This is a genomic window from Flavobacterium sp. DSR2-3-3 (assembly GCF_049896585.1).
Lineage (GTDB): Bacteria > Bacteroidota > Bacteroidia > Flavobacteriales > Flavobacteriaceae > Flavobacterium.
Map to the genome: position 1 here is coordinate 230687 of NZ_JAFCUP010000002.1, position 57671 is coordinate 288357.

General features: G+C 33.6%; 53 protein-coding genes, 1 tRNA gene and 1 pseudogene (2 of these 55 running past the window's edge). 21 read left to right on the forward strand and 34 right to left on the reverse strand.

What is annotated here, in order from left to right; genetic code table 11:
- Together ACP7AQ_RS03730 and ACP7AQ_RS03735 are read right to left on the reverse strand one after the other, a co-directional pair.
- Window positions 1-1239 (reverse strand): IS3 family transposase gene (locus ACP7AQ_RS03730; RefSeq protein WP_426094456.1). Its coding sequence is split into 2 segments (ribosomal slippage): window positions 1-909 and window positions 909-1239, totalling 1260 coding nucleotides (it extends 20 nt beyond the left edge of the window); the frame shifts between segments, so codons are not numbered across the junction.
- Window positions 1240-1662: 423 nt separating this feature from the next.
- Window positions 1663-1736 (reverse strand) — tRNA-Arg (locus tag ACP7AQ_RS03735).
- A gap of 94 nt (window positions 1737-1830) precedes the next feature.
- Between ACP7AQ_RS03735 and ACP7AQ_RS03740 the strand changes: the two are divergent.
- Window positions 1831-2340: pseudogene (locus ACP7AQ_RS03740) on the forward strand (adenine phosphoribosyltransferase).
- Here ACP7AQ_RS03740 and ACP7AQ_RS03745 read toward each other — a convergent pair.
- The 4 genes from ACP7AQ_RS03745 to ACP7AQ_RS03760 all read right to left on the reverse strand — a co-directional run bounded on the left by ACP7AQ_RS03745 (window position 2330) and on the right by ACP7AQ_RS03760 (window position 6282).
- Window positions 2330-2476 carry an SsrA-binding protein gene (locus ACP7AQ_RS03745; RefSeq protein WP_426063162.1) on the reverse strand — a complete coding sequence of 49 codons (147 nt, stop codon included), beginning with the start codon at window positions 2474-2476 and terminating at the stop codon, window positions 2330-2332. The pseudogene ACP7AQ_RS03740 and the gene ACP7AQ_RS03745 overlap by 11 nt on opposite strands.
- 78 nt (window positions 2477-2554) lie before the next feature.
- Window positions 2555-4342, reverse strand: a complete 1788-nt coding sequence (locus ACP7AQ_RS03750) for a M56 family metallopeptidase (RefSeq protein WP_426094457.1) — start codon at window positions 4340-4342, stop codon at window positions 2555-2557.
- A 23-nt stretch (window positions 4343-4365) separates the two neighbouring features.
- Entirely contained in the window at window positions 4366-4734 is a 369-nt protein-coding gene (locus ACP7AQ_RS03755; protein WP_426094458.1) for a BlaI/MecI/CopY family transcriptional regulator, read from the reverse strand.
- Window positions 4735-5064: 330 nt separating this feature from the next.
- Window positions 5065-6282, reverse strand: a complete 1218-nt coding sequence (locus tag ACP7AQ_RS03760; protein ID WP_426094459.1) for an MDR family MFS transporter — start codon at window positions 6280-6282, stop codon at window positions 5065-5067.
- A gap of 96 nt (window positions 6283-6378) precedes the next feature.
- On the opposite strand from ACP7AQ_RS03760, the gene ACP7AQ_RS03765 reads away from it, so the two are divergent.
- The 5 genes from ACP7AQ_RS03765 to ACP7AQ_RS03785 all read left to right on the forward strand — a co-directional run bounded on the left by ACP7AQ_RS03765 (window position 6379) and on the right by ACP7AQ_RS03785 (window position 10034).
- Entirely contained in the window at window positions 6379-6981 is a 603-nt protein-coding gene (locus ACP7AQ_RS03765; RefSeq protein WP_426094460.1) for a DUF1684 domain-containing protein, read from the forward strand.
- Window positions 6981-7634 (forward strand): TatD family hydrolase, encoded by a 654-nt coding sequence (locus ACP7AQ_RS03770; protein WP_426094461.1) that lies wholly within the window; start codon window positions 6981-6983, stop codon window positions 7632-7634. Before ACP7AQ_RS03765 ends, ACP7AQ_RS03770 begins: the two co-directional genes overlap by 1 nt.
- Window positions 7635-7688: 54 nt before the next feature.
- Window positions 7689-8402 carry a tRNA threonylcarbamoyladenosine dehydratase gene (locus ACP7AQ_RS03775; RefSeq protein WP_426094462.1) on the forward strand — a complete coding sequence of 238 codons (714 nt, stop codon included), beginning with the start codon at window positions 7689-7691 and terminating at the stop codon, window positions 8400-8402.
- A 61-nt stretch (window positions 8403-8463) separates the two neighbouring features.
- Window positions 8464-9138, forward strand: a complete 675-nt coding sequence (locus ACP7AQ_RS03780) for an HAD family hydrolase (protein WP_426094463.1) — start codon at window positions 8464-8466, stop codon at window positions 9136-9138.
- Window positions 9139-9188: 50 nt separating this feature from the next.
- On the forward strand, window positions 9189-10034 hold the full coding sequence (locus ACP7AQ_RS03785; protein ID WP_426063154.1) for a DUF2911 domain-containing protein: 846 nt from the start codon (window positions 9189-9191) through the stop codon (window positions 10032-10034).
- Window positions 10035-10389: 355 nt separating this feature from the next.
- On the opposite strand, the gene ACP7AQ_RS03790 is transcribed toward ACP7AQ_RS03785, so the two are convergent.
- The 12 genes from ACP7AQ_RS03790 to ACP7AQ_RS03845 form a co-directional block, all read right to left on the reverse strand.
- Complete coding sequence (locus ACP7AQ_RS03790) at window positions 10390-12114, reverse strand: sodium:solute symporter (protein WP_426092273.1); 1725 nt, start codon at window positions 12112-12114, stop codon at window positions 10390-10392.
- A gap of 122 nt (window positions 12115-12236) precedes the next feature.
- A complete protein-coding gene (locus ACP7AQ_RS03795) occupies window positions 12237-14768 on the reverse strand; it encodes a PIG-L family deacetylase (RefSeq protein WP_426094464.1) in 2532 nt (843 codons plus the stop codon).
- Between the two features lie 156 nt (window positions 14769-14924).
- On the reverse strand, window positions 14925-15494 hold the full coding sequence (locus tag ACP7AQ_RS03800; RefSeq protein ID WP_426094465.1) for a hypothetical protein: 570 nt from the start codon (window positions 15492-15494) through the stop codon (window positions 14925-14927).
- Between the two features lie 183 nt (window positions 15495-15677).
- Window positions 15678-16184, reverse strand: a complete 507-nt coding sequence (locus ACP7AQ_RS03805; RefSeq protein WP_426094466.1) for a hypothetical protein — start codon at window positions 16182-16184, stop codon at window positions 15678-15680.
- A gap of 174 nt (window positions 16185-16358) precedes the next feature.
- Window positions 16359-16676 (reverse strand): hypothetical protein, encoded by a 318-nt coding sequence (locus ACP7AQ_RS03810; protein ID WP_426094467.1) that lies wholly within the window; start codon window positions 16674-16676, stop codon window positions 16359-16361.
- 189 nt (window positions 16677-16865) lie between these two features.
- A complete protein-coding gene (locus tag ACP7AQ_RS03815) occupies window positions 16866-18653 on the reverse strand; it encodes a hypothetical protein (RefSeq protein ID WP_426094468.1) in 1788 nt (595 codons plus the stop codon).
- A 148-nt stretch (window positions 18654-18801) separates the two neighbouring features.
- The gene (locus ACP7AQ_RS03820) at window positions 18802-20001 is read right to left on the reverse strand and encodes an AI-2E family transporter (RefSeq protein ID WP_426094469.1); all 1200 of its coding nucleotides are present in this window, start codon (window positions 19999-20001) and stop codon (window positions 18802-18804) included.
- 165 nt (window positions 20002-20166) lie between these two features.
- Entirely contained in the window at window positions 20167-20703 is a 537-nt protein-coding gene (locus ACP7AQ_RS03825; RefSeq protein ID WP_426092280.1) for a mechanosensitive ion channel domain-containing protein, read from the reverse strand.
- A gap of 7 nt (window positions 20704-20710) precedes the next feature.
- The gene (locus ACP7AQ_RS03830) at window positions 20711-21295 is read right to left on the reverse strand and encodes a Maf-like protein (RefSeq protein WP_426094470.1); all 585 of its coding nucleotides are present in this window, start codon (window positions 21293-21295) and stop codon (window positions 20711-20713) included.
- Complete coding sequence (locus ACP7AQ_RS03835) at window positions 21288-22157, reverse strand: geranylgeranylglycerol-phosphate geranylgeranyltransferase (RefSeq protein WP_426094471.1); 870 nt, start codon at window positions 22155-22157, stop codon at window positions 21288-21290. The genes ACP7AQ_RS03830 and ACP7AQ_RS03835 overlap by 8 nt, the downstream gene beginning before the upstream one ends.
- 95 nt (window positions 22158-22252) lie before the next feature.
- Window positions 22253-22780 (reverse strand): KdsC family phosphatase, encoded by a 528-nt coding sequence (locus ACP7AQ_RS03840; protein WP_426092283.1) that lies wholly within the window; start codon window positions 22778-22780, stop codon window positions 22253-22255.
- Window positions 22764-23537, reverse strand: coding sequence for a Rossmann-like and DUF2520 domain-containing protein (locus ACP7AQ_RS03845; RefSeq protein WP_426094472.1), 774 nt, complete (start codon window positions 23535-23537; stop codon window positions 22764-22766). The genes ACP7AQ_RS03840 and ACP7AQ_RS03845 overlap by 17 nt, the downstream gene beginning before the upstream one ends.
- Before the next feature lie 199 nt (window positions 23538-23736).
- Between ACP7AQ_RS03845 and ccsA the strand changes: the two genes are divergently transcribed.
- Window positions 23737-26943 (forward strand): cytochrome c biogenesis protein CcsA, encoded by a 3207-nt coding sequence (ccsA, locus tag ACP7AQ_RS03850; protein ID WP_426094473.1) that lies wholly within the window; start codon window positions 23737-23739, stop codon window positions 26941-26943.
- A 76-nt stretch (window positions 26944-27019) separates the two neighbouring features.
- Here ccsA and ACP7AQ_RS03855 read toward each other — a convergent pair whose 3' ends face one another.
- A complete protein-coding gene (locus ACP7AQ_RS03855; protein WP_426063140.1) occupies window positions 27020-27805 on the reverse strand; it encodes an anti-sigma factor in 786 nt (261 codons plus the stop codon).
- Window positions 27805-28335, reverse strand: a complete 531-nt coding sequence (locus ACP7AQ_RS03860; RefSeq protein WP_426063139.1) for an RNA polymerase sigma factor — start codon at window positions 28333-28335, stop codon at window positions 27805-27807. Before ACP7AQ_RS03860 ends, ACP7AQ_RS03855 begins: the two co-directional genes overlap by 1 nt.
- A gap of 228 nt (window positions 28336-28563) precedes the next feature.
- Between ACP7AQ_RS03860 and ACP7AQ_RS03865 the strand changes: the two genes are divergently transcribed.
- From ACP7AQ_RS03865 to ACP7AQ_RS03885, 5 genes are all read left to right on the forward strand, one after another.
- On the forward strand, window positions 28564-29217 hold the full coding sequence (locus ACP7AQ_RS03865) for a DUF4331 family protein (protein ID WP_426063138.1): 654 nt from the start codon (window positions 28564-28566) through the stop codon (window positions 29215-29217).
- Window positions 29218-29283: 66 nt separating this feature from the next.
- Window positions 29284-29838 (forward strand): DUF4331 family protein, encoded by a 555-nt coding sequence (locus ACP7AQ_RS03870; protein WP_426063137.1) that lies wholly within the window; start codon window positions 29284-29286, stop codon window positions 29836-29838.
- Between the two features lie 104 nt (window positions 29839-29942).
- Window positions 29943-31238: a tetratricopeptide repeat protein gene (locus tag ACP7AQ_RS03875; RefSeq protein ID WP_426094474.1), complete on the forward strand. Its 1296-nt coding sequence runs from the start codon at window positions 29943-29945 to the stop codon at window positions 31236-31238.
- 3 nt (window positions 31239-31241) lie between these two features.
- Window positions 31242-33455: a TonB-dependent receptor gene (locus tag ACP7AQ_RS03880; RefSeq protein ID WP_426094475.1), complete on the forward strand. Its 2214-nt coding sequence runs from the start codon at window positions 31242-31244 to the stop codon at window positions 33453-33455.
- A 140-nt stretch (window positions 33456-33595) separates the two neighbouring features.
- Window positions 33596-34183 (forward strand): glutathione peroxidase, encoded by a 588-nt coding sequence (locus ACP7AQ_RS03885; RefSeq protein ID WP_426094476.1) that lies wholly within the window; start codon window positions 33596-33598, stop codon window positions 34181-34183.
- Between the two features lie 190 nt (window positions 34184-34373).
- Here ACP7AQ_RS03885 and ACP7AQ_RS03890 read toward each other — a convergent pair whose 3' ends face one another.
- Both ACP7AQ_RS03890 and ACP7AQ_RS03895 read right to left on the reverse strand, forming a co-directional pair.
- Window positions 34374-35324, reverse strand: coding sequence for a tRNA dihydrouridine synthase (locus tag ACP7AQ_RS03890; RefSeq protein WP_426094477.1), 951 nt, complete (start codon window positions 35322-35324; stop codon window positions 34374-34376).
- A gap of 107 nt (window positions 35325-35431) precedes the next feature.
- Complete coding sequence (locus ACP7AQ_RS03895) at window positions 35432-35929, reverse strand: GNAT family N-acetyltransferase (protein WP_426094478.1); 498 nt, start codon at window positions 35927-35929, stop codon at window positions 35432-35434.
- Between the two features lie 94 nt (window positions 35930-36023).
- Here ACP7AQ_RS03895 and menD point away from each other — a divergent pair, with 94 nt between their 5' ends.
- Window positions 36024-37685 (forward strand): 2-succinyl-5-enolpyruvyl-6-hydroxy-3-cyclohexene-1-carboxylic-acid synthase, encoded by a 1662-nt coding sequence (menD, locus tag ACP7AQ_RS03900; protein WP_426094479.1) that lies wholly within the window; start codon window positions 36024-36026, stop codon window positions 37683-37685.
- A gap of 183 nt (window positions 37686-37868) precedes the next feature.
- Here the strand turns inward: menD and ACP7AQ_RS03905 are convergent, their stop codons facing one another.
- Window positions 37869-39221, reverse strand: a complete 1353-nt coding sequence (locus ACP7AQ_RS03905; protein ID WP_426063130.1) for a M28 family metallopeptidase — start codon at window positions 39219-39221, stop codon at window positions 37869-37871.
- Window positions 39222-39597: 376 nt separating this feature from the next.
- Here ACP7AQ_RS03905 and ACP7AQ_RS03910 point away from each other — a divergent pair, with 376 nt between their 5' ends.
- The 8 genes from ACP7AQ_RS03910 to ACP7AQ_RS03945 all read left to right on the forward strand — a co-directional run bounded on the left by ACP7AQ_RS03910 (window position 39598) and on the right by ACP7AQ_RS03945 (window position 48497).
- Complete coding sequence (locus tag ACP7AQ_RS03910) at window positions 39598-40452, forward strand: CvfB family protein (RefSeq protein WP_426094480.1); 855 nt, start codon at window positions 39598-39600, stop codon at window positions 40450-40452.
- A gap of 727 nt (window positions 40453-41179) precedes the next feature.
- Entirely contained in the window at window positions 41180-42010 is an 831-nt protein-coding gene (locus tag ACP7AQ_RS03915) for a 1,4-dihydroxy-2-naphthoyl-CoA synthase (protein ID WP_091170323.1), read from the forward strand.
- A 110-nt stretch (window positions 42011-42120) separates the two neighbouring features.
- Window positions 42121-42642: a PH domain-containing protein gene (locus ACP7AQ_RS03920; protein WP_426094481.1), complete on the forward strand. Its 522-nt coding sequence runs from the start codon at window positions 42121-42123 to the stop codon at window positions 42640-42642.
- Complete coding sequence (locus ACP7AQ_RS03925) at window positions 42642-44156, forward strand: PH domain-containing protein (RefSeq protein WP_426094482.1); 1515 nt, start codon at window positions 42642-42644, stop codon at window positions 44154-44156. The genes ACP7AQ_RS03920 and ACP7AQ_RS03925 overlap by 1 nt, the downstream gene beginning before the upstream one ends.
- 85 nt (window positions 44157-44241) lie before the next feature.
- Window positions 44242-45204: a 1,4-dihydroxy-2-naphthoate octaprenyltransferase gene (menA, locus tag ACP7AQ_RS03930; protein WP_426094483.1), complete on the forward strand. Its 963-nt coding sequence runs from the start codon at window positions 44242-44244 to the stop codon at window positions 45202-45204.
- Between the two features lie 45 nt (window positions 45205-45249).
- Entirely contained in the window at window positions 45250-45927 is a 678-nt protein-coding gene (locus ACP7AQ_RS03935; protein WP_426094484.1) for a metal-dependent hydrolase, read from the forward strand.
- Window positions 45928-46098: 171 nt separating this feature from the next.
- The gene (locus ACP7AQ_RS03940; RefSeq protein WP_426094485.1) at window positions 46099-47307 is read left to right on the forward strand and encodes a tetratricopeptide repeat protein; all 1209 of its coding nucleotides are present in this window, start codon (window positions 46099-46101) and stop codon (window positions 47305-47307) included.
- A gap of 146 nt (window positions 47308-47453) precedes the next feature.
- Entirely contained in the window at window positions 47454-48497 is a 1044-nt protein-coding gene (locus ACP7AQ_RS03945) for an o-succinylbenzoate synthase (protein WP_426094486.1), read from the forward strand.
- Between the two features lie 4 nt (window positions 48498-48501).
- On the opposite strand, the gene ACP7AQ_RS03950 is transcribed toward ACP7AQ_RS03945, so the two are convergent.
- From ACP7AQ_RS03950 to ACP7AQ_RS04000, 11 genes are all read right to left on the reverse strand, one after another.
- On the reverse strand, window positions 48502-49590 hold the full coding sequence (locus tag ACP7AQ_RS03950; RefSeq protein WP_426094487.1) for an AI-2E family transporter: 1089 nt from the start codon (window positions 49588-49590) through the stop codon (window positions 48502-48504).
- Between the two features lie 112 nt (window positions 49591-49702).
- Window positions 49703-50149 carry a DinB family protein gene (locus ACP7AQ_RS03955; RefSeq protein WP_426094488.1) on the reverse strand — a complete coding sequence of 149 codons (447 nt, stop codon included), beginning with the start codon at window positions 50147-50149 and terminating at the stop codon, window positions 49703-49705.
- A complete protein-coding gene (locus tag ACP7AQ_RS03960) occupies window positions 50139-50618 on the reverse strand; it encodes a nuclear transport factor 2 family protein (RefSeq protein ID WP_426094489.1) in 480 nt (159 codons plus the stop codon). The genes ACP7AQ_RS03955 and ACP7AQ_RS03960 overlap by 11 nt, the downstream gene beginning before the upstream one ends.
- Before the next feature lie 244 nt (window positions 50619-50862).
- The gene (locus ACP7AQ_RS03965; RefSeq protein WP_426094490.1) at window positions 50863-52896 is read right to left on the reverse strand and encodes an OmpA family protein; all 2034 of its coding nucleotides are present in this window, start codon (window positions 52894-52896) and stop codon (window positions 50863-50865) included.
- A 78-nt stretch (window positions 52897-52974) separates the two neighbouring features.
- The gene (locus tag ACP7AQ_RS03970; RefSeq protein WP_426094491.1) at window positions 52975-54753 is read right to left on the reverse strand and encodes an Ig-like domain-containing protein; all 1779 of its coding nucleotides are present in this window, start codon (window positions 54751-54753) and stop codon (window positions 52975-52977) included.
- A 924-nt stretch (window positions 54754-55677) separates the two neighbouring features.
- Window positions 55678-56034, reverse strand: coding sequence for a hypothetical protein (locus tag ACP7AQ_RS03975; RefSeq protein WP_426063116.1), 357 nt, complete (start codon window positions 56032-56034; stop codon window positions 55678-55680).
- 1 nt (window position 56035) lies between these two features.
- A complete protein-coding gene (locus ACP7AQ_RS03980; RefSeq protein ID WP_426094492.1) occupies window positions 56036-56383 on the reverse strand; it encodes a hypothetical protein in 348 nt (115 codons plus the stop codon).
- Between the two features lie 52 nt (window positions 56384-56435).
- Entirely contained in the window at window positions 56436-56768 is a 333-nt protein-coding gene (locus tag ACP7AQ_RS03985) for a YtxH domain-containing protein (RefSeq protein WP_426094493.1), read from the reverse strand.
- A gap of 41 nt (window positions 56769-56809) precedes the next feature.
- A complete protein-coding gene (locus ACP7AQ_RS03990) occupies window positions 56810-56962 on the reverse strand; it encodes a lmo0937 family membrane protein (RefSeq protein WP_113633709.1) in 153 nt (50 codons plus the stop codon).
- Between the two features lie 54 nt (window positions 56963-57016).
- Window positions 57017-57169, reverse strand: a complete 153-nt coding sequence (locus ACP7AQ_RS03995; RefSeq protein ID WP_121365230.1) for a lmo0937 family membrane protein — start codon at window positions 57167-57169, stop codon at window positions 57017-57019.
- Between the two features lie 131 nt (window positions 57170-57300).
- Window positions 57301-57671, reverse strand: partial view of a porin family protein gene (locus tag ACP7AQ_RS04000; protein ID WP_426092309.1) — the 3' portion only. 259 nt of this gene lie beyond the right edge of the window; only the last 371 of its 630 coding nucleotides appear in the window; the start codon falls outside the window, past its right edge; it ends in the stop codon at window positions 57301-57303.

The following is a 57671-nucleotide window of genomic DNA, read 5'->3' on the forward strand; positions in this document are numbered from 1 at the left end:
TAAAAACTTTCGAGGTTTTTTTCTTCCATTTTTTTGATTTGATTACTTGTTGTAAAAGCGTCTGATTTGGCGTTAACATTTGACAACTTAAGAGAGGCCTATTTTGGTTATAAATATCAATAGATTCCCTTATTACTTTTAATGCCTGTACATGATTTATAAATCCATCTATCAGTAAAAATTCATACTTTAAAATACCATTTATTCTCTCTGCTATTGCATTTTCATAAGGATCACCATTTTCAGTCATACTAATTTTGATGTTGTTTTCAGTAAGCTTTTTTACATAATCACCAGAACAGTATTGTAAACCTCTGTCGGAGTGATGAATTAATTCATGTTTGTATTTTCGGTTCTTTAAAGCTAACTCCAACGCATTTAAAGGCCCTACTGTGCTTAGATTATCCAAAAGCTCATAACCCATAATCTTTTTTGAATATGCGTCAGTAATTAAACTTAAATATTCATGTCCTTTATCGGTTTTGATATAAGTGATATCGCTAACCCATAGCTGTTCTGGTTTTGTGACATCCATGTTTTTAATTAAATTGGGATATTTCTTCATCCAATGTTTTGAATTTGTTGTTTTTATATAGCTCCTTTTAGGTTTTATAAGTAAATGCTCTGCTCTCGAAAAATGGAATAAAAAATCTCTTCCTATTTTAATATTCAACTCATCTAATTCATCTTTAATTAAAAAGTAAAGCTTTCGTGTGCCTATCCTAGGCATAACGCAACGTATTCTCATTACCATGTCACGAACAATTAAAAGTTCAGAATGTCTTTGTAATCTATCAGTTTTGTTTTTATAATAGGCTTGTCTGCTTATCCCAAACAATAAACACATACCCTTTATGCCTAGGATCTTGGATTTTGTTTTTTTGATTGTTTGGGTAAATACTTTTTTTGGATATCTGTTTTCAATAACTCGTCGGCAATGTCTATAGCAACATTTAAGACATATACTTTTTCTTTTTCTTTAGAAAGTAGAGATTCTAGCTCTTTTATTTGTTGTTCTGGAGTATTCTTTTGTGACATAGATGGTAATTCTTTCCAATCTAAGATACTATGTTTTCGCATCCAAACCAAAACAGTGCTTCTACCTTGGATTCCATACTTTTTTTGAGCTTGTTTATAGGTTAACTCGCCTTTTTCTACTTCGGCAACTACTTGTAATTTAAAAGCTAGGCTGTAATCTCGTTGACTACGTTTTTGTCTTTGCGGGGATTGTGATTCCATAAATTAAGTTGTTTGAGTGACAACCTATTTCAGGACGGGACATGGATATAAAATAAGCCGTTTCTGCTGCAGAAACGGTTTTTTTGTGTTTTGTAGTTAAGTTTTGAAAAAGATTTTAAACACAGATTTTAATAAACTCAACAAATAGATTGGTTTTCCACTGTTTAGTAAGTTTTGAACAAGTTGAAATACGATTTATCGATCGTGATTGCTCTTAAAGCTAAATAAGTTGTGTAAAGTCCATTTTCTATGAGCTTTCTTCGTAATATATAGCTTAACGACAATTTAGAAGTTGGGATTGGAGATCAATGATTTGAAAAGGTATTGTTTTTTAATGTTTTTGTACCTTATCTAAAAATTATCGGATTTAGTACACTTTTCGATACAATGCATAAAAAAACCCCAACATCTGTTGGGGTTTTGTGACCTTGACTGGATTCAAACCAGTAACCTCTTGAGCCGTAATCAAGTGCGCTATTCAGTTGCGCCACAAGGCCGTTTCGCAAACCGTTTTATTATCCTGCTTGCGGGTGCAAATATAGGTATAAATGTGTAATTCGCAAGTGTAAAATTGTAAAAAAACAAAAAAAGATGGCGTTGCAAAATTATATCCGTGATATTCAGGGTTTTCCCAAAGAAGGAATTTTTTCTAAGACATTATTACATTGTTAATTGATCCCGAAACAAGGAATAAATGCCTTGAATATTTCGTTCATCCTTAAAAAATAAAAAAATGGACACTGTAATAGAAGTAAAGAGTCGCAGATTTTTCTTTGGGATGTTGATTGCACAGGAATTAAATGCTGGTTTTATTCCGGTTCGAAAGCCTAACAAGTTACCTTATGAAATCATTTCGGCAACGGACGATTTGGTATATGGAATGGATACTTTAGAAATTCATATCGATGCGATTCAAAAAGGAGATAGAATCTTACTTCACGATCACGCATTAGCGACTAGGGAAAGGAGAAAGCAGTTTGCGTATTAGTGGAACGATTGGTTAGCGAAATCGTGCAATGCAATTTCCTTAGGGAGTTAACTTTCCTAAATGGAAGATCAAAAATGAAAGGCAATGAAATTTTTGCTGCAATTACTTCTTAGATAATGCACGGGCGGTAACGTAATATCTAAAACCAATGATTGCCATTTGCCATTTCGTGGCTTTCGCCAAATCTAACCGCTGTTTGGTGAAACTAGGTAAAATGACTTTGTTGATTTGTGCTAGGATTTTATACATACGGTTTTGTTTTAGACAAAGATATAAAAAAAGACGGTCTTGATAAGGACCGTCTTTTTTGGCTATTTAGGGGAGTTATTATTTTTTTCTTTCGCGTTCCAAGTTAGAATAATATTGTTCCATTTGTTGTTCGTACACTTTCATTTTTTTTTCAAAAACTTCCATTTCTTTATTGAATGGTTCCATTTTCTTATCAAATTCTGCCATTTGCTTATCGAAAGCTTCCATTTGAGGCTCTAGTTTTTTCATTTTAGCCTCGAAGTCTTCCATTTTTTTATCGAATTCTTTCCAAGCTTTTTTATCACCTGTCATGGGGTCTCCTTTTGGTGCCTTCGGCGCTTTGGGAAAAAGGGGTGCTTTCGGGGATTTAAATTTAAAAGTTGGAACAATAGGCGGAGTTGGTGGCTCTGGGAACATTTCTTTCCCGTCTAAATAGCTTTTAGTAATTATACGGATTGAATTCTTAGTTGAAGAAGCATCTTTTTGTACATTGACGGAGCTTATGTGATTCGGATTCATGCTTTCTGCCTCTAGCGGGCTTACTTTTTTTCCGTCAATAAAATATTCTGCATTTCCAGGAACACCATTTTTTTCTGTCGTTGTCTTTGTAACCGTGTAAGTACTTTTTGGTTTTTGAAGAATATTTAAACTATTTGGATCCACATTTTCTAATCCCAAATCCGTCATTTGTCTTTCAGAATTAAATATACTTGTACTTTCTGCGGTTTTACCTTTCGTTACAATTCTTACTATAGATTTGTTATTATTCTTAGAGATATTCATTGTGATTATGTCATCTGGGTTGGTTGTGTCTAATTCTTCTTTGCTCACTTTTTTTCCATCAATATAAATTTCTGTATTTTGATCAATACCTTCATTTTTGTAATTATTGACTACCAGAGATTTTATTTTTTTAATACTGTCTTTTTCTTGTTGTACTTCTAAAGCAGTAGTAACCGGATGTTTTGATTCCACTTTGATGGTTTCTTCTTTTACTTTTTCCTGAGCAATTACCTCAATTTGAAATAAAGATACAAAAGCCACTAAAACAGGAAGAATAAGTGTGTATTTCCAGGAATTCGATTTTTTTGATTGATTTTTGTTTAACATAACGATTCGTTTTTTGATTAATGATTGATAAAAATGATTAGTAATGGCAACACAATTTTCGTGTGTTGTTATTTTTAAGAGCGTAAACTGATACGCTTTTTTGTCGGATATCTTTTTTGTGGCTTCGTCGTCAGCAATGTATTCTAAGTTTTGTACAATTGCTTTTTTATAAAACCAAATAAATGGATTAAACCAAAAGACAATACAAAACAATCTTGAAATTAATACATCAACAGTATGATTTTGTTCACTATGCACTTTTTCGTGTTCCAAAATATTTTCTAATTCGGTGGTGCTGTATAAAGAAGAGTTATAAACAATAGTATTAAAAAAAGAGAAAGGAGCTAGGTTCTCTTGTATGTCTATAAATTTAAAATAAGCTTGACGTTTTACGGTTTTTCCTTTTAATACTTTTTGTAAACTGTAAAAATCAAAACCGAATTTAGTTAATAGATACAAAGTGCCAATACAGTAAATTACCGCTAATCCCAAATAAATATACTCTTCAGTATGATCTTCATCAGCAATTGTGTTTATGGGTAATGATGACCAATCATAATTTACAGGAGTTGGTTCTACCCATATTATTTTTGTTAAAACCACTAACGGCAAAAGAACGGCAGTAAACAAACCCAATAACAGAAACCAGCGATTGCTCGTAAAAAAGGTTTCTTTTCGCAACATAAAATAATAAGCCAAATAGAACAGTGCGATTAATCCACTGGATTTGAGAAGATAAAGATAGAATGATTCCATAATTACTGTTGTTACTGTAAAGTTTATATTTCCCCTTTTTGACTTTCAATCATTGCTAAAATCTCTCGTAATTCAGCTGCAGAAATTTTCTCTTCTTTGGCAAAATGCGATACCATATTTTTATAAGAACTGTTGAAATAATTATCGATGGCCGTATTCATAAAACGTTTTCTGTAGTCTTCTAAACTCACGATAGGGTAGTACTGATGCGTGTTTCCAAAAGCATTGTGCGACACAAAACCTTTTTCTTCCAGATTGCGAACAATAGTAGAAAGTGTATTATAGTGAGGCTGATCTTCGGTGATTTCCGCCATGACTTCTCTTACAAATGCTTTTTTGAGCTTCCATAAAATATGCATTATTTCCTCTTCTTTATTAGTCAGTTTTTGCATGATTTTTTTATTTGAATCAAATGTACAACTATATTTATAGTTTGCAAACTGTTTTTATAGTTATTTAACTAATTTTTTAGTTTTTATTAATTTTGATTTTTAAATCAAGGATATAAGTTACTTGCTTTTATTGTTCAGAGAGTTAATTTGGAAATACAGAAGCAATTAATTTCAGATATGTTGTTTTGAAAAAGAGGTTGCGTGAGGGATAGTAGCTAGCTACCAAAGTAGCGCGAATAGCCCGACCGCATTCATAAAAGGGGCAATTTAAGCAACTAGTTATTTTGCCCCTTTTAGGAATGGGGTCACGCCCAAAGAGTGATAATGGAATTAATTTTGTTCTTTTTGAACAAGTTTTTGCAACCAAATGCAACCTGCTACAGAAAGTATCCCTAAACTACCCATGACAAACCAGTTTGCCTGATAGCCGAATGTAGCAATGATTTGAAGACCAGTTTTAGAACTCGCAATATGTGCCAAACTGAAACTCATCGTAAATAAGGCCATGTAGCGGCCTTCATGCCCTTTTGGTGCTCGGCTTAACGCAAAAGAATTGGAAAAAGGGAAGATGAACATTTCGCCAAAAGTGATAAAAAAAATGCTGACAATTAGTATTCCAGCCCACATATTGATCATTAAAACATAGAAACTTAGGGACATCAGCAACGAACCCCAAAGTATAATTTTGAGCTTATTGATATCTTTTCTTTGGCTAAAACTGACTATTGGCATTTCCAGAAAGAAAATTAAAAGTCCATTTAAGGATAATAAAAGTCCGCTTTGAAACTCCGTCAGTCCAAATTTTTCATTGTGATATAACGGTAAAGTCGTAAAAAGTTGAAAGAAAAGCATCGCCGTTATAAAACAGATAAAGAGAAAAATCCAGAATATTTTGTCTTTAAAAACGGAAGCAGGTATTTCGGTTTCGCTATTTGCTGTGTTTAAATCGGCAGGTCTTTTACGCTCTTTTACCAATAAGGTGAAAATCAAAATAGATACAATGCAAGAGCTTCCATCTACCCAAAATAATCCGCTGTAGCCTAAATTCATGATAATCAAACCTCCTAAAGCCGGTCCCGCGGTAAATCCTAAATTTACTGCTAATCGAACTAAAGTCAGTGCTCTGGTACGATTTTCAGGTTTGGCATACGTCGCGAGTGAGACAAACATTGCGGGACGAAACATATCAGCAACGGTCATTATAACAAACATTCCTATGCATAATCCGTAAAAAGTTCGGATGTATTGTACAAAAAACAACAGAATTCCACTGGTGAACAAACTGAAAACCATTATTTTATAAAAACCTATTTTATCAGATAATTTGCCTCCGAGCCAGGAACCCAGCATAGAACCAAAACCAAAAGCTACCATAATCCATCCTACTTGTGCGTAGGAAAAATTCAAATCTTCTTTCAAATATTTGGACAAAAACGGCAAAACCATTGTACCGGCACGATTGATAAAAGTGATGAGTGTAAGAATCCAAATCTCTCTGGTAAAGCCTTTGAAATTATTTATGTAACGTTGAAAAGCAGTTTGGATCATATACTAAGTTATAATTTTGCAAAGGTAGAAAACTTTGTACCGATGCGTCTTTGTGTCCTAGTAACTTTTAAACTATTTTTGCATAAAAATAGAAACATGCGGATACTATTTACTTTACTTCTTTTATTGCAATTGAATTTTGGCTTCGGCCAAGAAAAATTTGATGTTTCGGCTGTAGCCAAATTCCAAAAGGAATTGAACGCAGAATATGCTGATGCAAAGACAAGTCCATTGATTGCAGAAGATTTAGCGGTTTTTAAAACGCTGGATTTTTATCCTGCAAACGAAACTTTTTTTGTGATAGCAAAATTGGTAAGAACCCAAAAAGAGAAACCTTTTGAGATGGAAACTTCAACGGACAGAAAACCTTTGTATGTAAAATATGGAGAACTTTACTTTACAATTAACGGTCGTGATTTTGAACTGAATGTCTATAAAAACATTGAACTTTCAAAAAAGAAGGAATACAAAGACTATCTATTTCTGCCGTTTTCTGATTTGACTTCGGGTGCCGAAAGTTACATTGGCGGAAAGTACATTGATTTAAGAATTCCGAGAGGAGATACGATTGTGATTGATTTTAACACCTCTTACAATCCGTATTGTGCCTATAATTACAAGTATTCTTGTCCAAAGGTTCCTCTGGAAAATGATTTAGATGTTGAGATAAAAGCTGGAGTCAAAAAGTTTCACGACTAATGGAATTCTTTAATCTGCATACGCACAAATGGACTAATCAACTCAATGTGTTGGAAATAGTAAATCAATATCCGCAGGAATTTGATGCAACAATTCCGCATTATTCCATCGGAATTCATCCGTGGTTTATCGTTGAGGAACGAATAGAGGCTGATTTGGCTGTAATTGAAAGTAAAATACAAGAGAAAAATTGCCTCGCTGTTGGCGAATGCGGATTGGACAAGCGCATCGAAATTTCGATGGAATTGCAACAAATGGTTTTCGAAAAGCAATTGCTTTTGGCACAAAAACATCAACAAGCAGTAGTGATACATTGCGTCGCGGCTTTTCAGGAATTAATTGCAATTAAGAAAAAATTGAATATTTCAGTTCCAATGCTGATTCATGGATTTTCAAAAAACGCACAACTTGCAAAACAATTAGTGGACAATGGATTTTATATTTCGTTTGGGAAATATTTATTGATAAATAAGGAATTAGAAGCTGTTTTTAAAAGCGTTCCCAATAATCGATTTTTTCTGGAGACTGATACGGTGGAGGAAGGAATTGAAGCAGTTTATGAATTGGCAGCAAAATACAAAGAAATTTCCGTTAAAGAAATACAGAAAATGGTGAATAATAATTTTTTGGAAGTATTCAAGATTAGATTTTAAATATAAAAGCGTTAAAGTTTTAGAACTTTAAACATTAAACAATAAATTAAAAAAATGGCAGAGTGGACAGAAAGAGCCGAACTTTTATTTAAAAAAGAAGGTTTAGATAATTTGAAAAATGCAAATATATTGGTTGTAGGACTGGGTGGTGTTGGTTCTTTTGCGGCTGAATTTTTGGCAAGAGCAGGAGTGGGAAATATGACTATTGTAGATGGTGACGTAGTTGACATTACTAATGTAAACCGACAATTACCTGCTTTACATTCTACTGTGGGACAACCCAAAATTACTGTTGTTGGGGATCGATTAATGGACATTAATCCAGAGTTGAAATTGATTCGCGTGCAAGAATTTCTTTCGCCGGAGCGCGCTTTCGAAATTGTTTCAGAGGAGTTTGATTATGTTTTGGATTGCATCGACAGTGTCACTCCTAAGTTGAATTTAATTATTGGCGCCAAGCGGAAAAGAGTAAAAATCATCAGCAGTATGGGCGCGGGCGGCAAAATGGAAGCTTCTAAAGTGAAAGTAACCGATATTACCAATACGGTGAATTGTTTCTTTGCTAAAACCATCCGAAGACGATTGAAAGAATTTAAAATTGATAAATTGAAAGTGGTTTTTTCTTCTGAAATTCAAGATGAGACGAGTTTAAAAATGACAGACGGATCCAATTTTAAAAAGTCATTTTACGGGACAAACAGTTACATGCCGGGATTATTTGGTTTGTACGCTGCAGAAACCGTGATTCGTCATTTGCTAAAGAAATAGTATTCATTTTTAGCCTTCGTATTAAAGATTAAAACTCATAACTCATAATTTATAATTTCAAATGATACAAACCGTAATTTTTGACATGGATGGCGTAATTGTCGACACTGAACCCGTACATCGTTATGCTTATTTCAAACAATTTAATGAATTAAATATTACTGTTACGGAGGAAATGTACACCTCATTTACTGGTTTTTCGACTCGAAATACATTTCAGAAATTGAAAGAGATTTTTGTAATTGAAAACGAAGTTGAAGATTTGATTCAAAGAAAACGCAATATTTTTAATGATGCTTTTGACAGTAAAGCTGATTTGGAATTACTGGAAGGTGTTGAAAGTTTAATTAAAGAACTGCATCAAAACGGAATGCAGTTGATTCTGGCTTCTTCAGCATCCAAAGTTACTATTGAGCGAGTTTTTAGCCGGTTTAAATTACATGAGTATTTTACGCATGTTGTAAGCGGAGAAGATTTTCCAAAATCGAAACCAGATCCTGCTATTTTTGAACATGCCGCTAGTTTGTCAATTGCCCCAAAAGAGAGCTGTATTGTCATTGAAGACAGTACGAATGGAATAAGAGCGGCGAAAGCTGCCGGGATTTTTTGTGTGGGCTACAACAGTATTCATTCTGAAGCTCAAGATTTATCAGAAGCTGATGTTGTAATTAATCATTTTAATGAATTGGGTTTTGATATGCTTAAGGATATTCAGTCTAAATTAAGAAATAATTAACAATAGAAAGCGACTGAATTTGTAAATTTGGAAACATAAAAATTTGAAACATGAAAAAAATAATCATTGTATTTGCCATTATTATAGCAAATTTCACTATTGAGGCACAAGTTAAAACACCTCAATCAAGTCCGAAATCTACCATCATGCAAGCAGTAGGTTTGACAGATGTAGAAATTAATTATTCAAGACCAAGTGCAAGAGGAAGAGCCGTATTTGGTAATTTAATTCCTTTTGGAAAAGTTTGGAGAACAGGAGCGAATGAAAACACAACCGTATCTTTCAGCGACGATGTAATTATTGATGGAAAAACTTTGAAAAAAGGAAAATATTCGTTGTACACAATTCCAAAAATAGAAAGCTGGGAAATAATTTTTTATAAAACTACTGATAACTGGGGTAATCCAGAAGAGTGGAAAGAAGAAAATGTAGCACTTAGAGCTACAGTTAAGCCAGAAACTTTAAATAAAAGTGTGGAAACATTTACTATGGGAATTAGTGGTTTAGACAACAATTTTGCCTTTTTAGAAATATATTGGGAGAACTCTTATGCAGCGTTAAAATTTGAAGTGCCTACACAACAAAAAGCAACAGCTAACATCGAGAAAGCATTAGCGGGACCAGTTGCTGCAGATTATTTTTCTGCCGCTCAATTTTTATTTCAATCGAACGGGGATAATGCAAAAGCTTTGGTTTATGTAAACAAAGCATTGGATATGAGTAAAGATAAACCGTTTTGGTTTAATAGATTAAAGTCATTGATTCAAGCCAAACTTGGAGATAAAAAAGGAGCAATCGAAACTGCGAAATTATCTCTTGCGGCGGCTGAAATTGCTAAAAACCAAGATTACGTAAAAATGAATAAAGACAGTATCGCAGAATGGAGTAAGAACTAATTATTTTAATTTTTTTACAAGAAAACCCCGTTTCAAATAGATGAAACGGGATTTTTTTTGTTTGAAAAATCAGGCATTATCATTTTAAATGTAGCGCCTAATACCATTTTATTTTTGTAATAACCTTAATAAACAATCGCGCGGTTTGTCATTTTGAGGAAATGGAAATCTCCTTACGTAATTCAGATTGTGTGATTCCGTCTTCATCGGAATGACAATATTACTAATAAATATTCCAGTATTTTTAAAAATAAAAGGATACCATCATTATGATTTGCAAATCTTAAGTTAATAGATTTACGAAACTAAAACACAATCATTTAGTTCAGAAATTAAAGAGCGACAGTACTTTTATTTAAGCAGTAATCCCTCTCTGTTTTCTGAAAATCGTCCATTGTAACAGCAACGAAATTACTATCGTTAACATTGCTCCGATGAAATTAAGCCATAAATAACCCAATTTTTCCTCACCGCTTGGAAAGATGTAAATCGCGTAATAGTAAATGATAAAAATAGTAAGTTGACTGACAACAGCACTGTAAAATATAGCTTTTGATTGAACTTTGTGTATGTAAAAACCAACCAGGAAAATTCCCAATACAGTTCCGTAAAATATAGATCCAATGATGTTTACCAATTGGATTAAATTTTCAAACAGCGTCCCGATGCAGGCAAAAAGTATCGCAATAATTCCCCATAATAAGGTAAAGAATTTGGTAGCGTAAAGGTAATGCCTTTCTGATTTTTCCTCTTTGACATTTCGTTTGTAAATATCTATTGCAGTAGTGGATGCTAATGCATTCAGTCCGGAAGCGGTTGATGACATTGCTGCTGAAATGATAACAGCCAGCAATAATCCTATAAGTCCTTTGGGTAAATAGTTAAGAATAAAGTGAAAAAATACATAATCTTTGTCATTCGTTTCACTATTGCTATCAGCTTTTATAATTATTTCTTTAGCTCGATCTCTTAAATCTTTTTCTTTATTGGACAAAGCCACTAATTCTTTTCGAAGGATTGGATTGTCATAATCTTGATTGAGTTGATCGATGTACAAAAGATTAATCACTTTTTTATCCTCCGATAAATCGTCTAGTTTTTTCTCCAAAGCATTGTATTCGCCTTTGAAAGCCGATTTTTCAATCATGGCTTTGTTGTTTGGATTAAAATTTAACGGTACAGGATTGAATTGAAAAAAAACAAAAACCATTACTCCAGTAAGTAAAATAAAGAACTGCATCGGTACTTTTAAGAGTCCGTTCATAATCAGGCCCATTTGACTTTCCCGAACAGATCTTCCGGATAAATAACGTCCTACCTGAGATTGATCCGTTCCAAAATAAGCCAACGCAAGGAAAAAACCGCCTGTGATTCCGCTCCAAAAAGTATATTTTTCTTCCGGGTCAAAAGAGAAATTGACAATGTTCATTTTATCATTCGCGCCGGCAATATGCAAAGCACTGGTAAATGTCATATCATTTGGTAAATAATGCAATATCAGAAAGAATGTGATGAACATTCCGGACATGATTACAAACATTTGCTGTTTTTGAGTTACATTCACCGCTTTTGTGCCGCCCGAAAAAGTATAAATGATTACCAATACACCAATTATAATATTCATGTAAGTAAGATTCCAACCCAATAGTGCCGATAAAATAATCGCTGGCGCATAAATGGTCAATCCAGTTCCTAAACCTCTTTGGAACAAGAAAAGAATGGCTGCAAGAGAACGGGTTTTTAAATCAAATCTTTTTTCAAGGTATTCGTAAGCCGTGTAAACTTTGTATTTGTGATACAGAGGAATAAAGGTGACACAAATTACCACCATGGCAATAGGCAATCCAAAGTAGAATTGTACAAATCCCATTCCGTCATGATATGCTTGTCCCGGAGTGGAAAGAAACGTAATTGCACTAGCTTGGGTCGCCATCACGGAAAGTCCCACAACATGCCACGGTGTTTCATTATTTCCCAGTATAAAGTCTTCTACATTTTTACTTCCTTTGGTTTTCCAAGCACCGTAAATTACTATGAACAGTAAAGTAACTACGAGTATAATCCAATCAAATAATTGCATAATTTAAGAGTATAATTTCATGATGAGACAAAAGATCAAGATGTAAATAGCATTAGCCACAAGCACCCATGTGTAGTTCTTTTTCCAGGTTTTTATTTTTTTTGTTTCCATTTTTGGTAGCGTTAGTGCTTTATATTTTTTGCAGGAATAGTTTCGGATGATTTCAACGAGATGATATTTGAAATTAATTTATAGGCACCGGCAACGCCTTCAGGTAATTCTCTAAAAAAGCTTAAACCTGTATAAATGTAATGGCCTTTTCCATATTGAGCTATCAGTAAAGCACCATTTTTTGGTGTTTCTCCTTTATCATTTGAAGATAGAATAGGAGTGAAGGCTTTGTCGTATTCACTTGGATAATACAAACCTTGCTCTTGTTTCCAGTCTTGAAAATCTTTAGTGGTAATCTTATTTGGGAAATTCAAAACCGGATGGTTTGCTGCCAAAAATCGGACTTCGGCATCTTCCTCCGTTACTCTGTCGCGGGACAGTTTCAACGGATAAGGTGCAATATTATCGGTTACAAGATCACCGGCAGTATTGTATTGAACTAGCATTGTTTTTCCAGCTTTTACAAAATCAAAAAGAATGTTTTGCTTATTTGCCAATGCCGCAACGGTGTTGTAAGCACGAACACCAGTTATCACGACATCAAAATTTTCTAATTTTTCAGGTGTTATTTCTTCGGGTTTTAGCAGGGTAACAATGTAGCCCAATTGTGTTAAGCTGCTAGGAACTTCATCTCCGGCACCCATAATGTATGCGATTTTTTCACCATTTGTTTTTAAATCCGTTTTAATGCATTTGGCTTCAGCCGATTTTAAAACTTGCTGTTTAGTGATGTGGTCGTAATTAATGATGATTTGCTCTTTGTCAAATTGCTTGTTATCAATAATTGCAACACTTTTTGCTGTTGCCTCTTCGGATTTGTTAGGTGCAATTACTTCAAAATAGACAATTTGCTCGGTTCCCTTTTTTTGGATATTGAATGGAATTGATTTAGGAGAAACATTCCAGTTTTCAGGCAGTTCCAGTTGGAGATTTCCTTTTACGGCATCTTTCCCAGCTTTAATTTTTACGCCTACGTATTTAATCTTGGTGTCTTTAAAAATCAGTACTTTGTCAATTATTGAAGTGGTAACTTCAGGAACAATATCCAGATAATTATACACTTCGCCTTTTACATCATCATTGTATTTATAAACAATAGTTCGTTCAAATGGGATTTCTATTCCGTAGATTTGAATGTTAAACACCACTTTCGTTTCCCTAATAATATCTGGAATCCCTATGTTTTGTTGCTGATTTACGGCATACATTCCCACGGTTCCATTTTCTTTTAACCAATATGGTTGTGTGTAGTTAATTGATTCGGGCAATTTAAAATCCAGGTTTATATTGTTTAGAATATTGTTTTTTAAATCCCGATTTTGAGGTGTATTAATTTGATTTGGCAGAGCGGTCACACTCATTAATTGAATAGGTACGCCGCTTCTGTTAATGGCTTCAAGCTTCAGTTTTATAGTGCTTCCCGGAGTGGTTTCCTGATTTTGAGCTACGGCTTCAAGATACAAACCCGAACAGGCTGCTATAATTTCTTTTACGGATGAAGATTTTAATGGTGCCCAATGATTTTCATCTAAAGCTTTCATCATAGTGTAGGCTTTCGCCAAATTTGGAATACTTGCCGCAGGATTATTATGATCGAATTCAGCTTTGATGATTGTCAACAATTCTCCGATTGCTTTTCCTCCTTTTACGCGGTTCCAAGAGGTATCGATTCCTTCAAATAATGATTTTTTGTCTGTTAAAGCACTTCCATTTATAAACTCTAAATATTCTGTTTCTTCGCCACGTGCACCAGTGCTGCCAAAACCTTGCGATTGATGACGGCTTCTACTTAATGCTGCTATTTCTTGATTTGATTTTCCTAAACCGGCATAATATACGCCAGTTTCTATTGCAATTAGGTTCTTTTTATCAGCGGCATTAAATTTTTCGAGAGTTCCATAAAACCACCAAGAGGTATTGAAAAACTGACGCTTGGTTTGCCAAGGTTTTACAAATTGCAATTGTTCCGGAAAAATGGCTGGATTATTGGCCAGTTCAAAACTTTCTACACTCAACATTGCCGATGAAGTGTGATGACCGTGTGTAGTCCCTGGAGATCGATGATCAAACCGGTTGACAATTACGTCGGGCTGAAATTTTCTTATGGCCCAAACAACGTCAGCCAATACTTTCTCTTTATCCCAAATTTCTAAGGTTTCTGTTGGATTTTTAGAAAACCCAAAATCATTGGCACGGGAAAAAAATTGTTCTCCACCATCAATTTTTCGGGCTTCAATAAGTTCTTGTGTTCGTACTACCCCCAATAATTCCCGTAGTTGCGTTCCTATTAAGTTTTGGCCGCCATCACCACGTGTCAACGATAAATATCCTGTTCTTGCTTTTTGTTCATTGGATAAATAAGAAATTAGTCGAGTATTTTCATCATCTGGGTGCGCTGCGATGTACAGTACTGATCCAAGAAAATTAAGCTTTTCAATTTGATGATAAATTTCAACGGAATTTAATTTTTGTGGTTGTTGCGCAGTTGTAATTTGAAAACAAACCAGAATTGTTATAATGATTAGGCTGAGTTTTTTTTGCATTCTTTTAAATTTAATTTGCAATAGCTTCAAATGTAGGAATTAAATATTTTTTTCTGAAATTTTTTTAGTTTTCTTTAAAGAATAATAGTTCGATTGAACAAAAAAGAGAGAAAACTAATTGTAGTTTTCTCTCTTTTTTTGATGGTATATTAAAGCTTAATCTCTATCTTTTCCATGTCCATGTTTATTCCCACGACCATGTCTATAATTTTTATTTTCTTTATGATCATCATTTTCTCTATGATCATCATTATCATTTTCTCGATGACTGCTGTAACGTCTGCGGTTGTCGTATTGTTTACGGTTATCATATTGTCTGTTATTCACATACACTCTGCGGTCGTTGTTATATCCTATATTTCTTTGTTCTCTAGGATGGTATCCTCTATAATATTTGGTTTTATGGTTTCTAAAGTTGTTATAAGGTCTAGAACCATGGTAATCATTTAATACTACTTTGTATCCATTATATAAATCATAGTTTCTGTATTGACTAGGCAACTGTCTGGAACGAATCCACCTTCCACCACCAAAATAAATAAATTGTGTGGCTCTAATATCATAGTAGGATTCAACATCAGGTAAGTAATAGTAGTCTACGTTCGAATATCCTACTGGACCCCAAGATGGAGCGGTTCCTATATTTACATTTACTGAAACTTGCGCTTGTATTGTACTGGAGGCAAAAAGGATAATTCCTACGGCAATTAATTTTAGTGTTCTCATCTTTTTTTAAATTTTTTTGTAATTATTTATTGGAACTCTTTTTATTTTCTGTTTATCGTTTTCCAACAACTGTGCCAACGTGAAATAATTAACTTTTTTTTAAGATTTCATTAGTATATTATTTTCCCCAAAAAAAAAGAACCTCGCTTGGAGGTTCTTTTTTTTTGACAGGATATTCCGGTATTAATGCTTGTCGTTACCATGTCCTTTATTTCCTTTTCCATGACCATTATTTCCTTTTCCTTTGTTGTAATCATCATTTGCGTTGTTTCCATGGTTATATGAAGCTTTACGAACCACAACTTTTCTGATGCCAATTGTTTTTTGTGGACTACCTTTATACCCCTTGAAATATTTAACTTTATGTTTGTTAAAGTTACTATATGGTTTTGAACCATGATAATCATTCAAGACTACTTTATAGCCGTTGTATAAATCATAGTTTCTGTATTGGGTAGGTAAATTTCTGGAACGTACCCACTGTCCATCGCCTAAATAAATAAATTGTCTGGCTTTTATGTCATAATAAGACTGAACATCTGGTAAATAATAATAATCTACTGAGGAGTATCCTGCAGGACCCCACGATGGAGGGCTTCCTAAATTTACATTTACTGAAACTTGTGCCTGTATCGTATTGGTTGATACCAAAAGAATTATAATTGCGGCGATTAATTTTAATGTCTTCATCTTTTAAATTTTTAATTACTATTTTTTTTATAGGTCCTTTTAAGGTCACTATTTTTTATTTTAAAACCAAGAAGTATGCCAAGCTATAATAACAGAATTTATGTTGATCCTGGCTTGCATAAAAAAAGGAAACGATTTACCGTTTCCTAATTTCTATTTTTAATTTTTATTGATTTATAACAAAAGAATCAATAAAAGAATAACGATAATAATAGCTCCAACAGATAAATAAACACCATTTCCTGTAGATTTTAATTCTGTTTTAATAGCACGAACTTCTTTACGTAATTCTTTTTTCTCTGTTGAAGTCAATTCAGATTTGTCCATTGCTTTTATTTCGTCTAGACGATTAAGCAATACTTTAACTTCAGCAGGAACTTCTTTTGGGGTACTTGAAACCGAAGTTGGAGTTTTTTCAGCAGCTAACATTTGCGTAGGAACAACACTCAATGACAATACCATCATCATTAAATAAAAGGTAACTTTTTTCATTTCTTTTGGTTTTAATTAAAAATTTCTATCTGATAAAAGTAACAAATAATGTGCTACAAAAACTTACACTATTAAGGTAATTAATTATATAATTTACGTTAACATGCCCGAAGTGTAATTTGTATTATTTTTAAAATTAGCAATTTAAAGATTTTGATTGCTTTTAATTATACTTCTGTTGTAGTTTATTTACCGATAAATTACAGTTCTTGGTTTTGCTAATTCAAAATCCTGAAAGCCAAAGTCTGTCGTCTCAAATGCATTCGTTTTAAAAATATGTTCGCCATTTCCAGGAATGCTTGGATAATAGGAAAGGGAAATTTGGAAAGAGCTAAAGACTAAATAATCATTGTTTACGATGAACCCAATTCCAATTTTAGAATACGCTTTGCTCTCTGTCAAGCTTTTTTTCGAATTCCCAAGTAAAGCAATTGAATAATTAAAAAAAGGATTCAAACGAAATCCCCAAAAATCCCATGGAGCATAAGCTTGGGTTTGCAAAGTCATTAACGCTTTTTTGGTCCCATACTCTGCCATAGTGAAACCATTAAGACCATAATTCTCATTAATCGAAAGTTGATCTCCAATTGCATCCATGCGGTTTGAACCAATAACTAATTGTGGTTTAACAAACTGTCGTAATTTCCATTTTCCAAGAGTCAACAGATTGGTGAAATAATTAGCCTGAAAAGAAAAAGCCGTCTGTTTGGTAATGCCTTTTTCAAAAAAAGTTCCCACATCAAAATTTGCACTCAAAAAACCATATTTGTAAAAATTCCCAAAGGTGGCGCGACCACCCAAATAATATCGTCCAGAACTGTTTTTATATTGGTAGCCGGTTGTTATTCCGTATGTTCTTCCAATGGGGACATCCTCAATAATTCCATTTTTGAAAATAAAGCGGTCTCTTATAAATTTACGTGATGAAATACCAATTCCTACTAGTGCAAGTTTTTCATTCGAATAAAAATCATCGCGATCAAATTCAAAAATAGGACTTTCTTGGTATTTAATATGTAAAAACCGTCCTGTCGCAACAAGATTCGTCGTTCTTTCATTTTCAGTATTACCCTTGAAAATTCTAAAAGCACGCCCAAGCCAAAAATCGTGTGTATTGAATTTGAAATTCTGATACGCAAAAACTAAATTGGAATCGGGTAAAGTATCTTTTCTAAATTGCTGATCTACATAAACTCCACCAGCCCATTTTGTCAAAGGCGAATAAAAAGGGCGATCAATAGCGATACTTTTTCCATAATAACCGTCTAAATCAATTTGGTAGGTGACTTTGGTATTTATAAAGGTATTTTTTATATTGGGAATAGTGTAAGCAACCGCGTAGGCACTTTTTCCGTCACTGAATCTGTTTCTTATTTTATTTTCAAATTGATGTCCTAAACCTAGAAAATTACGCTCGTTCAATCCAAAACTAATTCTTGAACTTGAAAGCGAACCTTTGGGAACCAAACTCCAAGAATCTAAAACTCGGATAGCAATATCGACGGAATCGGGGCTATTTGGAATTAATTTAGGTGCAATATCCACCCGATTTATAAATCGTTGCGCTCGTATCAAACGCTCTGATTCTTTCACTAATAATGAATCAAACGGATTATTTTTTTTAATTAGCAATAAATTTCTTATCGTAAGCGAGTTGGTTTTAATATGGATTTTATTCCCATTTTTTTCCGCCCAATTTTTAGGCTTTTTTAAAGTGTCAATTTCAGAATATCCAAAAGGATCGAGTGTAAGAATAGTAATGTTCCTTATAATTTTGCCTTCAAAACCGCTGTAGTCTTTTTGGACTTCTTTTGTTATTTCGTTTTTTATCACTGGCGTTCTAAAAACTATTTTATGCATCAATCGGGTAAACTTATTCTTTTTTGAATAGTTTCTAATATTGTAGTAAACGTTAGAAGAATCTTTCGTAACCTTTATTTCTTGCCCATAAGAAATGGCAGAACAACAGATGAACATAAGAAAAAAAACTAGTTTTATTTTTTTATACATTGTTAAAGAATCAACTGAAAAAGACTAAGAAAACGTACAGAAAACGTTTTAATGATTGCGTAAAAAACTTTTAGATATTCAGCATTCGAAACTGATTTGATTAATAATTACCCACTTATTTATCAGTTTGATTGGAGGCATTTTCAGTGGTCGTTTCGGTAAAAACTGGAACAACAACGTCAGCTTTGATTATCATCTTTTCTGATGGCTCTTCGGAATCAAACAGCGGTAATTTAATTTTACGCCAAGTATAGGTTTTAGGTAAGTGATCACCCATTAAGTAACCCCAAGGCTCCAATGATTCTACTCTGTCAAAAATCACTTTGAGAACTGCAAGTATCGGAAGTGCTAAAAACATTCCTGAAACTCCGGCAATTGCTCCGCCAATGATGATTCCCACAATTGATACAAATGCGTTTATTTCAACTTTGGAACTTACAATCAAAGGAACAATCACATTATTATCAATTAGTTGAACGACGATTGTAATGACAATTACACCTACAATTATTGATAAATCAGGAGAACCGGTAAGCGAAGCTACAATACTTAAAACACCGGCAAAAAGAATTCCTATGTAAGGAATTAGATTTAAAATTCCTGTAATAATTCCCAATAAAATGGCGTATTTCATACCAATAAGCATAAATCCAAGTGTTGTCATTACTGAAATTAAAATCATTTCGATAATCAAACCTACAATGTAACTGTTGATTGCAACTCTTATATTTGTTAGAATGTTTTTTAACTGTTCGTGATTTTCTTTTTTGAATAATTTAGATAAAAACAGTAAAAAATGAGTTCTGTATAAAAGAATTAAAAAAGTATAAATTGGAATTAAAGTTAAATTTATCAAAGTATCGGTAAATGACATTAAGGTAGTTCCAATGATTTCTTTTCCTTTCTCCATCGAATCTTGAGTAGCACTGTCCATATACTGCTTTTGTTCTCTCGAACTTACATTAAAATTATCTCTCACAAACACTTGAATATTACTAAGATGAATGTTTATATTTCTTTCAATTTTATCAAAATCATCGGCAAAATCACTGATTTGAAAGGAAAGAAACACAAAAAGACCTATAAAAATTAGGACAAACAGTATCACGGCAATCATTACAGCAAGCACATGCGGAAAACGAAGTTTTGATTTGAAAAATTTAACAATAGGATACAACAAAATGGCAAATAAAAACGACATCATTACAGGAATCAATATGTCTTGACCAATATAAAAAATAAAGATAATAGCAATTAAACCCAACAAAGTCAAGGATAATTTAGCATAAAATGGAAATTTTAGGATATCATTCATATTTTTTTTGATTTGTATTTTAAACTAATTATTATTCAACTCACAAATATGTAATATTAAAAAATTTAATGTATTACATATTTTATAGCATTAGTTATATAATTGTCACTTCCCAATTGATAGTTTTAATATTGACTGTGACATTATCATTCATAAAGTTATAAATTAATCTACGAATTCCTTATTTTCAAAATGATTTTTTAGAATAGATATTCCCTTTTGCAATAGCAAATTATTGGGATAAATAATTTTTTCCCCATCAATCGTTTTTAAGAAAACATGAAAGGCACCAATATCTTCTATTTCAGCTTCAATTGGAAAATCTTTATCGTGGATTTTTATAACGTCACCAATTTTAAAAGGAAAAGAAAAAAACAAAATAATACCGGAGGTAATATTACTTAATATAGACCATTGAGCAAACATTGCAACTCCTACAACGGTTGTAATTGAAGAAAGAGCAATAAAAATATCTTTAGTCTGTACTCCCCAAATTATTATTAAAGCAACAATTACCAGTATATGAATAAATAAATGAATGTATTTGATGACTAAATTGGTTCTGTGTTCCAGCGTTTGGTTTGATTTTGCGTAGCGACGCACCAGTTTTGTTGAAATTATCCGCAATATAATCAGCAAAATTCCTAAAACTCCTGTAGCAATTAATTCCTTGGTGTATTCGTGTACTAATGAGATTTCCATAAAATGACTAAGCTAAATTATTTAAATATTCGTACACTTTATCCGTTGGCATTCCCATCACATTAGCATAAGAACCTTCAATTTTTGAAACACCTATAAAACCAATCCATTCCTGAATGCCATACGAACCCGCTTTATCATATGGTTTGAAATTTTCTAAGTAATAACGAATAGATTCCTCACTTAATTCATTGAAAGTGACTTTTGTTACTTCGTGTAAAATTTCGATTTTTTTATTGGTTTTAAAACAAACAGAAGTGATGACTTCATGAGTAGCATTCGATAAAGATTTCAAAATTTCAAAAGCATCTTGTTCGTCTTTTGGTTTACCCAAAGCTTTGTCATTGTGCCAGACAATAGTGTCGCTGGTAATCAGAATTTCATTCGGATTTAATTCTCCTTCATAAGCGCTGGCTTTCAGTTCAGCCAAATAATTAGTGATTTCATGAGCTTTTAATTCCGGCGGATAAATTTCTTCGATTTCTTTCAATCGAATTTCAAAATCTAAGTCTAAATCTTTAAAAAATTGCTGGCGTCTCGGTGAACCCGAAGCCAGAATTAAAATGTATTTTTTTAATTTATTTCTAAGCATTATATTTTATATTTAAACTGATAATAATAATGGACAGAATTCCAAAAAGCAGAATCCATTTTAAAAGTACACTCAAAATGTGCAACTCTTTTTTTGATGTAGCCGACCACATTTTTACAGTAAAAAAAATCAACGGACCCACAACAAAAAGCAACAGATATACTGTAACGAATAGTAATTCGAACAAGTATTTATTAATATAAAATAAAATAAAAAAAAGTGGAATAAAACTCAATCCAAAAACTATTTTTCCAGTTCTGGATTTTCCTATTGCAATGGGTAAGGTGTTCATTCCTTGGTTGTAATCACCATCTGTATCTTCAATATCTTTTACAATTTCCCGAAGCAGATTAATCATAAAAGCAAAAATGGCGTAATCTAATAATATAGAAAAAAACAATCCCATTTGCTGTTGATTGTCTATTCCTGTGGCGGGATATAAATCAAAAATACCAATGATGATCACACTAAAAGAAAGCAACAATGCAATAATAACGTTACCAATGATCATCATTTGTTTCAGACTTGTGGCATACAAATAGAGTGTCGCTGCAATCAGAATAAATATAGAGGAAAAACCTGGTTTAGCTATAACATTTGATAAATAGAAACCAATCGCCACGCCCGTTGCAGTAAGTCCAACGTATAAATTATATGCTTGCGTTTCCGAAATGCTTTTGCCTATGACAACGGTATTGGGTTTGTTGATTGCATCCGTGTTTTGATCAAAAATATTATTAATGATATACCCACCACCAGCAATCAAAACGGTTGATAAAACTAATAAGCCATATTGCCAATCCGCTAATGCCAGAGGAATATTTTGAATTTTAAAAAATCCGTACCTAAAAATAAGCTGCATAAAAGCGAGCATTAGCAGGTTTTGGTATCGGATTAGTTTTAGAAATGGAACCACAGATTTTATTTGAAATTTATAATTTAAGTTTTATAATACTACTAATCGTGTTTCCCGTCAAAATAAGCCATCCATTTTCCTTGTGCTTTCATAACTTGCTCTATTACGTCTCTCACAGCGCCTTTTCCACCATTTTTATGTGAAATATAGCTACAAATGGCTTTGATTTCTGGACTTGAGTCTTGAGGACAAGTTGGTAATCCCACTAATTTCATTACATGATAATCAGGAATATCATCGCCCATGTACAAAACATGTGCTGGATTTATTTGGTAAACATCTGTATATTCATCAAAGGTTTCCACTTTATCGGGTGTGCCCAAATAAATATCTGTGATACCAAGATTTCGGAGTCTGACCCGAACACCTTCATTGCTTCCGCCCGAAATAATACACACCTTATAACCGCTTTCAATGGCAGCTTTCATCGCATAGCCATCGCGAATGTTCATCGTACGCAAAATTTCTCCCTCATTGGTTACAAAAACAGAGCTATCGGTTAGTACGCCATCAACATCAAAAATAAATGTAGTGATGTCGTTCATTATTTCTTTATAACTTTTTGCCATTCTCTAATATTGATTGTGTTAGTGTTTTATAAATATTTAAATGATTCGCCTGTGATAAAAAAGCTTCATGTGCTTCAATAGTTGCAGTATCATTGCGTTTTGCAGGACCAGTTTGCGCTTCTTCGGGAGAAAGCACCATTATTTTATTTGCGGTTTCAGCGATTAAAGGTTTCAGAATTTCGAAAGGAACCTGATGTTCCTGGCAAATTTCCTGACCTATTTGGTACAAATGATTCGTAAAATTATTGACAAATACGGCTGCAACATGCAACGCTTTGCGTTGGTCTGAATTTATTGCGAAAATTTTTTCAGAAATTGATTTGGCTACTTTATCCAATAATTGATAATCAGAAGCATTTTCACTTTCTAAGCAAATTGGGATCATTTTGAAATCTACAGGTTTGTTTTTGGTAAAGGTTTGCAAAGGATAAAAAACCCCTTTACGATTGTCTTCATTCAAAACATTCAACGGAACACTTCCTGAAGTATGCACCACCAAACGATTTTTAAACGGAAGTTGTGAAGAAAGCGCTGCAATCACATCATCCGATACGCAAATAATATATAAATCAGCTTCCGCCAAAGTATCTAAATTATTTGTAATCTGTTCCAAACCGATCAAGTGTGAAACACTTCCAGTTTGTCTGGAATACACCTGTATTAACTCGATTTCCGACCCCAGAATTTGAGCATTTTGAAAAGCGGCAATCAAATGTTGCGCTACGTTACCGGAACCAATAATTACTACTTTGACCATGGGACAAAATTAGCAAAAAAATATTAAGAGTTTTATTCGAAATTGACAAGGGTAAATAAATGACTTTAGCCTTGTAAAGAGCCTTTTTAGGGTTTGATATTCATTCTTAATTTTGGATTAAATTAACAAATGTCAGAATATAGAAGTCAACATTTTTAAGTACTTTTGTGGCACTTTTACAAAACATAATCCCATAAAAATGGATAAAAAAATATTTTCTTTTTTGTTTTCTACACGTTTAATGGCCTTTTTATTTATTTCTTACGCCGTTGCCATGGCTACCGGAACTTTTATCGAAAGTAAATACAATACCGATACCGCAAAAATTTTAATTTACAATGCCTGGTGGTTTGAAGCCATTCACGTGTTTTTCGTTATCAATTTCATTGGAAATATCAAGCGTTACCAACTCTTAAAAAAAGAAAAATGGGCTACATTGTTGCTTCACTTGTCTTTTATCTTCATTATTGCGGGTGCTTTTGTAACGCGTTACATCAGTTATGAAGGGATGATGCCCATTCGAGAAGGCGCTTCGGAAAATCAGATATTTTCAGATAAAACCTTTCTAACTGTTTTTGTAGACGGTGAATTTAAAGGCGAAATGAAACGCAGGGTTTTTGAAAAACAAGTTCTTTTGTCTCCGGCAACAAATAATGATTTTAGCATTTCAGGAAAGTTTGCCGATACTCCATTTGAGGTAGAATATGAAAATTTTATCATGGGAGCTAAAGAATACATCAAACCAGATCGTACAGGTACTGTGTTTTTGAAAATTGTAGAAGCTGGCGATGGCGGGCGCCACGAGCATTTCTTGAAAGATGGCGAAGTACAAAACATTCACAACGTATTATTTTCTTTAAATAAATTTACAGACGGCGCGATAAACATCAATACTACCGGAACTGCGTATACAATCCAAACGCCTTTTGAAGGTAATTTTATGAGAATGGCTGATAAATTAGAGGGTAAAGTAACTAAGGATAATGCGCAACCATTGATGATGCGTTCGTTATACAGCATAGGTGAAATGCGATTTGTATTTCCAGATCCCGCGGTCAAGGGAATTGTTGATTATGAATCGGATAATGATTTTAAAGCGAAAAGCCATGAAGATGCAATTACTGTAAAAGTTATGGCCGAAGGTAAACAACAAACAGTTACCGTTTTAGGTTCCAAAGGTAAAGTTGGAGAAGCTAAAACAGTTAAAATTGGAAAAATTGATTATACTTTTTTCTACGGAAGTAAAGCGTATGTATTGCCTTTTAAGATAAAATTGAATGATTTTATCGCACAGAAATATCCTGGAACGGAGAAAAGTTATTCTTCGTTTGAAAGTAAAGTGACTGTGGAGGATAAAGAACAATTTGATGCCAGAATTTATATGAATAATGTATTAGACCACAAAGGATTTCGTTTTTTTCAATCTAGTTTTGATCCTGATGAAAAAGGAACGGTTTTGTCCGTAAACCATGATTTTTGGGGAACAACGCTGACTTATATTGGTTATTTTATGTTGTATTTTGCAATGATGGCGATTATGTTTACCAAATATTCTCGTTTTGCGGATGTCAAACGCAAATTGGAAGTGGTCAAAATTAAGAAAGCTAAATTATTAACGATTTTAATATTGCTGTTCGGTTTCAATAGCTTTGCACAAGAGCAAGAACACAATCACGATGATCATGAAGGACATGCGCATACGGAGGCTGAAGCTGCACCAGCAACGCATGCGAATCACACCAAAAAAGTACTGAGTCAGGATGAACTAAATGCTTTGATTATTAAGTATAAAGTGCCTGAAACACATGCGGCAAAATTTGGTAGACTGGTAATTCAAGATGGTGGCGGTAGGATGAAACCGATTAATACGTTTTCATCAGAATTATTGCGAAAAGTAAGTCATGATGATTCTTATAACGGAATGAATTCTGACCAAGTGTTTTTGTCCATGACACAATACGCGAGTTATTGGATTGAAATCCCAATTATTTATATCAAAAGCGGGAATGATAGTATTCGAAAAATTATTGGAGTCGACAAGAAAGCAGAATTTGCTCCTTTTGTGGCTTTCTTTGATGCTAAAGGAAATTACAAGCTTTCTAAATATTTAGAAGAAGCATTTAAAGCTGCAAATCCTAATCAGTTTGAAAAAGATTTTATCGAAACAGATAAAAAAGTAAATCTAATGGAATCTGCGTTAAGTGGTAGAATATTGAAAATTTTCCCAATTCCGGATGATAAAAATAACAAATGGGTTTCTTATTTAGAACTCAATGAAGCAGGTTTCAAAGGAATGGAAGCGACCTATACTAAAAATGTACTGCCTTTGTATTTTGGGTCTTTGGCAAACGCTTCAGAATCTAATGATTACAAAACAGCCGATGAGTTGCTGGAAAGTATTAATGGTTTCCAAAAACGATTTGGTAGCAAAGTAAGACCAAGTGATGAAAAAATCACTTCAGAGGTGTTGTATAACAAATATGATGTTTTTAAGAAATTACCGTACTGGTATATTTTTGCGTCGATTTTGATGTTGTTTTTTACGATTTTACAAATCTTTAAAGAAAGAAAAGCCCTGAACTATTTAGTTAATTTTATGCATATTGTCGTGATTGCGTTATTTGCATTGCACACTTTTGGATTAATTGCAAGATGGTATATTTCGGGCCATGCGCCTTGGAGCAACGCGTATGAATCTATCATTTATGTAGCTTGGGCAACGATGTTTTTTGGTTTGGCTTTCGACAGAAAATCAAAACTTACTATAGCTTCATCAGCATTTGTAACCGCCATGATTTTGGCTGCGGCCTACATGAACTGGATTGACCCGGAAATTGCAAATTTACAACCGGTACTGAATTCGTATTGGTTAATGATTCACGTGGCGGTTATTGTGGCAAGTTATGGACCGTTTGCGTTAGGAATGATTTTAGGAGCAGTTTCATTATTATTGATTTTGTTTACCAATGAAAAAAACAAAGCCAAAATGGATTTGAATATTCAGGAAATCACTTATATTAATGAATTAGCGTTAACAGTCGGTTTAATTATGTTAACTATTGGAAACTTTCTTGGAGGACAATGGGCTAATGAAAGTTGGGGACGTTATTGGGGATGGGATCCAAAAGAAACTTGGGCCTTAATCAGTATTATGGTCTATGCTTTTGTAATTCATGCTCGATTTGTTCCTTCTTTACGAGGAAAATGGATTTTTAATTTGATGAGCATGTTTGCTTTTATATCCATTTTGTTTACGTACTATGGTGTGAATTTTCACTTAGTTGGATTACATTCTTACGCAAGTGGCGAAGCACATTCTTTGAATTGGATATGGTATTCATTAGGGGTAATAACTTTATTTGGAGCTATTTCCTATCCAAAATATAAGAAGTATTATAAGAAATAATATTTTTCTAATTAAAACAAAAAAGGTTCAACTTTGTAGTTGAACCTTTTTTGTTTTAATTAGAAAAATAGGTTATTTATACTTTTCCCAGTGTATATAATTGTTCCATCGTAGGAGTTAAACTTCCACCTTTAGGTTCAAGTGTAATTCCAAAAGCTTCAGCTTCATTAGCATTATTTACCGCAAATAATTTTTGTTCATTTGCATCAAAATCTTCTAATAATCCAATACTGGTAGGAGTCAACGGGCTTAATTTTAATGCCCAAACCTGGTAGACCATTCCCTCAGGTGGTTCTGGTAAACCAGCAGCGTCAATATAAACTACTTTAGTATCTTGATTCCAGTACACTTTCGCTGAAGATTCAGGAGCAACTGCCTGTCCTCCAAGAGCTACGACTGTGTTTTTTGTGTCTCTTACAACCGCTAAACTCGTTTCATTAGCCGTATTTTTTAATTTTAAGAAATTAAATTCTTTCTCTAATTTAGCTTTCTCAATTTCAGTAGTAGCTACTTGTGTCGAGGTTTGGTTCAGTTGGTCGTATTGGTAGCCAATACCAACTAATAACAACACAGCCGCTGCCCATCCAATATATTGAGACCTGTTCTTGTTAGGTTCTAATTGTATGATTTCAGCATGTTTGAGTTCCAGTTTAGCTTTAATTTTTTCATAATTCGCAACAGAATGAAACGGTGAAAAGCTTGACGATAAAGCAATAATGGCTTTTTCAATAGCGATAATTTCCGCATGTATTTCCGGACTGTTTTTTGCCATGGTACTCACTTCTGCGTTTTCGGTTTCATTAAGTAAACCGTAAACATAGAGTTCCAGGATTCCTGATTCTATATATTCTTTTGTTTCCATTATACTTTCAAATAATTTCTTAAGTCATTAATACAATTCCTATTTTGTGTTTTTACTGTTCCCAAAGGAATTGCCAATTCATCCGAAGCTTCCTGTTGGGTATAACCTTTAAAAAACAGTAAATCAATTATTTGAATACATTTTGGTTTCAGCCTTTTTACAAAATCCTGTAAACCTATAGTATCCACTTTGTCAACCAGTTTAGAACTGTCTTCAAAATGATTTACGAAATTATCAGTAGAAAGGTTTTTTTGACTGTTATTAAAATTTTTAGAACGCAGTTTGTCGATCGAAGTATTTCGGGCAATATTCAGAATCCAAGTGTAGAATCGTCCCTTGCTTTCATGATAGGAATCAATGTTTTTCCAGATTTTGACAAATACATCCTGAAGTACATCTTCGGCTTCTTCTCTGTTTTTTACAAGAACATTTATAACCGAAAATAAACTTTTAGAATACATATCATATAGATGTGTAAAAGCTCTCTCGTCTTTCTTATAAATTAATACTAATAATTCTTCCTGACTCATATCTTATTATTTAACGAATACAAACTTATACATTCTTATTTACAAATGACATATTTAATGATTACCAACATTAAAATAAATTTTAAGTTAAAAAAAATACTTTTTTTTTAACTTGTAAGGCATTGTTTATCAATATTTTGATAAAAACATTCATTTTTTTTTATGTTTTATAAAACCAAATCGAATACTTACCCGTAAATGATCGTATAAACTTTTAATTTTATCAAAATGAAAAAAACAAAAATGATTTTAGGTCTATCGCTAGTGGCGGTTTCAGGCTTAATTTTAGTAGCTGCGGATCACATTGATGCTCCATTAACTGCATCAGGGAGTGCAATTGATATTACTGATGTCTATGCTTTTCAAGGTCAAAACACTAGTAATTTAGTATTTGCTGTAAACACACAAGGGTTGTTAAGTCCCGGTGCAACTGCTGCGGCAAAATTCGATGAAAATGTAATGATTGAAATCAATATTGACAATAATGGTGACAACATTGAAGATCTGGTAATTCAAGCCATCAAAAGAGATGACAAAATGTACTTCTTTGGACCAGTTGCTCCAGGTACGACAGGAACTACAAGTACCATCAAAACGGCTGCAGCTTCTGGAAGTGTAGCAATAACATCTTACGGTACTACAGCATTAACTGCTGAAAAAAATGGAATGAAATTTTTTGCTGGACCAAGAGACGATCCATTTTTCTTTGATTTAGGTCAATTTAAGGCAATTCTTGCAGGGACTGCAACAGGATTTAAAAGTTCAGGTGTTGATACTTTTGCAGGAACTAATGTTATGTCATTAATCGTAGAAGTTCCAAAAGCAATGTTAGGGACATCAAGCAAATTAAATGTTTGGGCTGAAACTAAGAAAAAACAATAACATTTTAAATTTAAATTATGAAATCGCAGAGTAGCGATTTCTCAAAAAAACTTAAATACAAACATCATGTATAAAACAAATAAATTCAAAATTATAGCAATCGCATTAGTAGCAGCGGTTGTTTCCGTAAATTGTGATAATGACGATTCAAACAGTAATCCTGAGGCGAATCTTAATTTCTCAGGAACATTTGTACAGCAAGATCAAATGGCTAGACCAGCAATTAATACTGTATTCATTGCTTCAGGACAGCCTAAAGATGATTTTAATGCTGCAATTCCTTCAGCAATGGGAGCTAAATATCAATCTATTTTCCAATCTAGATTATTAGCTTTAAATTCAGGCTTTACCACTAATGCTTTAGGACAAACTGCAGCTCAGTTAACGGGTCTTTTGTCTACAGACGTATTAAACGTATCAAAAACTGCTAAAACAACGTTTTTTGATGGAACAAATGTTTTAACAGGAAGAGCATTGGCAGATGATGTAATTGACGTTGAATTGTTATTGATTTTTGGAGGTTCTACTGGAGCATCTAATCCTAATCTAACAAAAGACAATGTGAATGCAAATGACAAAGCATTTGGAACAACTTTCCCTTATTTAGCTACTGCCTGGTAGTATTATTTAAAAAAAACAGAGCGTTTACATGGTAATCTTCGCTCTGTTTTTTTTTTCAAAACAAACAAACAAACAAACAAACAAACAAACAAAAGACTTAGAGTATGAAAACTTTAAAAATAATCCCATTTTTGGTTTTCACAATCCTATTTATATTCGGTTGCGAGACTAAATCAAAACAAATTACGCATACAGAAGATTATAATAAATATTTGACAATAAAAGATAATAAATCATTGAGTTTTGCACGAAATGAAATTGATTTTTGGCAAAAAAAATTCGATGCTGCTCCCAACCAAATCAGTTATTTAAGTCAATTATCATCTAATTATAGTACTCTTTTTGAATATACAGGGAATATCAGTCACTTGTATAAATCAGAAGAATTATTAACAAAATCGAATGAAGCATATGATTACTCAAGAGTTTCCACCATTCGATCTTTGGCAAGAAATTACATTTCCCAACATCGTTTTAAAGAAGCGCTTGTACTTGCTAATAAATCTTTAGTTATAGGCGAAGGAAGAAAAGAAACTCAAAAATTACTTTTTGACGTTCAAATGGAGTTAGGAAACTATCCTGAAGCTATCAAAAACTTGAATGCTATTCGAGACATGACTGATTTTGATTATTTAATTCGTCTGGCAAAGTGGAATGATCATAAAGGCGACTTGGATACTGCTATAACTTTTATGGAAAAAGCCAGAGATATTGCTGAAAAATATGATAATAAGACCTTAAAAATATGGTCTTATTCTAATTTAGGTGATTTTTATGGTCATGCGGGAAGAATTGAGGATTCGTACAATAGCTTTTTACAGACGTTAGCGATCGATCCTAATTATTCTTACGCTTTAAAAGGAATTGCCTGGATTGTTTTTTCAAAAGAAAGAAATACAAAGGAAGCTAACCGAATTATTGATGCAATTGCAGCAACTCACAATACGCCGGATTTTTACTTATTAAAATCTCAAATTGCTCAATTTGAAGGAAATAAAAGCGCGGAAATAAAAAACAAAAACGCTTATTTCTCGATGATGGACAATAATAATTATGGAGCAATGTATAACAAGTACAATGTTTTGATATTCGCTGATGACAAACAAATGGCTAAAAAAGCATTAGAAATTGCAAAAATTGAGGTCAATCATAGACCTACAGCTGATTCTTATGATTTGTTAGCATGGTCGTATTTAAATTTAGGTCAGCATAAAAAAGCATTACGAATTGCACAAAAACATGTGGTTGGAAAATCATTTGAACCAAAGGTGCAATACCATTTAGCTGTGATTTACAAGTCTAATAATTTAACGCTCAAAACCAAACCTATAAAAGAAGAATTGCTTTCCAGTTTGTATGAGTTAGGTCCTAATTTTGATCAAAAAGTGAATCAGTTATAGGATATGAAAAATATTGTTTTATTGATGATTTTCCTTTCTGGTTTGTCTACTTATGGCCAAATCCAAAAAGGAAAAGTGCTGGATAGTGATGGGAATCCTGTAGAAAACGCTTATTTGGTGAATACAAATTCTGAAGGTCATGCCCACACAAATGAATTTGGATTGTTTAGCTTAGACAAAACGGTTTTGGGTGATGTTATAAAAATAACGGCGCTAGGTTATAAAAAGTCAAATTTCATCATTGTTTCTTCGGAAGACATAATTATTTTGGAAGATGATATTTTTAGATTGAATGAAATTGTAATCCAACCGAAACTTTCGGCGATGAATGTCATTTCAAAAATTGATTTGCAAACGACTCCAGTAAATTCTTCTCAGGAAATTTTGCGAAAAGTACCGGGATTATTCATTGGGCAACATGCTGGTGGTGGCAAAGCAGAGCAAATATTTCTTAGAGGATTTGATATCGATCATGGTACTGATATTGCCATTTCGGTAGACGGGATGCCAGTAAATATGGTTTCTCATGCACACGGTCAGGGCTATGCTGATTTACATTTTGTAATTCCGGAAACAGTAGAAAAAATAGATTTTGGAAAAGGAACGTATTATGCTAACAAAGGGGATTTTGCTACAGCAGGGTACGTTGCCTTCCAAACGAAAGATAAAATAGGAAAGAGTAGTGTAGGATTAGAAGTAGGACAATTCAATACAACTAGAATCGTTGGATTGTTTAACCTTTTGGGAAACCAAAAAACACAAAGTGCCTACATAGCAACAGAATATATACTAACAGATGGACCATTTGATTCACCCCAGAATTTTAACCGCATTAATTTATTGGGGAAATATTCTGCTATTTTAAATGATAACAGTAAGTTTTCCATCTCGGCTTCTCGCTTTTCCAGCAAATGGGATGCTTCTGGACAAATACCACAAAGGTTGATAGATAATGGAACGATTTCTAGATTTGGTGCTGTTGATGACACTGAAGGTGGAATTACCTCAAGAACGAATTTCAATGTGAGTTTGAGCAAACCCATAGATGAAAATACATTTTTGAAAGCGAATGCTTTTTATTCGAATTATCAATTTGAACTGTATTCTAATTTTACGTTCTTTCTGGAAGATCCTGTTAATGGAGACCAAATTAAGCAGAAAGAAAACCGAAATATTTATGGAATGAATACGGAGTTGAATAAAAAAATGAAATTAAATGATGTGGATGTTTTGTTACAATTTGGCGGAGGTTTTCGTGCTGATGCCACGAAAGATACAGAGCTTTCGCATACTTTAAACAGAAGAACGGTTTTAGAAAATTTAAAGTTAGGGGATATTGATGAATCTAATTTATTTTTGTATTTAAATTCAGAATTTAATTTTGGAAAATTAATGATTAATCCGGCATTACGATTGGATTATTTTAAATTCAATTATCAAGACAAGTTGACTGCGAATTACAAAACTCAATCTGAATCTAAATTTAAATTTTCTCCAAAACTGAATTTCATTTATTCGCAAAACAACAATTTACAGTTTTTTATAAAATCTGGTGTGGGATTTCATTCGAATGACACCCGAGTTGTCGTTGAAAACAGTGGAAAACAAATTTTACCAACGGCTATAGGAACTGATGTTGGTACTATTTGGAAACCATTTCCAAAGTTGATTCTTAATGCAGCACTATGGCATTTGTATTTAGAGCAGGAATTTGTTTTCGTAGGTGATGCAGGAATAGTTGAACCAAGTGGACAATCAAGACGTATGGGAGCAGAGCTAGGATTGCGTTACCAACTGAATGATTGGTTGTATTTTGATGCTGATTCCAATTATACGTATGCAAGAAGTATTGGTCAATCAAAAGGTCAGGATTACATTCCGTTAGCACCTGATTTTACAACAACAGGAGGTTTAAGTTTTCAAAAATTAAATGGTTTTTCTGGAGGAATTCGGTCTCGTTATTTAAAAAGCCGTCCAGCAAATGAGGATAATTCTATTGTTGCCAAAGGCTATTTTGTTTCGGATGTAAATGTTAATTATCAGTATAAGAATCTGAATTTTGGGGTAGCTGTTGAGAATATTTTTAATACGGAATGGAACGAAACACAATTTGCAACTGAATCAAGACTTCAGGATGAAACAAAAAGTGTTGAAGAAATTCACTTAACACCGGGAACACCTTTTTTTATAAAAGGAAAAATTACGTACACGATCTAAATATAACATAAAGATTTGTTGTTTATTTGTTTGGAAGCCTGGCATTTTCTTAATGTCAGGTTTCTTTTTTTAACGTGTGTTTATCAAAAAAAAAATTTAATGAGACAAAAAAATGTCTATTTTTATAAAAAATTAGAAATATGAAAAATATATTATTGCTAGCCAGCTGTGCTTTATTCTTGTTCAGTTGTAAAAATCAAGCACAACCTCAAAAATCTGAAACAAATATGAGCACACCATTAGTAGCTAAAGAAACCATTTATCAATTTAAAGTAGAAGATTTATCAGGAAACAGTTTTGACTTTGCTTCTTTGAAAGGTAAAAAAATTATGATTGTGAATACTGCTTCTAAATGTGGATTGACGCCACAGTACAAAGATCTTGAAGCAGTTTATAAAGAATACAAAGACAAAGGATTAGTAATTGTTGGTTTTCCTGCAAATAATTTTGCTTCACAAGAGCCAGGAACGAATGAAGAAATTGCCACTTTCTGCCAAATGAATTACGGTGTGACTTTCCCTATGATGGACAAAGTTTCTGTAAAAGGAGATGATATGGCAGCAATTTATCAGTTTTTAACGCAAAAAGCTAAAAATGGATTACAAGATTCAAGTGTGGAATGGAATTTTCAAAAATACCTAATCAACAAAAAAGGAGAACTAGAAAAAGTGATTTCTCCAAAAACATTAGTAACAGATCCAGAAGTATTGAATTGGATCAAAGCATAAATAATACAGTTAATTCGATAATTTTTTCGAAAGTAAATACATTAAAGGAGATTTTCAGTCAAATGAGAATCTCATTTTTTTTGCGATTTGAATAACTATATAATATATTCAAATATTTTAACCATTAAGAAATTAAGTTACATTAAGAATCAGAGCTTAATTTTTCTTAATTTCTTAATGGTTTTTTTCTTTAAAACTTTTCATTTTTGAAAATTTCCGCAACAGCTGCTTCGTAATTCCGAATGCTTTGCGCTTTTTTTATTTTTTTCAAAACTTTATGTGGATTCGAAAACGTAGCCGAAAAGTATTCCCATAAATGATACATTTTTAGTAAAATATGAGTTGAACCAGAAAGCGATTCACTATAAATAGCATACAAAGTATCGTGAAACGTACTGAATAATTCCATTTTGTTCGCAGGATATTCTGAAGTATTGTTTTTTATCATGCTTGGTAAAAAAGGATCCGAAATTAATCCTCTGCCAATCATCCAGTGGTCAATGCTTGGGAATCGTTCTTGCATTTCATGAAATTTAGCCACAGATGTAATATCACCATTATAGTATAGTTTGTGCTTGCTGTTATCAACACAATGTTGAAATGCATCCAAATTTACACCACCTTTATACAGTTGTTTTCCAATGCGCGCATGAATCGCAATATTTTTAATAGGATAAGTATCTAAAATAGGCAAAACATCCAGAATTTCTTCGCTGTTGTCGTAGCCCAAACGCATCTTCATAGACACTATAATATCTGATTCAGAGTGCGCTCTGTGAAGTATGTTGTTGATTTTGTCAGGATTAGCGATAAGACCAGAACCCATTCCAGATTTGGTAACCATCGGATAAGGACATCCTAAATTCCAGTTTAATTCTTTGTAACCCAATTCCTGAACATATTTGGCCACAAATAAAAATTCATCGGCATCATTAGTTATCACTTGAGGAATTACCTCTAAATCAAGATTGTTTTCAGGAAGGAGGTCACGTTCGTAAGACGGTTTTATAACCATTTTTCCATTCAAACGGATGTAAGGCGAATAAAAAGTGTCTATTCCTCCAAAAAGCTTGTTTTGGGCATTTCTAAAACGAAAATCTGTAAATCCCTGTAAGGGCGATGAAAGTAAGGTGTAGTCCATGAAATTTTTAGTTGTGCAAATATACTATAAAGTCTCAAGCCTTAAAGTCATAAATTTTTTAAAGTCAAACAGAGTAAAAAACGAACAAAATTTTAGTACAAATTGATTTACTCTAAAATCAACTGCATAAAAACGGAACTCAGCCAGCGATCAAATTTATAACCGGATTCTTTAATAACGCCAACGGTTTCAAAACCATATTTTTTATGAAAAGCAATACTGCCAATATTTTCGGAGTCAATAACGCCAATCATAGTGTGGTATTTTTGTTTTTTTGCCAATTGGATAAGTTCTGCCAATAATAATTTTCCAACCCCTTTTCCTAAAAACTCTTCGGCTACATAAACAGAATGTTCGACAGTAAAACGATAACCTATTTTATGACGAAAAGTTCCATAAGTAGCATATCCAATAACGCCATTTTCAGTTTCTGCTACAATTACAGGTAGATCATTGGCCAGTTTGTCTTCAAACCACAATTTGTGGGTTTCAAAATCGCGTGGCTCATAATCATAAATTGAAGTACTGTTTAATATTTGGTGATTGATGATTTCCAATATTGTATCTAAATCAGTAAAAACAGCCGGTCTTATTTTGATTTCCATAAAGAATTTATTTTTCCTCAAATTTAAGAAAACTATTTAAGAATAGAGAAAAACCTTTGCATCTTTGTATCTTTGTTTCTTTGAAACTAAAACAATGATTTACCCCAAAATACCTTTAGCACAAAGCATTATTGAAATCTGTTTGGCCAAAGGAATCACCACAATAATTATTTCTCCGGGTTCTCGAAATGCACCGCTAACCATAGGTTTTGTAAATAATCCTGCCTTTCAATGTTACAGTATTGCCGATGAACGTGCAGCTGGTTTTTTTGCACTTGGAATTGCACAACAAACCAAACAACCAGTTGCTTTGGTTTGTACTTCCGGTTCCGCTTTATTGAATTATTATCCGGCTTTTGCGGAAGCATTTTACAGTCAGATTCCTTTGATAGTGATTTCAGCGGATCGACCGCAAAGCAAAATCGATATTGGTGATGGCCAAACGATTCGGCAGGAAAATGTGTTCGAAAACCATTCATTATTTAACGCTAATTTGCATGAGGACGTTTCAATTGAAAATGATTTAAAAATCAACGAAGCGATTAATACGGCTATCACTCATAAAGGTCCTGTTCACATCAATGCGCCTTTTGAAGAGCCGTTGTATGAAACCATTTCGGAGCTTTCGGTTACTGTAAATGTTGTCGCTTCCACAAATTCTATTCAGACGATTTCCAGCGAAGACGTTTCGGAATTTGCAACAATTTGGAACAATTCTACTAAAAAAATGATTTTGGTTGGCGTGAATGAACCAAATGCCATCAATTTAAATATAATTGACACTTTTGCAAAAGACGAATCGGTTGTAGTTTTGACTGAAACAACTTCGAACTTGCATCATCCTACTTTTATCAACAATATAGATACGATAATTACACCTTTTACGAATGCCGATTTTGAAAATTTTCGTCCGGAAATTTTAGTCACTTTTGGAGGAATGGTCGTTTCTAAACGAATTAAAGCATTTTTAAGAAAATACAAACCCAAACATCATTGGCATATTGATTCTTTAAGAGCATATGACACTTTTGGTGCTTTGACCAAACATTTTAAAGTAGATCCAAATGCGTTTTTTGATACTTTCTTGCCACTTACAAACGCAATAGAAAGCGATTATTTTCAAAAATTCGACGTAGTAAAAGTGTTGCGAAAGCTGAAAAGCGATATTTATTTAAACAAAATTCCTTTTTCGGATTTTAAAGTTTTTGAAAAAGTGATGCAGTGTTTGCCAAAAAACAGTCAATTACAAATCAGCAATAGTTCAGCAATTCGGTATGCGCAATTAATAGCTGTTGATCCTTCAATTGAAGTGTATTGCAATCGCGGGACCAGCGGAATCGATGGAAGTACTTCAACCGCTATTGGTGCGGCTGTAGCCAATGATAAACAAACCGTTTTCATAACTGGAGACATTGGATTTTTGTACGATAGCAATGCGTTATGGAACAATTATATTCCAAAAAACTTCAAGATTATTCTAATAAATAATGGTGGAGGAGGAATATTTAGAATTTTACCCGGACATGAAGAAACGCCTGTTTTTAATACATTTTTCGAAACTTCCCATTGTTTCACCGCCGAACATTTGGCTAAAATGTATGGTTTTGAATATAGTATCGCCAATGATGAAACTAGTTTAGAAACAAGTTTGACTGCTTTATATGCTCAAAATGAAAAATCAAGTATTTTGGAAATTTTCACGCCAACCTTGAAAAACGACAGCATTTTACTGCAATATTTTAAAGAATTAATTTAATTATTTTCGAATCATTCATATTTATCATTTATACTTAATTTACAAATGGTACCCATAAAGAAAGCGTTTGCCTGAGCAAACGCTTTTTTGTCTAATATTATGTTGAACCATTAATCAAGTCAGATTTATTAATAAAAACGTGAATATAAAAATTATTTTAATGGTTGAAAATCTTCTTGTTGTTTAACGAATTGGCAAGGGGAAAACCGGTAAACTGGAATGTCCTAATGCATCAACAGCCTGAACGGCGAAGAAAAAGTTGTCTTTAGAATACGGAATTTCGGCTTTTGTATCTTTTACAAAAATTGTTTTTTCCCAATGTTGTGATGAAGTTTCTCTGATCACAATGTTGTATCCATAAACCGATTTTCCTTCAGGAGCGGTCCAAACTAAAGTAGAAAAATTAGTCAAATCTTTTACTTCAATTCCTACGTTTGTTGGCGCTTTTGGAGACCAAGCCAAATTGCTAAACGTAGCCAAGTTAGAACACGTTACTTTCTTCATGTATTCAAAGTCCATAAATTCAGCAAGATCGCCATACTGGATATTGTTTTCTTTTCGAACGTTTTGATGTTGGTGATCGTAGTTTTCATTCATTTCACAAAAACGAATGGCGGTAAATCCATTTTGACTAAAAGGAGTATGATCGCCACCACGCAAAAAACGATCGTTGCGATACACTAAATTGATATCCAGTTGCTCCACATATTGATTGGTAACCGTTTTGATGTATCGAGCTAATTGTCTCGATGGACTGTCATTATCACGATTGGTCGATTTACGCATTTTTGATTCGGCTTCCGTTTCTAAGAACGGAATTGTTTCACTGAAAACACGAACTTTAGTATTGTCTCTGAGTAAAGTACCACTGGATAAACTGTTTCCAATCATATCATTATTAATCATGGCTATTACATTCCATTTTCCTTCTTTGGCAACATCAGCTAAATGCTTGGCTCCGTACAATCCTTGCTCTTCACCAACTACTGCCACAAAAATCAGTGTAAAAGGGAATTCTCTCTGACTCATTATTCGGGCAAGTTCCATCATTGCGGCTACTCCAGAAGCATCGTCATTAGCGCCAGGCGCATCTGATTTAGAATCCATAACATCGGAAGCACGAGAATCTAAATGGCCGCTTATTATTAAGACACGATCATCTGTAGGATCCGTTCCTTTTAAGGTTGCCATTACATTACCCAACTGGCTGTCGGTGGCGATGCGTCTACCATCAGCTTTTATGGTGAAAAAATCAATTACAGAAGTCAGTCTTCCGCCTGATGTTAAAGCATATTTATCAAATTCTGATTTGACCCAGCGTTGTGCCGCGCCAATGCCCCGTGTGTTACTTTTGGTGTCACTTAAGGTATGTCGGGTTCCAAAAGATACGAGTTTACGAACTGTAGCTTCCATATTTTCCGATTTTACCTCGGCTACCATTTTTTTTATTTCGGGATCATCAACTGTTGTTTGTGCGTGATTGGTATGAGAAATGAATAGTAGTAGGAATAAACAAAGAATTGAGGTTGGTTTCATTAATAGGATTTTTTTAGTTTTTTCAAAGTTAGTAAAAAAGAAAAGGAAAGTGTAGGCAAATTGGATTTTAGAAATTGTTTATTCATAGTACGTTCAAAATTTTAAAGGATTTGTTATTTTAAAAAACAAAACGTCCTAATTTAGCCGCGATGGAAGCAAGTATCCTTTCCAGTCCTGAACTTATTTCAGGATCCTGAAACAAGTTCAGGACTGGAAAGATACTGCGGACAGCGGGACAACTCGTGATGAAACAACGGAAAATTATGCTCCTAAAAAAGAAAATATCCATTCAATTTGAGCTTTATGTTTTTGTGGACCGTTTCTTAATTTACTATTTTCAAACTTCGTACATTTGCGCTTTAGAAATTGAAAGAAAATGATTGAAATAGGAAAATACAATACGCTTACCATTTTACGCGACACCAAAGTGGGTTTGTTTCTGGGAAATCCAGAAGAAGATCCCGAAGGAATTCATGATATTCTGCTGCCTAACAAATACGTACCCAACGAATTTGAAATAGGCGAGGAGTTGATTGTTTTTGTGTATTTGGACCACGAAGAGAGACCCGTTGCCACGACATTAGAGCCGTATATATTATTGAATGAATTTGCGCTTTTACGTGTGAATTATACCAATCAGATTGGTGCTTTTATGGATTGGGGAATGGAAAAAGATATTTTGGTTCCGTTTAAAGAGCAGGCGCGTCCTATGGAAAAAGGGAAACGCTACTTGGTGTACCTTTATATGGACGAAAAAACCAATCGTTTAGTCGCTTCCAGTAAATTAAATCAATTTTTAAAAAATGACCACCTAACGGTTGAAAAGGGTGAAGAGGTAGATTTAATTGTTTCTCATATCACTGAATTAGGAATTAACGTAATCATAAACGAGCAGTACAAAGGTTTGATGTACAAAGATGAAGTTTATGATGACGCGATTCGAACGGGAGACCGCATGCGAGGATACATTAAGACGATTCGTCCTGATAATAAAATTGACGTGGCATTGCAGGTGCAGGGATATCAAAGTATCGAACCGAATGCAGAAAAAATTCTCGACGAATTAAGGGCTAGTAGAGGTTTTTTGCGTTTGACTGATAATTCGCATCCGGAAGACATTAAAACGGTTTTGAAAATGAGTAAGAAAACCTTCAAGAAAGCCATTGGTGCTTTGTACCGGGAGAAATTAATTGAAATCAAGGAAGACGGAATTTACTTGGTTAAGGAATAAAAAAAGAAAGACTAATCGTAACGGTTAGTCTTTCTCTTTTTAACGCTGTTTCAGAATATTAAATTCTGGCAACATCAAAATTAATTTGAAGTTTAAAGTAGCTTTATCCGCTTCTAAAAGTAATAGTATTTTCTATACTATTTTAAAAATATTAACTTAAGCGTAAATACTTTAAAGGGTAGTTTTGTCTTTAAATGAACAATCACCTGCTTGTGAGTTAAGAAATAATTTCACGATAAGGCCGTTGGTTTTCTATATATTGGAAGATAATTTTCTAAACAATTGTTTATTAATGCCTCACTTTTGCAAGAACAAAAAAATAAATCTTTATTTAACCGTAGGTGTTACTTTTTATTTTTTACTGCTGGGGCAAATGCTAGTTTCATTAGCTCGTTTATCGGGGCTTTCTATATATTTTTATAAGTTATTACCGTAGAAAAAGGAGCGACAACATTTTTAATTGCATTCAATACATTCTTTTTTTAGGTTAATAAATCAGTGAAGAATCAATAATTAATCAAGATAAAGAATTTATATTCATCTGATTAGCTTGTTCTAAAATTAAAAATAATTTGAATTGGCAACTGCTAAAATGCTGATTTTTTCTTGTTTTTTAACATTTTGAAGCCTTTAATCAGAGAAGGATTACCATAAGCTTATTGAAATAGAATAGATAAAATGTAAAAAATGATTTATTTTTACACTAAAATAATTTAAATCAATTGTAATGGATTGGATCACTGCTAAAGAATACGAAGATATTACTTATAAGAAATGCAATGGCGTTGCCAGAATTGCTTTCAACAGGCCGGATGTGCGCAATGCGTTCCGTCCAAAAACAACTGCCGAATTGTATAATGCATTTTATGACGCGCAGGAAGATACGTCAATAGGAGTAGTTTTACTTTCTGCTGAAGGGCCTTCTTCTAAAGATGGCGTGTATTCTTTTTGCAGCGGCGGCGATCAAAACGCACGAGGGCATCAAGGATATGTGGGCGATGACGGACAGCATCGGCTAAACATCTTAGAAGTGCAACGTTTAATCCGATTCATGCCAAAAGTAGTTATTGCTGTAGTTCCCGGTTGGGCTGTAGGCGGAGGACACAGTTTGCATGTGGTTTGCGATTTGACTTTGGCGAGTAAAGAACACGCTATTTTCAAACAAACGGATGCCGATGTAACCAGTTTTGACGGTGGATACGGTTCGGCTTACTTAGCTAAAATGGTAGGGCAGAAAAAAGCGCGCGAGATATTCTTCTTGGGGCGCAATTATTCGGCTCAGGATGCGATGGATATGGGAATGGTAAACGCCGTGATTCCGCATGCTGAACTGGAAGATACGGCATATGAATGGGCACAGGAAATTTTGCAAAAATCACCAATGGCTATTAAAATGCTGAAATTTGCCATGAATCTAACCGATGACGGAATGGTAGGGCAACAGGTTTTTGCCGGTGAAGCCACAAGATTAGCCTACATGACCGAAGAAGCTAAAGAAGGCCGAAATGCTTTTCTTGAGAAAAGAAAACCGAATTTTGAAAAAAAGTGGTTGCCGTAATTCAGTAATCAGTGTTCAGTTTTTAAACTCCGAGATTAGTGTTCAGTCTTAAAATAATGCATAATAAAACTTAGCGCCGTAGAGTTTTTGTGGCAAACAAAATAGTATAAATGGAAAATTTCACAAACGAAACAATCGATATTAATCAGCTTCCTAAATTTGAGGAAGTTACTTTTACGAATTTGCATCCTAAATACATTACAGTGGTATTGATTAGTTTGGTGAGAATTATTGCAGTAGTAGTTCTGATTCCAATATTACTTTCGATGCTTAAACCCGAATTGTTTTCAGGAAGAGTCTGGTTGATTTTAGGAATTGTAATTCCTGTATTTTCGATTTTGTTAGTCGTATTTTCTGTTATTGGATTCAAGAAAAAAGGATTTGCATTCCGGGAACACGATGTGCTTTTTAGACATGGAATTATTGCCACCAATACTATCGTAATTCCTTATAACAGAGTGCAGCATGTGGCGTTGCATGAAGGGTTTATTTCGCGTTATTTTGGACTTGCCAAAATAGAAATTTTTACTGCCGGCGGAAGTTCCAGTGATATTGAAATCCCCGGAATCGAAAAAGAACAAGCCGAGAATATCAAACAATTGTTGATGGGTAAAATACAAAAGCAATTGTAATGGGAGCCGATTTTAGTCAGCCACAGCGGCAATCTTCAATAGGGATTTTGGTGATGTTTTTTTACACGCTTCAGCAGTATGCCAGAGCGTTGTGGCCCATGATTGTGATTTGGATTTTTAAGTTTGACGAGGTTAATAAATTATATTTTTTCGTTGGAATGGTCGCCATCTTCGTGAGTATAGGAGTTGTTTCTTATTTGAAATATCTGAATTTTACTTTCTTTTTGGATGCTGAAAATGAAGAATTCGTTATTACAGATGGCGTTTTGAATAAAACCAAAACTGCTATTCAGTTTCGTAAAATTCAACAAGTAAATATAAATCAGTCCTTTCTTCAAAAGTTAATTGGGGTTTATGAATTGGATGTAGATACTGCCGGAAGCAATAAAAAAGAAGGCGCCATCAAAGCCATTTCACATGAATTGGCTTTAGAGTTGAAATTTCGTTTGTTGGAAAATGAAGAATTAAAGAGTGCAATTGGAACTGAAGAAACTTCATTGGAGGAAACCGAGCAAAAACTATTTGAAGCTGCGCATCTTTTTATAAAAATAAGTTTTTTGAGTTTGCTAAAAGTTGGAGTTACCTCTAATTATGGAAGAAGTATCGCTTTATTGGTAATTTTCTTTAGTACGATTTACGAGAATTTTCAAAATTTTGGAGATGAAAGCAATGTTTATAAAGAAAAAGTAGGCTCGTATATCGATAAAAACTTAGTGTTACAAACTATTCTAATATCGATAGCGTTTTTGTTTGGGATCGTATTAGTTATTAATGTAATACGAATCGTTTTTAAATATTATAATTATAAAATAACCCGACAAAGAGGGTCTTTGCTATTATCTTTTGGCTTATTGAACACAAAAAGTACCATCATAAAACCTGAAAAAGTTCAGATTACAACCATAAGAAGGAATTATTTTCAAAAGAAACTGGGAATTCTGGAACTGAAAATCAGACAAGCGACCAGTGGAGAGAAAGAAGAACGCAAGTCGGTGATAGAAATTCCGGGCTGTAATGAGAATGAAAGAGATTCAATTTTAAAATTATTGTTTCATCAAATTCCTGAAAAAGGATTAATGCTTCAGCCTAATTTTCGCAAACTTATTTTTTCTATTTTTCTGTCAATTGGATTACCTTTGTTGGGATTTATGGCGATAGGTTATTGGCTTGAACCCGTATTTTTCGAATACAGTTATGTCGTGCCTGTTTATGTAGTTACTGTTGGATTAATCCAATATTTTAAATTTAAAAATAACCGATTATTCATCCACGATAATTTTATAATAAAACAAAGTGGCTCTTGGGATATTAGCAATGATATTATTGAGCCCAGTAAAATACAAGCAATTACAACTTCGCAGCTCTTCTGGCATAAAAAGTTGAATATTGGTTCGATAACATTGCATACCGCAGGAGGAAATATAGCTTTTCAGTTGGGGAATTATTCAATACTAAAACAACAAGTCAACCTTTGGTTGTACGAAATTGAAACTTCCGATAGTAATTGGATGTAAAATAAATTGGTTTAGAGTTTAAGATTTAAAGTTGTTTGAGCAACAAATCTTAAGTTTTATACTTTAAATTTTTAAATAAAAAAACATGAAACATTGGATTGAAGCCGCACGTTTACGAACATTACCTCTATCGGTTTCCGGAATAATAGTTGGAAGTATGTACGCTTTGGCACACCCAACAGATAACATATTAACCCCGACAGAAGTTTTTAACTGGCGATTGTTTGGTTTTGCTATGTTGACAACATTAGGATTGCAAATACTGTCCAATTTTGCCAATGATTACGGCGATGGAATGAAAGGAACAGATAACGAAGACAGAGTAGGTCCTAAACGCGCCATACAAAGCGGCGTCATTACTCCGCAAGCCATGAAACGCGCCATTATTATTACATCTGCGTTGACATTACTTTCCGCGATGTTGTTGATTTATTATGCCTTTTCCGATACTAATTTATGGTATTCCTTATTTTATTTGATATTGGGAATTTTAGCAATCATATCAGCCATCCGTTATACAGTGGGAAATACAGCTTACGGTTACAAGGGATTTGGCGACATATTCGTCTTTGTGTTTTTCGGTTTGGTAAGTACATTAGGAGTAAATTTTTTATATTCGAAACAGTTGGATTTTGAATTGGTTTTGCCTGCAATTGCCATTGGATTATTGAGCGTTGGCGTTTTAAATCTGAATAATATGCGGGACGAAGCATCGGATAGTAAGTCAAATAAAAATACAATTGTCGTAAAAATTGGCGGAGCCAAAGCTAAAATATACCATTACTTTCTAATTGTAACGGCGATGGTTTTGGTATTGATTTTTGCAATTGTTGACGATTTTCACTTTGATCAATATTTGTTTTTATTGGCGTATATTCCATTAACCAAACATTTAGTTACCGTTTATAAAAACCAAATCCCTAAGGAATTAGATCCTGAATTAAAAAAATTGGCACTGAGTACTTTTGCACTTTCTGTATTGTTGTCGTTAGGTATGATTTACTTTTTTTCGGATATAATCGTAAATACTTTTTTAGGAGGAAGATAAAATAGTAATCAATCACTGAGTCATATAATTTTTAAATTAAAAAAGATGAAAATAACATTTTACGGCCACGCGTCATTAGGAATCGAAGTTGGAGGCAAACACATCATTGTAGATCCTTATATTTCTGCAAATCCAAATGCAGCGCACATTGATATGGATGCTTTAAAAGCGGATTATATTTTGCTTACGCATGCCCACGAAGATCATATTCTGGATGTGGAGGCAATTGCCAAAAGAACCAATGCGGTAATTGTTTCCAATGCTGAAATTGCAGGTTTTTATGGCGCAAAAGGGCTTCAATCGCACCCGATGAATCATGGCGGAAGCTGGAATTTCGATTTTGGGAAACTAAAATATGTAAATGCCATTCATTCCAGTTCGTTTCCTGATGGGAGTTACGGAGGAAATCCAGGTGGTTTTGTCATTGAAGGTGAACATAAAAACGTATATATTGCGGGCGATACGGCACTTTCTATGGATATGAAACTCATTCCGATGCGTACTAAACTTGACTTGGCGATTCTGCCGATAGGCGATAATTTCACCATGGACGTTGAGGATGCAATTATAGCTTCTGATTTCTTGGATTGCGATAAAATCTTGGGTTACCATTATGATACTTTCGGTTTTATCGAAATTGACCATGAAGAATCCATTCGTAAATTCTTTGATAAAGGAAAAGATTTAATGTTACTGGAAATAGGAAGTTCTATCGAATTGTAATGTCATTGCGAATTTTTTGAAGCAATCTCCTGCTATCCGCTTGTATCTTTACTTGCTTAAAAACGCAAGTAAAGGATACCGCTTTTATCAGGGCTAGGGTTATCGTTGCTCCAACATTTTATAAACTTTGCGAAAACTTTGTTCGCTTTGTGTTTAAATTTTATATCAATCATGTATAAAAAGAATTTCATAGTTCTATTTCTGTTTTTAATTTCTGCAAATATCGTTTTCGCACAAAAAGACGGTTATTGGGATAAAACTCGCGCTACAACCGAAGAGATAACGGTTTCCGCCAGAGGTAGAATCATTATTAAAACCCAAGATTTCCCTGAAGGAACGACCGAAGTAGTCTATAGAATAACGCTTTTGGATAAAAATCAGCAATTGGCTGGAAGTTTGGTTTCAGTTTTGAAAGCTATTCCGGATCCAACGGGAATTAGTCAAGGTGCGGCAGGAGCGGTTTTTATCCTATCTAAAATCTCTGCTGATGATAAATGCAAGTACGCCGTCTTCTCGAGTGCTGACTTAGCCTCAAAATACAAAGAAAACGGCAAAACGGATGACGCGTGTTTGGTTCAGGATACACCGGTCAGTAAAGATGCGAAGCGACTTTCGACAGAGAAATCAACTTGTATGCAATCAACCTCTGAAAATTTATGGTTTGGTTTTGAAAGTAAAAACTGGATTATGAATCAAAAAATCATCCTTGAAGTTGTGCCTTGGGTCGATAATAAACTCAGTCGTGGCTGGAAGCTTGAAAACAGAAAAGCAATCATAGATCAATGCAAGACTTCTAATTTGGCTCAAAAAATGACCAATTCCGATGATTTTTGCGTTTGTATTCTTGATAAAATTCAATCCAAGTACAAGTATAAAGAATTCCAAAAATTATTGGCTGTAGAGCGCGCTAAAGCGTTTAAGGATTTTGGTACTAGCTGTTTTGGTGAAAGCAGTCTTTCTAAAAGTGTGTATAATGATTTGCGCAAGCAAGCTGCAGGATTAGCAAAACAAGGAAAGCAAGGCGAAGCCATTCAGAAACTTGCAACAATAATCAACGACGGAAAAGCAACTGCTTTAGATTATAATTCTATTGGGAATAGTTACCTTTTGACAAAGCAATACGGGAAAGCGATTAAATTTCTGAAAGAAGGCGAGAGGCTCGACGGCACAGAACTATTAATACAACTCAATTTGGCACATGCCTATTTATTGAATGATAACTATGCTTCGGCAAAAGCAATTTACAAAAAGTATCAGTCACAAAACGTAACAGATAGTTTAAGTTGGACTCAAAAAGTAGAACAAGATATTGTGACTTTCAAAAAAGTGGGAATAGCTTCCAATGATTTTGATAGAGTTTTGAAGTTAATCAAAAAGTAATTTTTAGGTTTTAAACCATATATTTTCTTAAATTTTTAATATGGTCTAAAGATTTTTTTACCACGTAAGAAATTCAAGGGCATTCAAGTTTAAAAAAAATGCAAACATGTTTTTCAGATTTATACAACTTATAATTCATAATTTTCTTGAAAGCAACATATCACAAATACATTCTGGATTTCAAGCGACCATCAGGAACTTCCCGTGGCGTTATGACCGAAAAAGAAACTTGGTTTATTGTTTTGGAACAGGACGGTAAAAAAGGAATAGGAGAATGCGGAATCCTTCGCGGATTGAGTATTGATGATCGACCAGATTATGAAGAAAAATTACAATGGACTTGCGACAATATCCACTTAGGAAAAGACCAGCTTTGGGAAGCATTGTTGGAGTTTCCTTCGATACAATTTGGAGTGGAAATGGCGTTCCAATCTTTGGAGAGTGAAAACCCTTTTTTGTTGTTTCCTTCGGACTTCACAAACGGTACAAAATCCATCTTGATCAATGGTTTAGTTTGGATGGGCGAGGAGTCGTTTATGAAGCAGCAAATCGAGGAAAAACTAGCGCAGGGTTTCACATGTATTAAACTTAAAATTGGAGCAATAGATTTTGATAAAGAATTACAATTATTACGGTTTATTAGGGAACATTTTACTCCGGAACAAGTCGAAATTCGGGTGGATGCTAACGGGGCTTTTGATATAGATTTAGCTTTAAATAAACTATTACAACTATCTGAATTTAAATTACATAGTATAGAGCAGCCAATTCAAAAAAATAATACTGACAGGATGGCAGAGTTATGTAAAACCACTTCTTTTCCTATTGCTTTGGATGAAGAGCTGATTGGTGTGTTTACATTAGCAGAAAAAGAACAATTATTGGAGAAAATCAAGCCACAATACATCGTTTTAAAGCCTAGTTTTGTAGGCGGTTTTCGAGGTACACAAGAGTGGATTTCACTGGCTGAAAAGCATAAAATTGGGTGGTGGATTACCTCCGCTTTGGAGAGTAATATTGGACTGAACGCGATTGCGCAGTGGACCTTTTTACAACATAATTTAATGCCTCAAGGATTAGGAACCGGAGCACTTTACACCAATAATTTTGACTGTCCGCTAGAAGTTTCGGTAGGGCAGTTGTGGTATAAGAAAGAATTGGATTGGGCTTTTGATTTTGGCCTTTTATAATAGATTATTTTGATGTTTGCTTTTGGTCACCATCTCCCAATAACACGGATAACGTCTTTAAACTTGGTGTGCGATCCGCTATCAACTTGATGATGCTTATGAATGGAATAAAAAGAATCATTCCTGCTGCTCCCCAAATAATGCCTCCAACGATTACTACAATAATGATGATAAGTGTATTTATTTTTAAACGGCTTCCTACTGCAAAAGGAAATATAATATAGGCTTCAAGTGCTTGAACAATCGAAAAAACAGCAATAACGGCTAATGGATACCAGATAGAATTGTACGTTATCCAGGAAACCGCAATGGGCAAGAGCGAAGATATCATGATTCCCACATATGGAATAAAAGTGAGGATTGAGGCTATAAAACCAAACAGAAAAGGATTTGGCACCCCAATTATCCAAAGTCCAATGCTGTTTAATAATCCAACTATTAAATAAACTATTAACATTCCTTTGACGAAATTGTAATATTCATGAATGGTTTCAATGAGAATTTCGTGAATGGTATTTTTACGCTCTGATGGAAAAAGTTCATATAAAGCATTTGATAATAACTGTCGATGGAAAAGTATTAGTGCCGAAAAAACAGGAATCATTATTAAAAAAAAAAATGATGTAGATAACGAGTATGCGGTATTTCGTAACATGGAAAAAGCTAGTGAACCAGAATCGTTGACCGTATTATTAATGAATTCCGTTTGTTTTTCCAGACTAATATTAAATCTTTCTACGATAAAAACACTTAATTGATGTATCGATTGGTTCAGTTTGACTCTCAAAGATTCCCATTCGTGAAGAAATTCAGAGAACTGTATGAACAATAAATAAATAATAGAACCCGCTAAAAGTGTTACACCTAAAATAGAGATAAAAATGGCTATACCTTTTTTAATGCCTTTTGTTTCCATCCATTTGCAAACAGGGTATAGTATAAATCCAATGAGTAATGAAAAACTCAACGGAATAAATAGTGTTTTTCCAAAATAGAGTATCAGAGAAACTACTACTATAAACTGGAGTATCTCTAAAATGGAATATTTCCTACTGGATTGAAACGAAACGGGTTTTTTAGAAGATTCTGACATATAATTGTTGTATTGTAAGCGTTATTTCTTACTCTTCCTAACTTTATAAACGATTTAAGTATGAACCTAAAACGTGTAGCAATTTACTAAATTGCCAATCATTGCTAATGTTTTAAGATTCCAATAATCCTCTGTGGTAATTAATTTGTCCCAGATGATAGGCTAGGTGCGTGGTCAAATGGACAAGAATAAACTCAGTAGAAGTATTGTTTTCGAAAACTAAAAGAGGGTATTCCTTTTTTAATTCTTCTTCTGATATTGTATTTAATGCATTGTCAACAACGGCAATGGTTTCTTCGATTTTTTGTATTAATTCTGCTCTTGGAATATCTTTTAGTGAAAATTCGAGTGCTCGGTTTCTGATATATCCGGTTTTTCCAAATTCGGCGCCAATGTATGTATTAAGATTTCCTACCAAATGCAAACAAAGATTTCCGGCTGAATTAGCGATACCTTTTTGGATTTTCCAAATATCACTTTCATTTTGGTACGACTCAATTTCGGTTTTTAGCTGATTTAAATCTCGGTTGAACAGTATCTTTAAACTTTCAATTAGCATTTTTAGATTCTTTGTATTTCTTCAATGATAATAGTGCTTGTTGTTGTATTTTTTGTTGAAAAAAACCAGTCCAGCCTAATAAATATCCGGTAGTTCCAAACGCTTGTTTAGACCATTTCCAGATGTCAAACTCATCAGTTTGCTTAATAATCAATCCGTCTTTAAATTGAAATTGAGACTGAATAATATTTACTAATTTTCTATTGGTTTTGCTAAAGTTGTATCTAGCGATCCATTGTGCGGAACCCAAGTAGTCATCCGCTTTAATGTCTGAGAATTCAATCTTGATGTTTCCTTTACTTTTTTCAATCAACATTTTCCACATTTGGCAAACATCATCTCCTTTTAATAAACCGAACGCAGGATCTCGAAACTGAATGATGGGAGAATAACATTCACACATTGTTGCCGCGTCAGCATTTGCAAAAGCAGTATAAAATTTGACAAGTATTTGTTCGTTTGAAGTCATGTTTTACATAAAGTGAATAGTAAAAATACTATTTTTTTTGCTTTAATTAACTGTTTGAAATTGAAATTGGAAAATACAAAATCTGATCAGATGCTTTTTTATGACAATTATTTAAAAGAATTAATTCTTGTTCATGCTGTTACCATAGATTCATGAGTTAAATTTTGGCACAAAAAAAAGGATAGACTTTTAAGTTTCTATCCTTTTTTGTTAAATATAAAATGTTAATCTCTGCTAATTTGAATTATTTAGCGGCAGGAATAATATCAATAATTACGGTACGATTGTAAAAACGTTCTTCAGGAGTTTTGTTGTCAAAAGGAGCATTATTTTCATTTTCACCATAACCGGATACTTCGAATTTAACATCGTTTCTGCCGGTTTTAGCTAAAGAACTTTCAATGATACGTTTCACATCATTTGCACGTGAAAGAGATAATCCTTGATTGTAAATTTCTTCACCAATAATATCAGTATGACCTTTGATAACTACCGTTGCTCCAGAAGGAATTTTCGGTGCTACCACTTCAGTAAGGTATTTTTCATACATTGTGATTGCTGTAGAGCTATTAAATTCATAGATGATACTGTATCTCATGCCTTCGTCCATTTTTGCAGGAGTCCAAAGCACCATGTGAACCGGAGTTTCTTTCTCTACAATTTTACCACTTTTAGTTTGACCAATCATCTTTACTTTATAATCTCCTTCTGGACGACTACCCAAAATTAAATTTCCAGGAATTTTAACTTCTTCCTCAGTATAAGGGCCAAAAGATTGTACTTTTCCTTGTTCGTCAGCGATTTGTAATGACCAAGAAGATAAAGCTTCGCCAGCTCCTTTATTATTAAAGGTCACATAACTTTCAACAGGTGCCACTTGTGATGGAACAATTTGTACTGGTTTCAATGGAGCATTAGGGCCACTTTGAAATTCCATCAATAAATCTGGAGAGTTACTTTCGATAGAAACTCTACGATCTCCTTCACGTAGCAACACTAATTCTTGTGTTCCTCCTGGTTGTTCAGATGGAATATTTGGTTTGTTTTGACCTTTGGTTGTAATTCTAGCTTCATTTATAGCAAATACATTTACCAAATATGTTTTAACAGATTCTGCCATAGTGAGACCATCTGTATTGCCATTATTTGATGAACCCACCAAAGTAATTGTCGCTGAAGGATTTTTTTGCATACGGTCTCCTAGAATATTCAAAACGTTATAATAAACAGTCATTTGACGTTTAGAACGATCTGATAAGTTTGTTGGAGCAAATGTTTCCAATTGATCTTCTTTAAAGTCTTTTACTTGAGCTTTCGTTAACAAAACATAACGATTTGGAATTTCACTTGATCCTTCATTAAAGAAAACGTAATTTCTAAGTGGGAAAATTTCAGTCATTCTGCTTTCTCCGGGAACATTGCTTGGAGAATTTACAGTGAAATTAACCTCACGGTCTTGAACCATATCTGTAGCCTGCTGGATATTTTGTCCTTGTCCAAATTTAAGCGCAACACCAGCTCTGATCGTAGTTATGTTCCATGTTTCTGTTGCACGTGGATTTTGACCAAAATAAGGTTGGAAAGAAACAAAAGGAGACAATACAAATTGTGTTTTGTTACTATCTGAAGAAAGTGGAATATCATAACCAGCACCAATTTGCATTGACAAAATAGTTTCTTCAATTTCACTAAATTCACCTGTTACAGCAGCAGAAGGTGCTTGATCAGGGAAAGCTGGATTAATACCTAATTGATACGTAAATGATTTATCCATATTGAAAGCCAAACGTGGACCTCCATAGAGGTAAAAATTAGATTTAAACGGTGCAAAACGTACGCTTGGTTCTACGGTGATGTAACTAAGGTCAGTTGATAAATCTGCAGGACAATCGCATGCTGTAAGTACTTGATCAAAAGAACCCTTACGGCTATCATAACCCGCTTGTAGCATTACTCCCCATCTTGAAGTAGCAGGACGGTATTCTAAAAGTGGCGCAACAAAAAGACCAATACCATCTCCATCGTGAAATGTAGCGGGAGGTGTAAAAGCAGCATTCAACTGGTTTGTAGAACCACGATAAAAATTAGCATTAGCACCACCAGCAACTCCAAAGTACCACGAAGGTTTTGCATATTTTATTACTTGAGCTTCTTGAGCTTGAACCGTTGTTTGTAAACTTAACCATGATAAAGCAATAATTGCAGCTCCTTTAACGGTTAGTTTATTGGGAGACAATGAAATACATAATGTCTCTTTATAAATATTTTTTGATATCATTTTTATATATTTTAATATTAGATTTTATTTAAATGAATCCCGCCCAAAGACGGGATATTTAAACTATATATTAACTACTTAGTTTGCAGGAACATTAATGATGGTATTAACCATAGTAACCGAGGCGATTAATGAAATTGCTCTTCCGTTTAATATCGTTTCCTGTCCTGGTAAAGTCGTGCTATTACCTGGAGAAGATAATGTAACACCGTCTTCTGCAATTATGTTTCCTGTCATTACACCACCACCGGCGTAGTTAATAACTGCTGCGCTACCTACGTACCAATATACATTTTTAGCTAAGGCACCACCTATTAATTTAACATTTCTGGTAGCTGCTGGAGAACCTACTGTTAACGAAGCTTCTGCTTGAAAAATCCAAACATCAGTTGCGCTTCCAGATAAAGTCAAATCTCCATTTGTGATTTTATATGTACCACTGGCTGATTTATAAACTCCTGCGGCTAAAGTTAGTCCACCTAGCTCACCTGATCCTTGGTCACTTCCACCTGGTTTTGAAGCGGGAGAAATACTGTTCCATAATGCTCTTGCTTCATTTAATCCTTCTAGTGCTTTTTGTGCTTTTAAAGCATTTCCTGGAGGTGGTGCAGCGGTATAAATTCCACCAAATACTAGTCCATTATTAAGTGGTGTAACTGTATAAACCTCATTAGGCGTAGCTAATTTATCAGTGAAACCTGTTACTAATGTGGAAGCAGCTGTTGTTCCTATACCTCCATTGTTAATCCTTGTATTCAGACCTTGATTTGTAATTCCTGCATTTCCACCAAATACTCCGAAAAATAGACCTGCAGTAGGAGCGGGAGCATTAGCAACCAATGTGGTAAAGTTCCATACATAGTCATTCGCTAAAGGTACTCCGGCAGCACTTTTTGCACCAGTTGTAATTGTAGCAGTATAAATTTTACCTTCTAATAAAGGATTAGTAGGTTTAAAAGAGGCAGTAGAACCTGTGTAAGTTACTGCTCCAGGAATGATTGTTGTACCTTGTTTTAAAGTAAAAGTAGTGGCATTAATAGTCAAAGGATCCATCACTGTACTAAAGGTTGCGGTAACCGTTTTGTTTAAATTTATTCCTGTAGCATTATTAAGAGGGTCAGTTGCAGTTACTGTTGGAGCAGCTACGGTAGTGAATTTCCAAACGTAATTACTAGCCAAAGGTGTTCCGTCTAAATTTTTAGCACCAGTAGTAATAGTAACAGTATAAATTGTGTTGGGAGTTAATGGAGCAGTCGGAGTAAAAGATACAACTGAACCAGCGTAAGTAATCGTTCCAGCAACTGGATTAGTTCCTTGATTTACGATAAAAGTAAAATTGTTTAATGTCAATGGATCCATTGGCATACTAAATGTCGCAGTAATTGTTTTATTTAAGGGAACACTTGTAGCATTATTTGCAGGATCTGTTGTAATCACAGTAGGAACAATAAGCATTCCGGTACTAAATGTCCAAACATAATCCGTTTGAAGTGCATTACCCATCACATCTTTTACACCAGTTTTAATTCTTCCAACGTATGTAGTGTTTGGCTTCAAAAAACTTGAAGGAGTAAACGTAGCAGTTGTTCCGCTGTAAGTAACCGCACCTGCTACAGCACTGCCGTTAGCTTCTGTTACAATGAAAGTAGCTGCATTAATCGTTGTTGGGTTCATTTCTTCATTAAATGTTGCAGAAATAACTTGTCTTAAGGGAACTCCTAAAGCTCCATTAAGCGGGATAGTAGAGGAGACTACCGGACAAACGCCCTCGCTCTCGATAAAATTGTCTTCTGCACAACCAGAAATTAATGCAATAATCAAAATTGCAAAGGTTAGTAGTAGTTTTTTGATATTCATTTTTTAGAATTTAGGGGATTAATAATTTAACGGTCAAAGTACGCACTTTTAACGACGAAATGCATTATAAAATTATTTTAATAAGTTATAAAATTCACTTATTTTATTTGTTAAAAAAATAATTAGGTTGTTTAAAATCAATGTTTTACGGTATTATCTATGTTAACATTGTGTTATATCATTTAATTGTTCTAGAGAAATAGGATACAAATAAATACAACCATAGAAAAAGAAAGATAGGGGAGTGTTCATCATTTTTAAACTTTATTTTAAAATAATGGTAACGAAAAATACTACTTGTATCGCATGAAACAACAGCATTACAAATAATTGATTAAGATTATAAAGATAAATCGTGGTGGAAGTAAAACTAAAAGTTATGTTTAGATAATTTTGAATTAAAATTTTTTAAAATCATCAACATTCAACTTTTTTTCTTTTTGTATTAAATTGGATGTAAAAATTGTTAATTCTTTAATAAAAGAATCAAGCGTTCGGGCAAATTGTTTAATAAGATCTAAACATTCTCCACTCTCCCATAAAGAATTTGAAGACTCATGCAGTTGAAAAGGTATGCCTAAAATATTCAGGACCAGCTATCTGAATCTGCGAGAGATAATGAACATAATTACTTTTAGCCAATAATGAATTTTTATGATGTTTTTCAGCGATATTTAGTTCAGCATTAACTTTTATTAATTCTGCGGCTCGCTTTTATTTTTTTTGATTTTGAAAAGCCAGTAGATTGTTTTTAGGTATTAAATCTTCTTTTTATTCTTTTAATCATGATATTCCACATTAAAATTTTAAAAGTAAAAAATTTTGGAGTTGATTACTATGGGTTTTTAACCACTTATAAGAAAACAAAGATTAGAATTAAGTTAAGTAAGAATTTCAAAAATTTTAAAAGTAATTAGCACACACTTAAACGTTTTGTAGGTCGTTGTCTATTTGTTTTCCAGACTGTTTTGTAACAATATTAGTTATTGCAAATTGCAAAACTGTACCCAATATTCTTTTAATTGGATTGTGAGTTCCTCCTAACAAAACTTTTTTAGTCAAATATCCTGTTGTCATGCCTATAACATTGCTTAGAATATTCCCTTTTATTTCAGGTGAAGTGGCTACTAATCCAAAAGCCTTTTTTATTAGATTCAAAGGTTTTAAACTTTCAAGAGTGTGATGATACTGATCTTTAAGTTGTACTAATTCATCAGCTTGTTTCATTTTCATTAATAAGATAGTTTCCTTAAGAATTTCTGTCTGGTTTATCTTTTTCATATTAATTTTTTTTAAGCATTTTAACAATCATAAAATTGCTGATAGGCGTTTTGATCCATTGATCTTTAAATATGTAAAGAATAATTGCAACTAATAAATAAAAACTTGATACTATAAAAAAGCCATAATAAACTTTGCCTACTAATTCCCCAATCCATAATGAAAGGCCAATATTAACCAATAAGGCAAACATTGCAAAAACAATAGAAATAGCCAATTGAGAAATAAGAGAAGATATAAAATCAGCAGTTTTATCCACTGCATATAACTTCGCCAATTCTACTGTTGTTTTTGTGTAATCCTCTGCTCTTTCAAAAAGCATTTCTATTGTTGTTGCGTTGTTTTCCATGATATAGTTTGTAAACGGACTTAGAATGAAATTTTAAAAATTAAATATCTAATTAAATATTTGTATTTTTAATTTCGTTTTTTGCATCGTAAAATTTAGATTTTCCTTCAGCAAGTAAAGTTTCACCTTCACTTTTTGTATCGTAAAATTTTGATTTTCCTTCAGATAACAAAGATTCTCCTTCTTTCCAGATTTTTTCGTATTTTTGAGTAATTGAACCCAATAGAGTATCTAACTTACCTTTTAATTCGTCAGCATAGTCATTACTTTTATCCATTATTTTTGTTCTTGTTTTGTCTCCTTTTTCAGGGGCAAACAATACTCCCAATAATGCTCCTACAGCCACTCCACCCAAAATTCCTAATATTATTTTATCTGCTTTCATAATTATTTATTTTAATTATTATTTATTATTTTAAAATTGAATTAAATACCTCTTCCTTGAATAAGTCTAAAAAGTATCGCAATAACTGCAATTACAAGAAGTACGTGAATTATTGATCCTAAACTGAATGCAAAAAATCCGATTGCCCAAAAGATAACCAGTATCACTGCGATTGTATAAAGAAGATTGCCCATTTTTTAATTTTTTACGATTTTATTATTGATATAATTTTTTTAATAACGATTGAATTAGATTTTTCTACCCGAGATAAGTCTAAATAAGATTGCTATAACAGCAATAACAAGAAGGATATGAATAATTGATCCGGCACTGTATGCAAAGAATCCAATTGCCCAAAAGATAACTAAGATTACTGCGATGGTGTAAAGAAGGTTGCTCATGATTTTTAGTTTTAGTGATTAGTTTATTTGTTCATTTGTTTGTTTTTTTAAACACTTTCTAAACCTTTACAGGTTTCTTAAATGATTATCCTCAAAAAAATTGCGATATGTTTATTTGTATTGTTGCTTGATTAAAATCCAAATGCAGCATAAACACTCAATACACTGTTTTTAGCATCTGAAGAAGCAAAGTCTGAATTGTCTTTTCCAATTTTAGTCAGTCCGTAATTGTAACGCACGCCAAAACTGACAGGCTCTAAATCTAAACCTACACCTCCAGCAAGACCTGCATCAAATCTGTTGAAATCATCAACATCAATTTTGTCTTCAAAGTTGTAGCTACCGTTATTAGATTTATTCGTCGTTTTACCACTTATCATATAAGCAGCGTATGGACCGGCATGAATATTAAAATTTTTGGTCACATTTACTACTAATAAAAGAGGCACTTCGATATAATTTAATTTGAATTGTGCAGTACCACTAACTAACGGATTGTTGT

Excerpts from the sequence above, each read along its gene's own strand:
- ACP7AQ_RS03745 (WP_426063162.1), bottom strand. The coding sequence starts at position 2,476 with ATGTATAAAATCCTAGCACAAATCAACAAAGTCATTTTACCTAGTTTC.
- ACP7AQ_RS03750 (WP_426094457.1), bottom strand. The coding sequence starts at position 4,342 with ATGGAATCATTCTATCTTTATCTTCTCAAATCCAGTGGATTAATCGCA.
- ACP7AQ_RS03755 (WP_426094458.1), bottom strand. The coding sequence starts at position 4,734 with ATGCAAAAACTGACTAATAAAGAAGAGGAAATAATGCATATTTTATGG.
- ACP7AQ_RS03760 (WP_426094459.1), bottom strand. The coding sequence starts at position 6,282 with ATGATCCAAACTGCTTTTCAACGTTACATAAATAATTTCAAAGGCTTT.
- ACP7AQ_RS03765 (WP_426094460.1), top strand. The coding sequence starts at position 6,379 with ATGCGGATACTATTTACTTTACTTCTTTTATTGCAATTGAATTTTGGC.
- ACP7AQ_RS03770 (WP_426094461.1), top strand. The coding sequence starts at position 6,981 with ATGGAATTCTTTAATCTGCATACGCACAAATGGACTAATCAACTCAAT.
- ACP7AQ_RS03775 (WP_426094462.1), top strand. The coding sequence starts at position 7,689 with ATGGCAGAGTGGACAGAAAGAGCCGAACTTTTATTTAAAAAAGAAGGT.
- ACP7AQ_RS03780 (WP_426094463.1), top strand. The coding sequence starts at position 8,464 with ATGATACAAACCGTAATTTTTGACATGGATGGCGTAATTGTCGACACT.
- ACP7AQ_RS03785 (WP_426063154.1), top strand. The coding sequence starts at position 9,189 with ATGAAAAAAATAATCATTGTATTTGCCATTATTATAGCAAATTTCACT.
- ACP7AQ_RS03790 (WP_426092273.1), bottom strand. The coding sequence starts at position 12,114 with ATGCAATTATTTGATTGGATTATACTCGTAGTTACTTTACTGTTCATA.
- ACP7AQ_RS03795 (WP_426094464.1), bottom strand. The coding sequence starts at position 14,768 with ATGCAAAAAAAACTCAGCCTAATCATTATAACAATTCTGGTTTGTTTT.
- ACP7AQ_RS03800 (WP_426094465.1), bottom strand. The coding sequence starts at position 15,494 with ATGAGAACACTAAAATTAATTGCCGTAGGAATTATCCTTTTTGCCTCC.
- ACP7AQ_RS03805 (WP_426094466.1), bottom strand. The coding sequence starts at position 16,184 with ATGAAGACATTAAAATTAATCGCCGCAATTATAATTCTTTTGGTATCA.
- ACP7AQ_RS03810 (WP_426094467.1), bottom strand. The coding sequence starts at position 16,676 with ATGAAAAAAGTTACCTTTTATTTAATGATGATGGTATTGTCATTGAGT.
- ACP7AQ_RS03815 (WP_426094468.1), bottom strand. The coding sequence starts at position 18,653 with ATGTTCATCTGTTGTTCTGCCATTTCTTATGGGCAAGAAATAAAGGTT.
- ACP7AQ_RS03820 (WP_426094469.1), bottom strand. The coding sequence starts at position 20,001 with ATGAATGATATCCTAAAATTTCCATTTTATGCTAAATTATCCTTGACT.
- ACP7AQ_RS03825 (WP_426092280.1), bottom strand. The coding sequence starts at position 20,703 with ATGGAAATCTCATTAGTACACGAATACACCAAGGAATTAATTGCTACA.
- ACP7AQ_RS03830 (WP_426094470.1), bottom strand. The coding sequence starts at position 21,295 with ATGCTTAGAAATAAATTAAAAAAATACATTTTAATTCTGGCTTCGGGT.
- ACP7AQ_RS03835 (WP_426094471.1), bottom strand. The coding sequence starts at position 22,157 with ATGCAGCTTATTTTTAGGTACGGATTTTTTAAAATTCAAAATATTCCT.
- ACP7AQ_RS03840 (WP_426092283.1), bottom strand. The coding sequence starts at position 22,780 with ATGGCAAAAAGTTATAAAGAAATAATGAACGACATCACTACATTTATT.
- ACP7AQ_RS03845 (WP_426094472.1), bottom strand. The coding sequence starts at position 23,537 with ATGGTCAAAGTAGTAATTATTGGTTCCGGTAACGTAGCGCAACATTTG.
- ccsA (WP_426094473.1), top strand. The coding sequence starts at position 23,737 with ATGGATAAAAAAATATTTTCTTTTTTGTTTTCTACACGTTTAATGGCC.
- ACP7AQ_RS03855 (WP_426063140.1), bottom strand. The coding sequence starts at position 27,805 with ATGGAAACAAAAGAATATATAGAATCAGGAATCCTGGAACTCTATGTT.
- ACP7AQ_RS03860 (WP_426063139.1), bottom strand. The coding sequence starts at position 28,335 with ATGAGTCAGGAAGAATTATTAGTATTAATTTATAAGAAAGACGAGAGA.
- ACP7AQ_RS03865 (WP_426063138.1), top strand. The coding sequence starts at position 28,564 with ATGAAAAAAACAAAAATGATTTTAGGTCTATCGCTAGTGGCGGTTTCA.
- ACP7AQ_RS03870 (WP_426063137.1), top strand. The coding sequence starts at position 29,284 with ATGTATAAAACAAATAAATTCAAAATTATAGCAATCGCATTAGTAGCA.
- ACP7AQ_RS03875 (WP_426094474.1), top strand. The coding sequence starts at position 29,943 with ATGAAAACTTTAAAAATAATCCCATTTTTGGTTTTCACAATCCTATTT.
- ACP7AQ_RS03880 (WP_426094475.1), top strand. The coding sequence starts at position 31,242 with ATGAAAAATATTGTTTTATTGATGATTTTCCTTTCTGGTTTGTCTACT.
- ACP7AQ_RS03885 (WP_426094476.1), top strand. The coding sequence starts at position 33,596 with ATGAAAAATATATTATTGCTAGCCAGCTGTGCTTTATTCTTGTTCAGT.
- ACP7AQ_RS03890 (WP_426094477.1), bottom strand. The coding sequence starts at position 35,324 with ATGGACTACACCTTACTTTCATCGCCCTTACAGGGATTTACAGATTTT.
- ACP7AQ_RS03895 (WP_426094478.1), bottom strand. The coding sequence starts at position 35,929 with ATGGAAATCAAAATAAGACCGGCTGTTTTTACTGATTTAGATACAATA.
- menD (WP_426094479.1), top strand. The coding sequence starts at position 36,024 with ATGATTTACCCCAAAATACCTTTAGCACAAAGCATTATTGAAATCTGT.
- ACP7AQ_RS03905 (WP_426063130.1), bottom strand. The coding sequence starts at position 39,221 with ATGAAACCAACCTCAATTCTTTGTTTATTCCTACTACTATTCATTTCT.
- ACP7AQ_RS03910 (WP_426094480.1), top strand. The coding sequence starts at position 39,598 with ATGATTGAAATAGGAAAATACAATACGCTTACCATTTTACGCGACACC.
- ACP7AQ_RS03915 (WP_091170323.1), top strand. The coding sequence starts at position 41,180 with ATGGATTGGATCACTGCTAAAGAATACGAAGATATTACTTATAAGAAA.
- ACP7AQ_RS03920 (WP_426094481.1), top strand. The coding sequence starts at position 42,121 with ATGGAAAATTTCACAAACGAAACAATCGATATTAATCAGCTTCCTAAA.
- ACP7AQ_RS03925 (WP_426094482.1), top strand. The coding sequence starts at position 42,642 with ATGGGAGCCGATTTTAGTCAGCCACAGCGGCAATCTTCAATAGGGATT.
- menA (WP_426094483.1), top strand. The coding sequence starts at position 44,242 with ATGAAACATTGGATTGAAGCCGCACGTTTACGAACATTACCTCTATCG.
- ACP7AQ_RS03935 (WP_426094484.1), top strand. The coding sequence starts at position 45,250 with ATGAAAATAACATTTTACGGCCACGCGTCATTAGGAATCGAAGTTGGA.
- ACP7AQ_RS03940 (WP_426094485.1), top strand. The coding sequence starts at position 46,099 with ATGTATAAAAAGAATTTCATAGTTCTATTTCTGTTTTTAATTTCTGCA.
- ACP7AQ_RS03950 (WP_426094487.1), bottom strand. The coding sequence starts at position 49,590 with ATGTCAGAATCTTCTAAAAAACCCGTTTCGTTTCAATCCAGTAGGAAA.
- ACP7AQ_RS03955 (WP_426094488.1), bottom strand. The coding sequence starts at position 50,149 with ATGCTAATTGAAAGTTTAAAGATACTGTTCAACCGAGATTTAAATCAG.
- ACP7AQ_RS03960 (WP_426094489.1), bottom strand. The coding sequence starts at position 50,618 with ATGACTTCAAACGAACAAATACTTGTCAAATTTTATACTGCTTTTGCA.
- ACP7AQ_RS03965 (WP_426094490.1), bottom strand. The coding sequence starts at position 52,896 with ATGATATCAAAAAATATTTATAAAGAGACATTATGTATTTCATTGTCT.
- ACP7AQ_RS03970 (WP_426094491.1), bottom strand. The coding sequence starts at position 54,753 with ATGAATATCAAAAAACTACTACTAACCTTTGCAATTTTGATTATTGCA.
- ACP7AQ_RS03975 (WP_426063116.1), bottom strand. The coding sequence starts at position 56,034 with ATGAAAAAGATAAACCAGACAGAAATTCTTAAGGAAACTATCTTATTA.
- ACP7AQ_RS03980 (WP_426094492.1), bottom strand. The coding sequence starts at position 56,383 with ATGGAAAACAACGCAACAACAATAGAAATGCTTTTTGAAAGAGCAGAG.
- ACP7AQ_RS03985 (WP_426094493.1), bottom strand. The coding sequence starts at position 56,768 with ATGAAAGCAGATAAAATAATATTAGGAATTTTGGGTGGAGTGGCTGTA.
- ACP7AQ_RS03990 (WP_113633709.1), bottom strand. The coding sequence starts at position 56,962 with ATGGGCAATCTTCTTTATACAATCGCAGTGATACTGGTTATCTTTTGG.
- ACP7AQ_RS03995 (WP_121365230.1), bottom strand. The coding sequence starts at position 57,169 with ATGAGCAACCTTCTTTACACCATCGCAGTAATCTTAGTTATCTTTTGG.